This is a genomic window from Mesorhizobium sp. M0960, from assembly GCF_040319055.1.
Lineage (GTDB): Bacteria > Pseudomonadota > Alphaproteobacteria > Rhizobiales > Rhizobiaceae > Mesorhizobium.
Map to the genome: position 1 here is coordinate 1 of NZ_JAMYNN010000029.1, position 43941 is coordinate 43941.

Genomic DNA, 43941 nt, shown 5'->3' on the forward strand with positions numbered 1-43941 from the left:
GTCGTCGACCTCTTCACCCCAGCCGAATGCGCCAACTACTTCAAAGCCGCAGGATATGAACCTGATTAAACAGGACGTGCTCTAGCTGAAAACTTTGCAACACATCCCTTCGCAGTTGGGCATCATCTGCTCCGGCCGATCAATTGGCGTGGTTGAGTAACCAAGGCGCTCTTTCGTTCGATCCAGCCGGTGTAAATGTAGCGATCCGCCCGGTAGGACGAGGACGAAAAGTAAATAACCCGATCGTTCGAGTCGAAGGCGGTACGGTCGATTTGCAGCACCGCAGTGCCGCTCGACACGTCGAGTGCTTTTGCCAGTCTGGTACGCGCGGTGCCGGCCCTTATCTCCTGTCTGGCTCGCGCAAGAGCCACACCAAGCTGCCGCTCGAGAATCTCGGTGAAAGAAGCGTCGGCAAGGTCGCGCTTTTCCATCTGGCGTCCGATTGCCGCGACAAACGAAACCGTCTCAACCGCGACGACTTCGCCGTCGATCGTTTGCACGCGCTCAATGGTCAGCACGCTTTCGTCGATCGGCACGTTGAGAGCGGCTGCAACCAATGCGTCAGCGGAACGCCAGTCGACCGTCATATGCCTGGTACCCGGCCGGAAGCCACGCGCTACCGCTTCTTCCGAAAATCCTGAAAAAGTGAGCAGGTCCCGGCCGATGTGACGCTTGGCAACAAACGTCCCCTTGCCAGCGCGTCGATAAAGCAAGCCTTCACCGACAAGGGCAAGCACCGCCTGTCGCACCGTATTGCTGCTGAGTTCGTGCTGTTTCATCAACTCCATCTGAGTGGGGAGCTGATCCCCAGCATTGAAGACCCCGCTCTCGATCTGAGACCGAATGATATCCGCGAGCTGAATATGAAATGGAGTTCTACCGGGCTGAACCATGCGGTCTCCTTAAGCCGAGATCACGCCTTGGCCGAAGAGATCGCCGAATTCGCCGGTCTAGGCGTCCGAGCCATAGGTACAGCCTCGCGCAGCTTGCCGATGACGATGGAGCGGTTTGCCCCGCTGTTCTCCGCGATCTGGCGCGCGGGAGCTTCGATGGCGCGCCGCACGATATCGGGGCCGTATCTCTGGTCGGCGTTGTAGGCGGCGACCGCCTCGAGTGCCTTGGCGGCTCTGAGCAGCGCCACGCCGCCGGGCAGCATGCCCTCCTCGACCGCGGCACGGGTGGCATGAATGGCGTCGCCGACCCAATCCTTGCGTTCCTTGACCTCGACCTCCGTCGAGCCGCCGACGCGGATGACGGCGACACCCCGGCGAGCTCGGCCAGCCGCTCCTGCAGCTTCTCGCGATCCAGTCGGAGGTGGTCTCCTCGATCTGCGTCTTGATCTGGGTGACACGCCTCTGGATCTGCTCCTTCTTGCCGGCGCCGTCGACGATCGTGGTGTTCTCCTTCTCGACTGTCACCCGCCTGGCGCGGCCGAGCATGTCCAGCGCGACATTCTCTAGCTTGATACCGAGATCCTCGCTCATGGCGGTGCCGCCAGTCAGGATCGCGATATCCTCCAGCATCGATTTACGGCGGTCGCCGACCTCGAGGTTCAGCGGCTTAGCTGGCCGGTTTCATTGCGTGCGTCAGGACCGGCGGCGATCACTTCGCCCTCCTGCAGCTTTTCCTTCGCGATGTCGGGAATGGTGATGCCGCTGGCCGTCTTCTCGTCGGCTTCGATGCGGCGGACGTGGATGCGGTCATCCAATGAACGGAACGTCATGTCGTTCTCCTTCAGGACAAACAGATTGCAACAGGGCTACCCCGATTCGGACCGACAGGGCTTGGTGCGGGGCTCGCGCGACCCTTTTTCGGCATCGCGCGCACATGCGGATTAATTTTGCTCCGTTCTCCAAGAGTGGACTGGCCTATGAAGTTCCGACCCTTATGCCCTGCTGTGTTGATTGCGCCATGGGACGCATTGACCGTTGTCTCGATGCGGACGAGACGAAGTTTCACAGGGCCTATCCTGAGCCTATGAAATACGTCTTCGGCGCGTTCAGGGCCTGCGCTCGCGGGACATGGAGCTGAGGCCGTCTCCAGCAGCAAGGCGTTGAGTTCCTCCAGGTTCTTGAAGCGCAGCCTTGGGGTGAAAAAGCGCTCGCGCCCAGCCTGACCTGGTTCTCGACCCGACCCCTCTCCCAACCCGACGCTGAAGTGCAGGCCACCGGCTCGATAAGAATAGTGGCCGATCCCAATGCATGGCCAAACAGCGGTATCGACGCCCTCATGCCATGGAATTCCCAGCGCTGAATGGCCTCAGCTCCCGCTTACGCTACATGCGGCGATATGCGCTTCATCTGACTGCCACGCGGCACCCGAGGACGGACGTTGGCAGACTTGGTGTACGTTCAATGACGCGTTCGATTTGGGCCGCTGCATCAAGTCAATCGCTCGAAGACGACGTTGATGTCAGTCATTGCAGCAAGCCGGTATGATCTGCATTCCATTACATTGATGATCCGATCCCTATTGCCCTTTAGATAATGCTCGTTTGGCTCGCATTGGATGACAGCAGGTCTGATGCACTCGTAGTCAATGGCCTTGACGAGATCGTGATCCAGTCCTTCGCAATCGATCGATAAGAAATCGATCTTATTGGCATAAGGGGCCAGTAGTTCATTGATACCGATCGCGCTCACCTCGATATGTTCTCGGATACCTCCTATACCGTCGAAGTCCCCGAAACTTTCAACGTGTGCTTTATCCACCGACGAAAGCTCATGGGCGTTTCCGATGAAGAGCGTCGCAGACGCTTGCGGAGCGGGCAAGACAACGGATCGAACGAGAACGTCTTCCGGGCGAGCAGTCCTGATCAGCGCTTCCAATTCAGGATTGGGTTCAACCAGAACACCTCGCGCGCCCCGTTGGTACATAAGAAAGGTATTTGAGGTCGAGATGGGGTGATTAGCGCCGATCTCGACATAAAACACACTGGCCCAAGATCTTTGACTCTTGTAGAGTTTTGCAGCCAGAATTCCTTCGACAATAACGTCTTCTCCGGCTTGTGCGTAACTAGCCGGCGCGAAGTGCTTTATCCGAGAGTTCGGGAGATTGAGCCTAGCGACCTCTTGGTTTATTGACTGGTTTTCGAAGTGGGACAACATAGCTCGACCTCCAATGTATTGGACAGGGGACCGCTACGACCGGTTTTCGCGACGGCCCCTGCTCATAATCCCCGCAATCAGCGTGCCACGTGCCGAATGCGGTGCTCCTTACTCAACAAGAGTGAAACACGCGCGCCCGCTGGAATGGCCGCGACACTTTTGTCGGGTTCGCGACATCGGCGCCACCGTCCGGCGACTTCCCGAGGATGTGTTGCAAAGTTTTTGGTAACCAAGCGCATTGGGCTCCGGTGTTCCTCGGAGAGTTGAGATATTCGAAGGCCGCCATTTCGACCAATCTGTGATCTTGCTTTGCATTCGCTCGCATCTGGCCTACGGACTGAGCCTACGCTGATCTTCGAGAAATGATGGCTTAGCGTGGCATTAGTGTCGATCATTCAACGATCCATCGCTGGGTCGTTCATTTCGCGCCGCTGCTGATGGAACGCTTTAACCGGCGCAAGCGCCTCGTGACCGGCAAATGGCATGCGGACGAGAACTACATCAAGGTCCGCTGGCGGGATGGACCTCTATCGCGCCATCGACAGCGTCGGCGACACCGTCGAGTTCTGGTTCAGTGAATCCCGGGATTTGCCGGCCGCCAAGCGTAAGAGCGTTGGCACGCCATGACCGTGCTGATCGCATCGTCATCGAAGCATGACCAACCGGGAAGCCATTGTTTCCTGCGATGCGACAAGTCGATTGCAGGATTGCTCCCGGCGCCGGTCGAAAGCCGACCCGCATTTGGCAAAGCCGGCCAGCTTGTCCGACGCAGCGATTTGCTCTTCGTCGCTAAGACTGCGTCGTGTGTCGGCTTTGTCGGGCCCGTGACACGAAGTTCGGTTGGGCGAACTTTTTTCTGTTTGCTAAGTAGCTGTAAGCAATCACAAATTGTTTTTTAGCTCGATCAGCCAATGTGGCACGAGTTTTGTGCCTCCTCGTTGAGGAGTGGCGGCAGCAATTGCCGCCATCATTGATGCCGGGGTCAGTCGCGATGGAGGAAGGCGATCCGCGTCAAATCGCGTACTATGGCAAGGGTACATCCTCGTCGTCCGCTGTGAATGGACAAGACGTGGTTCGCTTCGGCCCTGATGATGGCGCCTATGGCCCCTTATGCGATTCCTTGGCGACTGCGGTCTCCGACGCCCCCAGGCCACGCAAGACACTAGCAGAGAGCGCGCTCACATTTATTTGGAGAGACGATCATGCCCAAGGTGGCGTTCATTTTCGGTACTCGTCCTGAGGCGATTAAATGCGCCACAGTAATTAACGCGATGAAGCTCGACCGCAGGTTCGAGCCCCTCGTTGTTTCCACGGGGCAGCATCGCGAGATGCTGGATATCGCTTTAGCGGAATTCGGTATTCGACCCGACATCGAACTAAGCGTCATGCAACCTCGCCAGACCTTGTCGCAGGTCACATATCGAATACTGGAAAGGCTCTCCGGGCAAATAGAACAATGGGGGATCGACGCGGTAGTCGTTCATGGCGATACCGCGAGCACCCTGGCAGGAGCCCTGGCCGCCTTCCAGCACCGTATCCCCATCATCCATATCGAGGCGGGCTTGCGTAGCGGCAACATTGCATCGCCATATCCAGAGGAGGCCAATCGGCGCCTGGTCGCCCAGATAACGGATCTCCACCTGGCGCCGACGATTCGTAGCAGCGAGAATCTTCTCCGCGAAGGTGCCGCTGAGGATCGTATCACGGTCACCGGGAACACGGTCGTCGACGCCCTTCACTGGGCGGCCGAAAATGCTCCCGCCTTCGCCGAGCCAGCGCTTGCCGACCTGAAGAACGAAACGCGGCGGATCGTGGTCGCCTCAGCACATCGGCGTGAATCGTGGGGCGCACCGATGCACGAGATCGCAAGAGCTCTTGTGCAGCTATCATGTCAGGAGAACGTGCGTGTCATCATCCCATTGCACCAGAACCCGGCAGTGCGCGAAGTCATTTTGCCCTATTTAAGCAACCAGGCGAATATTACGGTGGTGGATCCTCTGCCGTACCGCAACTTCTGCAGCCTTATGCTGCGCGCGGACATCATCATCTCGGACAGCAGCGGCGCAGAGGAAGAAGGCCCTTCACTCGGCAAACCGACGCTCGTTTTAAGAGAAATCACCGAGCGGCCGGAGGCTGTCGAAGCTGGCACGGCGCGCCTTGTGGGCCGCAGCACCGCCCGCATCGTGAGTGAAGCGACCCGGCTGCTGCGCGATCCGGACGAATATTCACGGATGGCCCAGCCCGTGGACGCCTACGGCGATGGAAAGGCGACAACTCGGGTCATCGGTGCAATCGCGAGATATTTTGCTGCGCACACCGCGCGCGAGTCGCAGCTGGCCAACTGATGGGCCGCCAGATCAGCGGCGTGGCGCGGGACCGTTCGCTGCCCTCCACGCCCTCCGAAGAACACCACCATATCGAACTGACCGGACCGGGCGATGACGACAAAAGAGAGAAGGTCATGGCTAGGAGTGAACAATCCGACGAGATCTCAATTTCTCCAACGCTGTGGTGTGCCTATTCCGATGAAGCCCGCCCCCGATTCCGAAATGAAGCGCCCATACCCAAGGATCAGGGATTCGTCCTCAGTTCCCGGGGCAACCGCCTCTCGGCGACCGGCCTGCAAAATGGCTTTGCCGAGGTCCGTAAACTCGCCGACTTTGATGGCGGTAAGCCGTTTAAGGCCGCACGATCACCGGTTTGCCGTGACCCGCCTCAGCCTCTGGCACCAACAGCGCGCAGACGTTCAGGCGCTGGCCACATATCTCGGCCACGCCAGTTACACCGACACGGCCTACTACCTGAGCGTGCCGCCCTCGATGGAGGCGCAGCACGAGCGAACACCGCACACCTGCTCGTAGCGCCGCTCCTGGAGTCCTATTTCCGCCGGCGCCTGACCAAGCAGCGGAACGCGACTCCCGCGACCGTGGCCAGCTATCGCGACGCCTTGCGCATGCTGATCCTCTTTGCCGCCGCCCGATTGCGGAAGAAGCCGGCGGCGTTGGCACTCGAAGAGCTTGATCGAGACCTCGTTCTCGCTTTTCTCGACGAACTCGAGGAGAAGCGGAACAATTCCGTCACCACGCGCAACGCCCGCTTGGCCGCGATCCGATCTTTCTTCCGACGTCGCTGCCGCCGACCCGGCGTCCTTCGGCGTCGCCCAACGCGTGCTGACGATTCCCATTAAACGGATGCAGATTGAGGTGACGTACCACCTCACCAGGGCCGAAGTGGACACCCTCATCGCGGCGCCCGATCCAAAGACGCCCCGTGGTCGGCGCAAGGGACAAACTGAGGGGGTTCGCCCGCCCGAGGCAAAGCCGAAGGGGCGACGCATGATCCGCGTAAGGGGATCCGCGTCGATCCTGCACGTAGCGCAGTCGAAGGCGTAGCGGAGGAAGGACGGGGAGACCTTTTTTGCTTGCGAGGGAGAGAAGGCGGGGCCCTCTTTCCCTCTCTGAGGCAGACAAAGTCGGCCGCGATCGCGGCCGTCACTCTTTGAATAGAAAGCAGCCGTCGTCACCGGCTAGCGCCAGGACGGCTCCCGCGGTGAATGGCAAGAAGAGCTAGCGACTTACCATCACCAACTCGTATTACCCGAGCTGGCGCACTATGCTGATTGCGGGCCGTGCTGTAAACGGGCGATTCCCAATCTGGTGTATTGATGACGGCGTTCTGGCCGCGTTGGCTCCGTGCCGAAGGCATAGAGCGGTTTCGCGAAGCGACGCGCCCATATTCTGGCAGGCCCACTAGATTCGCGTCCAGTCAACCAATTCTGTTACATTGATTGGAACGAACACAGAAGATCAACGTCACTTTGGCAGGAGCAATGGCAGGACCTTTCGACGAATGGATTTCTCACCTCGGTTTACAGCAGATCGACGATCCATATATTGACAAGCCGGTCTATCGGAAAACGAGCTTCGGCGAACTGAGTTAAGCGCCGAAATCGAAAAAAAGATCAGCACCAGCCTTCGCAACGCTCGCGACCGACGGAAAATCCCGCGTTCAAAGCTAGCACCCATGCTTGGGCTCAGCGACTAGGTTTATAATCGTTACGAAAACGCGGTTTCACGGCTGACCGTCGGCCGACTACTCCACTTTTGCGAGGCGCTGAATATTTCACCGGTGGAGATCCTATACCCCGTCGTGCTGCATCTTTGCGGTGAAGACCAGGCCGAAGCGGAAACTCCTATGGCGATCGTTGAAAAGCTGGCGAATTTCGACGGGCTCACGGCTTCAAGCCATTCTGAGCTTTCTTCGTCACCTGAAGACGAAGGAGACTGATGAAGGCCGCAACGGCATCGGCCGGTATCTGGATCCCGTCTCGCCGGCGACGCACTGGTGGCCGTCGCGTCGCGACGGTGGGCATATACGAGCGTTGTTTTCCAATGCTGGTGTGGTGCAAGCTCGACAGGACTACGCAGCCATACGTGTGCGGATTTCTCTCAGATAAGGGATGGAATCGACCGCGCCGGTCTTCTCAACTGCGAGGGACGCCGCAGCACAAGCGAACCGGGTGGCCGCCTCTGGATCGCCGCAGCGCAAAAATTCAGCCAGAAAGGCACCATCAAAAGTGTCACCAGCAGCCGTCGCATCCACAAGTTGCGCTGAGTAAGCGGGTATCCGAATTCTCATATCGCCACCAGCTACAATTGCGCCTTCTTCGCCTAGGGTCAAAAGGACCGTTTTGACGCCGTGTCGAAGGAATTCGTCGCAAATGGCATCCGGATCCGATAGCCCGAGCAGGGCTTGTGCGTCCTCCATGCTCGGAAAGAGAAAGTCTATTTGTGGCAATGAAGCTGACAAGGTTTCCCACGCCGCTGCCGGCGTCCATAGACTGCGCCGCAGATTGGTATCAAAGGAAACCTTGGCACCTGCCGATCTGGCCATCTCCATCGCTGTAAACGAAGCGTCCCGGCAAGACTCGGAAATAGCCTGTGATATCCCGCTAAGATGAAGAAATGACACACCCGCGAACATGCCTGGTGCGAGATCACTGCTTGCCAGGCGGCTGGCAGCCGAGCCGGCGCGCCGATAGGAAAAGCTATGACCATCAGGACCATACTCTATGAAATAGATACCGGTTGGCGCGGCAGCATCACGGATGACATGCGTCGTTGCGATGCCTTCGTCGTGATACAGCGACCGGATACGCTCGCCCAGGCTGTCCTCCCCCAGGCGGGTTATCATCCCTGCTTTCGCGCCGGATCTGGCTGCGGCGACCGCGCAATTCGACACATCGCCGCCAATGCCCGGCTTGATCGTTCCGTCCCGCCGCCACGCCAACTCGAACAGGGGTTCACCCATGCAAACGATGTCAGCCTCTCCACCACCCATACCACACCTCATTGTCCGTCTCCGGTCGCCCTTCGGCTGGCGTTTAGGCCTCGGGTTCCCTCAGTTCCAGATATTCCATGCGGATGTTGACGACATCACGCGCACCGCGACTAGGTATCTTCTTAGTCAGAACCGAGATCAAAGATCCGGCCGGTCAGCCAATCTGGCCAATCGCGTTCGAAGAACGACCCAGCACTCTCGTCGAAGGAACGGATTGGACGTGTTGAAACCACCATTTCGACGCCGTCCAATCGGACAATGATCTGTTCACTCCGCTGGGCGTCGCGCTCCCTCCGGAAGCGATAGTCTTCCAGCGGGCCTGTCCTCGCGAGCGGAAGCGATTCACCTTCTCGATCGCATATTGCGCGGGAACCGCGGCTCCCTCCGCCTTGGCCAAGGTAATGGTCCAAAGCGGTAAGCACCGCTTCGGAAGCTAGCGCCATTTGCCGCCATTGTATTGACCGCACCGCCTCAGCAGGTCGTTTGTACCTAATGCCATTTGCGCGAATGCTTACATTGAGGCTTCGAGCTTCTGCGAGGGCCTGGCTTACCCGCTCGCCGTCGCAGATCATACCGGCCGCATCGCTCATCCGCGCCTGGATCGTGGAACGCGCCGACTTGATCGTCAGCGAGCTGTCGGGGCGCATGATCGTGAAGAGCGCTGCGATGCCCGCTTGCGCAGCTCGGGCAATGTCGACCTTCGGCGCTACTTTTGCTTTGCCGCTGGCTGCAATGTGCTCGGCCGCTCGGGTGCCAAAGACCTGCCCGGCATTAAGCGCGGCTCCGCCGGGCCGCGTCACGCCGTGCGTACCAGCGGCCTCTCCGATCGCATAGCAGCCGGCAAGGCTACTGCGCCCCCAAACGTCCACCATGATGCCGCCGTTCATGTGCTGGTTGTTGACGGCGAACTCCAACGGTTCCTTGGTTATGTCTATCTTGTAGCGACGATAGAGTTCGATCGCGAGCGGGTTCATGTGCTTCAACCGCTCGATTGGCAAATGTTGACCCGCGCCGGCATTGCCGAGATAGGAACTCACGTCGTCGTCCAACCGTTCGAGGGAGAACGGCAGATCGCCGGGCATGGGCAGCGGATTCCGGTTGAAGTCCATGAACACGCGCCGCCCCGCTGCGGACTCGCGATAGATCGCAACATCTATGAGACTCGAGCTGAAATCGAGCATCCGCGTGGCATGAAAAGGCCATTGATATCCCTTGCGGAACAGGTTGGAGGCCATCTCCTGTGTGCTGCGATAATACTGGGCAAGGAAGGGGTGCTCATTGCCCTCCGCGTCAATCGAATAGACATGCGGAATTGCCTGGACATAGGTGCCGGACAGATTCCAGGGAAAACCCTCCCGGCGCGTGCCTATACCGAACTGGCTCTCCGTAAGGTTGACCAATTCGATACCAGCTTCGAGCGCAAGGCCGAGCGACCCGAAGCAGCCGTTGGGATAGACACTATCACGATAAAGTTCGCCGGGACCGCCCGCGGCAAGCACAAGGACCGAGCACTCGAACAGGGCAAGGCCGAAGGCGTTTGTTGTTGTTCGGTCGTTGGGGCGCATCGTAAGAATGCCGGCGACGTGCCGATCCGTCCCCTCCCCGCAGGTGAGGATTTTGGCAGCCGTAGTGTGGTTATAGAACGGAACATCAAGACGGATCGCCTCTTCGGCAAGCACCTTGACCATCAGACGTGACGTGCGTGGACCGCAACTGGTGGCACGACCCACCTCGTCGTGGTCGGTCTTGTATCTGAGAGTGCCGCCCAGCGCGTCCTGAGGCAGTGGAAGGCCAAGAAACTGTAGCGAGGCCATCATGCGAGACGAGCCCACGGCCTCCACATAGGCAATATCCTCATCCATCGCGCCACCGGCGCGTATTGCTCGCGCCATCGCCTTGTAGTTATCTCCCTGATCCGCACTGTTGGCCGTATGCAGCGTCTGCTTGTCAGAGCCGGAACAGGCCGACGTTCCACCCCAAGCGCTTTGACTGACGATAACCACCTCTTTCCCACGCCGCCTTAATTCCACCGCCGCACGCAGCCCCGCCGCACCGGAACCGACCACTACACAACAGCATCGATAGACCGGGACTTGAAGGTCGCCGTGGACCATTGTACCGGACGGAGCGGTCTCCGACCGTAGTCGCGGCATATCGACATCGGTCATGGCGTCGAGAATGTGCTGCGGGACGTCAATCGTCATAAGACTGCTAAGATCCTTGTGTCATCAGGGAGCGCATTTTTGCCAGTGATTCATCACCATGAAATGCCAACCGGATGTGTCAGCACGAATTTGGCCGATCACTGCGTGCATGCGCGGGATATCTTGGCCGACCAGAACAGCCGGAAATCGTAACATTCGCCCCATTTCCCTGCTCACTTCGTGGCGGCGGATCATGAGTGCACCTATTGAATGTTGGTGCGTGCGCGGGGGCGCGCGTCGTTGCGTTCATGCTCGAAAAGAGCCGGCGGAAGCGGGGCACGATTGCGTATTATGTCGGATCCCTTCTCGCCCACCATGATCGTCGGAGCATTGGTGTTGCAGGACGGCACCCGCGGCATGACTGAGGAGTCGCAAACGCGTAATCCCTCCAACCCATGGACCTTGAGATCGAGCCCGACGACGGCCATGGAATCGAAACCCATCTTGCACGTGCCGACCGGGTGGTGATCGGTCTTGGCATTGGCGCACCCGTAAATGAACAAGTCTTCGTCCGTCACGGCCTTTGGTCCAGGCAGGCGCTCGGCCATCACGAAAGGTTCCAGGGCGGCCTGCTGCATGATCTCCCGGGCGATCTTCAGGCCCTCAATCGACATTTTCCGGTCGTGGGGGTCTTCCCAATAGTTGGGGTCGATCAGCGGGGCCGCCGAAGGATCGGCGGAAGAAAGTCTAACCGTGCCGCGAGAGCGCGGGTGCAGATAGGCGGAGTTCAGCGTCACACCGGCGCTCTTCAGCCGCTCGACTCCCGCCTCGATCCCGGAGCCCAGGCCGAGGTGGAACTGGACGTCGGGCGAGCGGGCCTCGGGGTCCGCATACCAAAAACCACCCGTCTCGAAGAGCGAGGAGGCGACCGGACCAGTGCGGAAGAGTACGTACTGGATACCGGCCCAGAGGGTGCGGTGCAGCTTCGCCACGTTGTCATAGGTGTGGTCGCCGGTGCATTCGCAAATGACGAACAGGTCGAGATGGTCCTGCATGTTCGAGCCAACCCCCGGTAGGTCGTGTTTCACCTGAACTCCGACAGATTTAAGATGATCGATCGGGCCGATGCCCGACTGCAGGAGTAACTTAGGCGACCCTATGGCGCCGGAGGAGACGAGTACTTCGCGTTCCGCCCGGATCGCTTCGATGCCCTTCGCAGTCACGACCTCCACGCCCACGGCGCGGGTGCCTTCCAGCACGATGCGGGCGACGCGAGCGCCGGTGCGGATCGAAAGGTTTCTCCGACCCTTGATCGGCGACAGATAGGCCATTGAGGCGGAGGAGCGACGGCGATTGCGTTGCGTAAGCTGGTAGAAGCCGACGCCGGCCTGCTGGCGACCGTTGAAGTCGTGGTTGTAGGGAATGCCGAGTTCCTGGCCGGCGCGGATATACGCGTCGCAGATCGGGAGATTCGAGACTGGCATGGAGACGCCGAGCGGCCCGCCATAGGAATGGTAGTCGTCGGCAAAACGCTGGTTGTCCTCAGCGCGCTTAAAATAGGGCAGGATTTCCCGATAGCTCCAGCCTTCGCAGCCGTCGTCTGTAGCCCAGAGATCGTAGTCGGCTGCATTGCCGCGCGTATAGAGCTGTGCATTGATTGAAGAACCTCCGCCGATCACCTTCGCCTGCGTATAGCGCAGCACTTGGCCTTTCATGTGCTTCTGCGGCACGGTTTCCCAGGCCCAACTCGCCACGCCCTTGGTCATCTTGGCGAAGCCCGCCGGCATGTGGAACAGCGGGTTCCAATCTCCGCCGCCAGCCTCCAGCAACAACACGCGCACGGCCGGATCTTCAGAAAGCCGGTTCGCGAGCACGCAGCCGGCAGGCCCGGCTCCGGTGATGATGTAGTCGAAGCCCATTCTGTTGCTCCCTTCAGAGGCGTGGAATTGAAGAGCCCCCGTCGGCTTCGATGATCGTTCCCGTCGCAAAACCCAAATCGCCGGAAGCGAGTGCCGTGCAGATTTTGCCGAGGTCTGCTGCTTCTTCCCCCCGCTCGATGCCGGGCCGCACCTCAAATACTGATACTCCCGTATCCATGATATGAAATGCCACCCCCTGGTAGAATGCCGCCAGCTCGGCCTTGCTGATGCAATAGTCCGCGCGTTCGGGCGAACTTACCTCGGGTGAGACCGACGTGATGTTGATGATGGACCTGGGTACATCCGCCGCGCTCCTCACGAGCATTGCCTTGACCACAGCAAGCGTAAAGAACACCGTTCCCCTTAGGTCCATCGCGATCGTCTTATCGAAGTCCGCCGGCACCAGGTCGAGGAAGTCACCTGGTACGACTGCCATGGAGCCATTGCTAACAAGGCAATCGACACGACCAAATCGCGAAAGGACGCCCGTTACCGTTTCTTCATGTCGGGAAACATCAGCGATATCGGACTGCAGATAGGCGGCTGCCACGCCATAGGATTCTAGTTTTGCGACAGCATCCTGCCCGTTGTCGGGACTCGCGACCCCAGTGATCGCCACATTGTATCCCGCTTTTGCAAAGGCGGTCGCAATTCCGAGATCGATGCCGTGGCTGCCAGTGACGATGGCGACGGGTCGTGTGGTCGTCTTCATTCGGCGAGGTCCCGGTCGGTGCGTTGGCCAGGCCAATTTTCCTGTCGCGGCATCCACCAATTGGTGCGGCCTCCGATGTGCATGTTGAGTGTTTTTGTTTCGGTGTAGTCCTCGACCGCGCGGCGTCCGAGTTCGCGACCGAGCCCGGATTGCTTGTAGCCACCGAACGGGAGCTCGGAGGCGCCATCCATGAAGGTGTTCATCCACACCGTTCCTACCCGCAAGCTGCGCCCGAATGTCAGGCACGTATCGAAATCGCGGCTCCACACACTGGCGGAAAGGCCGTAATCGATGGAATTGGCGATCTCGACGGCTTCCGCCGCCGTTTCAAAGGTGAGAACTGAAAGTACGGGGCCGAAGACCTCCTCACGTGCGATTTCCATATCCGGCATGACCGCCTCGAGGATTGTCGGCGACATAAAATGCCCCATCCCGAGATCGAGTTGATCGCCCCCGTGAACAACCTTCGCGCCGCTATTCTTTGCACTGGCGACGTAGCCCGCGATCTTCTCCAAATGCTGAGGCGTAATGATCGCGCCGACCTGCGTCGCTGGGTCCAGCGGATCGCCAACCTTCACGTATTTCGCAAGCTCTGCAACACGCTTGACCACATCCGACGCGATGCTCTTATGGAGGATTAGCCGCGAGCCGGCGTTGCAGCATTCGCCCGCATTGAAATAAGCGCCGAAGACGGCGGCGTCGATGAAGGAGTCGAGGTCCGCATCCGGGAATACGATCTGCGGATTCTTGCCGCCGAGTTCCAATGAAACCTTTTTGAGGGTCTGCGCTGCATTCGTCATGGTGAGCTTTCCGACGCCGGTCGAGCCGGTGAACGAGACTATGTCGACCGCAGGATGGGACGTCATGATCGCGCCGACTTCGGGACCCGTGCCGGTGACGATGTTCACGACGCTGTCCGGGACGCCCGCTTCCTCAAGGATCTCGCCGAGAACGAGCGTCGAACCCGATGTCAGCTCTGAGGGCTTAACGACGCATGTACAGCCGGCGGCGAGCGCAAAGGGCAGTTTCTGGCTTAGGATCAGGAATGGAAAGTTCCACGGCGTTATGATGGACACGACGCCGATCCCCTCGCGCAGAACGACGCCTAGTGTGTTCTGCCCAAGCGAATTGTAGCTCTCGCCGTGCAGGTCGCGGGCAAGCGCAGCGGCATAGCGCCAGATGTCGACAGCGCCGGCGATCTCGCCGCGCACCTGAGTTATTGGCTTGCCGCCCTCGATGCAGTCGAGATAGGCGAGGTCTTCGGCGCGGGCCTCGATGAGATCGGCGGCCTTCAGCAGAACCCGCGAGCGCTGCGACGCCGTCGTGTGCGGCCACCGGCCGTGGTCGAATGCCTTTCGCGCCGAGGCGATGGCGCGCTCGGCATCCATCCTTGTCGCCGCCTGGTAGCGGCTCACGACGATGCCGTGGCTCGGCGCGTTCCGGTCGATCGTCCGGCCTTCTACGCCGGCCGTCCATCTGCCGTCGATCAGCATCTCGAAGCCGCGCACGGGCGCGTCGGCAAGCGCTGTTGGCCTGATCTCTAACGTCATCACCATTCTCCCTTGAAGACCGCCGCGCGCTTCTGCGAGAAGGCGGCGACGCCTTCCTTGAGATCCCCAGTCTTGGCGGCCAGAATCGAGCCGAGCGCTTCGACCGCCGAACCATTGTCCTCGCCATTCGCGACGGCGATCATTAGCTTCGATATCTCGACGGCCGCCGGTCCCCGCGTCGCGACCCGCGCCGCGCCTTCGCCTCGATGACGGCAGCGCCGCTGTCCACGACGGCGTCGACCAGTCCGTACTTGAGGGCTTCCTCGGCGGAGAACGTCTCACCTCCCAGGACCATGCGGCGAACGATCTGCGCGCCGAAGCGCCTCACTAGGCGCTGCGTGCCCGACCATCCCGGTATCATGCCGAGCCCGGTCTCCGGCAGGCCGATGCGGATATGTTGTTCCGCGATGCGGAAGTCGGCTGCGGCCGCGAGTTCCAGGCCGCCGCCGAGCGCGTGGCCGTTGAGTGCGGCGATCACCGGCATGCGCAGGGTCGCCAGACGCTCGAAGACGCGATGGCCGAAGCGGACCCAGGCATGGCCGAACTCGTTCGCCTGCATGGCGCCCCAAGCTTTGATGTCGCCACCGGCGCTGAAGGCTCTGCCTTCGCCGGTAAGCACCACCGCGCGGACATCGGTCATCGCCTCGACCTCGTCGCAGATGGCGGCCAATGCCTTCAGCATGTCAATATCGAAGGCGTTGAGCTTCTCGGGTCGAGCGATCGTGACGGATGCGACCGCGCCTTCGGCGGCAAGCCTCATGTGCGCGTCAGCCATTACATGCCCCCGCCAAGCTACGGGCCGGCTTCACGGCAAGCGACAGGCCGATCGGCCTGTCGACGAAGAGCGCGCCGTCCATGACTTTTAGGGTGTCGGACACGATCAGCGGGAACTCCGACTGTTCAAGAATGCCGGTGTTGAGATCGATGCCCGGCGCAATTTCAGTCAGCACGACGCCGTCCGGCGTCAGTCTCATCACGCCGCGCTCGGTGACATAGGTGATATCCTGGCGCTGGTCGATGGCTCGCCTGCCCGAAAAGGTGACGTGCTCGACCTCTTTGACGAGCTTCCTAAGCTTGCCCTCCTTCTCTACAACGACCTTGCCGTCCTCGACAGCGAGCTTGGCGCCGGCATTGAACATGCCGGAGAAGACGATCTTCCTCGCCCTTGCCGTAATGTCGACGAAGCCGCCGGCGCCCGCCGTGATATGAGGGCGGAACGAGAGCTTTGACACGTTGACGGAGCCGTCGCGGCCTATCTCTAGGAATGACAGCAGCGAGGCGTCGAAACCTGCCCCTTGGAAATATGTAAACTGGTAGGGCGAGGGCATGAAGGCGTCGGCATTCGCGGCGCAGCCAAAGGCGAAGTCAAGCAGCGGCACGCCCCCGACCGCCCCCTGTTCGATGACCCAAGTGACCGCGCCGTGCAGCCCTTCCTCCAGGAGAATGCGTGGGACGTTGGCCGAAATCCCGAAGCCGAGATTGACGGCGCTGCCCGCCTCGAGTTCCTGCGCGACGCGCCGCGCGATTATCTTCTGGACGTTGAACTCCGGCACGCGAAAACTTTCGAGCGGCCGAAAAATCTCACCCGAGATTGCAGGGTCGTAGAGCGTCTGCGTTGTCTGTTTCTGGTCGGGATCGACGACGACGTAGTCGACGAGAATTCCGGGCACTCGCACGTCATGCGGCCTCATCGATCCGTCCTTGGTGATGCGCTTCACCTGCGCGATGACGATGCCGCCATTGTTGTGGGCCGCGAGCGCTTGGTCGAGGCCGCCGAGATACGCGCCTTCGTGTTCGTAGGTCAAATTGCCGCGCTCGTCCGCCGTCGTGGCACGGATGATCGCTACCTGCGGCGCGATTGCCTCGAAGTAGAGGTACTCCTCACCGTAGAATTGGATTTTGCTCACCACGGGCCGGGCTTCCGCGGCCGCATTCATCGCGCAGCCCTGGCGGTTCGGGTCGGCGAAGGTGTCGAGCCCGATCTTGGTGATAACGCCCGGGCGCTTCGCGGCCGCTTCGCGGTGCATGTCGAAGAGCACTCCGGAAGGGATGTTGTACGCCGCCACGTCGTTGCTTGCGATCATTTGCCAAATGAGGGGCGGCTCGGCGGTGGAAGGACCTGAAGGGTAGGAGCCGCCGATGATGGTCTTCAAGAGGCCTTTTTGGGCTATGTAATCGACGCCCTTGATGCCGCTCATGTCGCCCGCGGCAATCGGGTGGAGCGTGGTCAGGTCGCGCGGATGCCCGGCGGCCTCGAAGCGTTCGCCGATCGCCTTCAGCATCAGGTCCGGGCAACCGAGCCCGCTCGAGGACGAGACCGACACGACAGCGCCATCCGGAATGAGGGCGGCGGCTTGGGCGGGGGTGATGTGCTTGCTCATTGCGGGATGCTCAAAGTCCTGGTTCGACGCGCATATGTCTTGGCGCGCCCAACACTGGAACTGACGACTGATACGACCTGCCTCGGCTTCCCCGCATACCAGTGACCCACTCGCGCGCGATCATGCTCGCACCGATCAATGCCCATCGAACCGTCATCCTAACTTCCCCTCTGGTTTGCTCTGGCCAGTTCCACAACTCTGGCGGACGACCAGCCTGACCGCCGCAATGATGTTCTCCGCATCTGCTTTTCCCGCATTGATCTGCTTCAGAAGGAGGTGTGCGGCGCGCCTGCCCATAGCTTGCGGATCGACCGAGATCGTCGTCAGGGCCGGAACCGCCGTTTTCGCCTCGATAACGTCGTCGAAACCTACCACCGCGAAGTCCCGCCCCGGTTCCATGCGCCGAGCGCGCAATCCATCACACACGCCAAACGCCACCGCGTCATTGAAGCAGACGGCCCCGGTCGGTCGATCGCTGATGGTCATCGCACGTCCGATGGCTTCCACGCCACCTGCTCTCGAGGGAATGGACGGAACAACTAACTCCTCATCGAACTTAAGACCACTTTCGTCCATCGCTTTGCGGTAACCAGACCGTCGCTCGGCAAACACAGCCGTATCTGGAAAGCCTCCCAAAAAAGCGATCCGGCTATGCCCTAGCGACACCAAATGCTTGACCGCCATCGCCACGCCGCCAACGTTATCAGACACAATCGACGACATTCTCGCGCCGGGCAGGCTGCGGACTACCACAACCACCGGGATCCCTGACGCCACGAGCGGCTTGAAGTCTGCTGCATCGGTGGCGCGGGCCGGCGAAACGATAAGCCCCGAAATTCCATGCTCACGCATCGAGGCAACCACCTCTCGCTGCCGGTCGGTATTTTCACTCGTATTTGAGAGGAACTGGACGAAGCCCGCCGACTGGACGACCGTGTCGACCCCTACGGCCAACTCTGCAAAGAAGCTGTTTGTAAGATCGTTCACCACGACACCGATGATGCCCGATCTGGCGCTCGCCTGTCGAAGGTTTGCGGCACCCCGGTTGTAGACATACCCCAACTCGCGCATTGTCGCGTTGACCTTGGAACGCGTCGCTTCCTTCACCAGAGGCGAGCCCTGCAAGACCAACGAAACCGTGGACTTGGAAACGCCTGCGGCTTTGGCGATGTCGATGACAGTCAGTCTCGCCTTTGACATCGCAACCTCGGTCTTCTCAAATTAGGCTTCAAACAATTGGAACGTTCCTAGCTTGTCAAGCGGAATTTTATCTAATGGGAGCGCCTGTCACCCGCCGCTTTTGTCATTGCGCCCCCGATCGTGTGCCATAAAGCCCCATATTTGCAGTCCTTTGGGTAGATCTGGCTTGAAGCGGTGCAGATCTGGGCTCGATGGGCAAGGGAAAATAGTTGTTGCAATTTAGAACGTTCCAATTTATTGAGTTAATCCGTGCGATCACGCCGGTCACGCGCGGCGTCCACAAACACCGGAGCGGTGTCGATCCATCGCTTGATCGTAGTCGGTGGAGGAGGTGGTCCATTCGAAGCCGGCACGGCCGGCGGCGAGGATATCAAGCCAAACAAACTGAACAGGGAGTGAATGGATGATACGCAACGTCATGAAGTCGGCCGTCCTCGCAGCGGCCACAGCGATGTTCGCCGCGGGTTCGGCCAACGCGGAGCAGGTCGTGCTAAAATTCTGGGACAACCAGCGGGCCGAATCCGATTTCAATCAGAATCAGCAGAACGCCTTGAAGCGCTTCGAGAAGGAAAACCCCGAAATCAAAGTAGAGCTTACCACAATACCATATTCGGAGTACCAACAGCGGTTGTTGACGGCGGTACAGGGCGGTAATGCGCCTGATGTAGCCACCCTGGATCAAATCTGGATGGGCGCCTTTGCTCAAGCCGGCGCAATTACGGCTCTCGACGACCAAGTCAAGACTTCCGGTCTTACGGGCGACACTTTCTTCAAAGGAGCCTGGGACTCGAACGTTTCTGACGGCAAGCTCTGGGGAATCCCCATCAACGTGGACGTTTGGTCCTTCACCTACTACAACAAGGCACTCCTCAAAGAGGCTGGCGTTGATCCTGCCTCGCTAAAGACCTTTGAGGGATTGAAGGCAGCGGCGCCGAAGCTTACGGACAAGTCCAAGGGCCGCTACGGCATTGGCTTGTTCGGCCACAAGGGGGAAGACACGGTCGTCGTTCTCGATACTTTCATCTTCTCCAATGGCGGTAAAGTCTTGGATGAGAAGGGCAAATGCGCGCTCACCAGCCCTGAAGCGGTCGGGGCATTGAGTTACCTGCAGTCACTGGTGCCATATGCGCCGCAGGGCATCATGAACGCCAGTTCCGCAACGATGCGCGAACTTTTTCTAAACGGATCTCTTGCAACGGAGTTCTGGCCCGCGCTGGAGCAGCCGACTCTGCAGAAGTCCAAACTTGACTGGGATTTCGTTGTAGGGAATGCGCCCGAAGGTAAGACGGCGATTGGCACGTATGGTGGGTGGAACCTTGCCATCTTTGAAGCTTCCCAGCACAAGGAAGCCGCTTGGAAACTCATCCAGTTCCTAACCCGCGAAGACGTGAACGGCGATGTTGTCGAACTTGTCCCGGCAAACATGAAGGCCGCAAAAAGCTTTTTGGCGGCAAACCGCAAAGGTGCGGATCTCATCATCCCTCATCTCGAGAATGCCTCACCCCGGCCGTTGTCACCTCGCTATCTCGAAGTCGCCGACATCGAGGTGACTCTAGCGCAGGATGTATTTTCCGGAATGGATCCGCAGAAGGCAGCCGGCAAGGCCTGCACTGCTATCGACGCCCTTAACTAGTCACCAGGACTAAGCCGGGCTCGGGCTTTGCCCCGAGCCCGGCCCTCTCTATCGGGAAATGACACAATGTCCCATCGTGAACGCTGGATGGCCTGGATTTTCGTAGCTCCGGCGCTGCTGCTGGTCGGCGCACTTATGTATTACCCGATGATCGGCACCATAATTGAAAGCCTTTATTCGACCTCCTTCATCAACCCGGTGCCGAAGTTCCAGGGGCTTGCAGCGTATTACAAGATCTTGGCCGATCCGATCTTCGGTCAAGTAGTGTGGAACTCCCTCATTTGGACTGTCTTTGTGGTAGCACTGCAGAATGTGTTCGGCTTGCTGGTCGCACTGCTGCTCAATCAGCAGATGCCTGGCCAGGGACTTATGCGGTCGTTGGTGCTTTTGCCTTGGGTCCTCCCCGGCGTAGTGGCCGCCATCCTTTGGCGATTCATGTATGACCCGCAACTCGGTTTGGTGAACTCGTTACTTATTAGCCTGGGACTGATCGACCACGGTACCGCTTGGCTGGCGGAAACGTCGACAGCCATGGGCTCGATCATTATGGCGGCCGTATGGAAAGGGTTCCCCTTCTCGGCGATCGTCTACTTAGCGGCCCTGCAGACGGTCGACCAAGAGCAGGTCGAGGCCGCCAAGATAGACGGAGCGGGAGCGACTAGGCGCCTGTTTGACGTTGTGCTCCCCGGAATCAAAGACGTGATCGCCATCAATCTCCTCCTTACCACTATCCTCACTTTCAATTACTTCGACATAATCTGGGTGATGACAAACGGTGGCCCACAGAATGCCACAGCCATCTTCCCAACCCAGATCTACGAACTCGGTTTCGGACAATTTCGCTTTGGCGAAGCCGCTGTATATGGCGTTTTTTCAATCTTGGTCCTGGCGCTGCTGATAATGGTCTATTTCGGCGTTTTGTCGCGCGGCCGGTATAGGGGGAAGGCGTCATGAAAACCCGTTCCCACAGGAGCCGCCAAGCCGCACTGCTGGCCCTCAACGTCGTATTGGCGCTGATAATCCTGGTGCCCTTCTTTTGGATGGTTTCAGTGTCGTTGAAGCCGGCGGCCGAGCCTTTTTCCATTCCCGCCAGGCTGTGGCCGGAGAACCCGACCTTCGACAACTACGTCACTGCATTCCGGCCGGAGTTCCGAACCTATTTTATGAATTCGGTCATCGTTTCACTGTCCACCGTCATCATCACCGTTTCGTTAGCCCTGCTGGCCGCCTATGCATTTACGCGCACCCACGTCCGCCTACTTATCATCGCCATGACGCTGGTGATCGTCACGCAGATGTTCCCGGCCAGCGCCATCATCATCCCGATCTACAAGATGATGAAGGGGGCCAACCTACTCAACACATATACGTCGTTGATCCTCGCCTACGTCACCGTAACCTTGCCGGTGGCGATCTGGATGCTGCGTGGCTTCATGGCCAATTTGCCGCTGACACTCGAAGAAGCGGCGGCGATCGATGGGGCCGGGCCGTTCAGAACTTTTTTCGAGATAATCGTGCCGCTTTGCCGGCCGGGGATAGTCGCCACTGCAGTCTTTGTGCTTATCGTCACCTGGCAGGAGTTCCTCTTTGCGCTCTCCTTTACCTCGACCAAGGAGATGCGCACGCTGCCAGTTGGAGTGAATGACTTTATCGGCCAGTACGGCATCCGCTACGGAGAGCTCATGGCCTCATCCGTGATGATCTCCATGCCGGTGGTCGCTGTCTTCTTCTTTCTGCAACGACAGTTCGTAGCAGGCCTGACGGCCGGCGCGGTGAAGGGCTGACGTGTCGGATATCATGCTCTTGGATATTCCTGAGCCCAGCATCGCGTTGCTGACGTGGGACTGGCTGGAGAAGCTGAACGTAGTGCCCTCTGATCCAGACGTGCATGTGCATATTCTCACCGGTACTGACGTTGGCGCCTTAGCACTTGGCACCGACATCGCCGGCTACATGGGCCGACCTGAGCGGGAGTTCATGGAGTTTCAGTTTGCTCGATGCGGGCTGAACGACCGTCGGAGGCGTTCCCAAAACCGACCATCGCCGTCAACGATTTATCGTGACAAATACTCCACAGCTATGACTGCTGTCCGTAGCATCGTCCACGAAGGGATATGATCTTGGCCTCCGTAACGTTGTCATCCGTATCTAAATTTTGGGGCTCCTTTGTCGCCGTGGAAAAGATCTCGCTCGCCATGGCCGATGGCGAGTTCATCGTGTTGCTCGGGCCCTCTGGCTGTGGCAAGTCCACCACAATGCGCATGATCGCCGGGCTCGACGACCCGAGCGCTGGCGAGATTCGCATAGGCGATCGTGTGGTCAACGATTTGCCCCCGGGTAAACGCGATCTCGCCATGGTGTTCCAGAACTATGGCCTCTATCCGCATATGACCGTGGCGGACAATATTGGTTATCCGCTCAAAGTCGCAGGTGTGAACCGTGAGGAACGCGAGCGCCAGGTACGCGCCGCCGCCGAGCGCGTCGAACTCGGCGGGCTTCTAGAGCGCAAACCCGGTCAACTGTCCGGCGGGCAAAGACAGCGCGTGGCGCTCGGTCGTGCCATCGTACGCACGCCCAAACTGTTTTTGATGGACGAACCTCTGTCCAATCTCGACGCCAAGCTGCGCGTCTATATGCGCGCGGAATTGAAGCACCTGCAGCGCGACCTCGGTACCACTACGATCTATGTGACGCACGACCAGGTCGAAGCGATGACGCTGGCTGACCGTGTCGCCGTGATGGCGAACGGCAAACTACAGCAGGTCGGCACACCCCTCGACATCTACAACACGCCGGCAAACGTCTTTGTTGCCGGCTTCCTCGGCAATCCACCCATGAACCTGCTTCCGATAGCAATTGCCGACGGACGGGTGCAGGACTCCGAGTTGACGCTTGCGGCTCCGGCCGGCGTGAACGGCGCGATCACCGTCGGCCAGCGACCCGAAGATATGCGGCTCAGCGAAACAGACGCGGGTAATATGGCCGGCGAGGTTTATACCACCGAACTATTGGGCGACAGCACGCTGGTCACCGTAAAGGTCGGCAAAAACTTGGTCGCCGTGAAGACCGACAAAAATACCAAGGTGCACATGGGAGAAAACGTCGGCATCCGCTTCGATCCGAAACATCTGCATTTCTTCGACACGACCAGCGGCACGCGGGTCGCGTTCGACGCAAGTAGGTGAGGCTAGTCAATATCTCATGCAGCGTGACACCTACAAAGTTGAATTCACAGTCGAGCCTTGAGGTAAGATAATGAACGCCGAATTGCGTTGGGGGATTCTAGCGACCGGCTGGATTGCTGATCTCTTTGTCCAGGATTTGCAGCTTGCCGGTCATCGTGTCTCGGCTGTCGGCTCTCGAACACAGGCAGGAGCCGACAAGTTCGCCAACCGTTTCAGTATTCCCAACGCGCACGCCAGCTACAAGGACCTTTTGTCGGACCCGGAGGTCGATATTATCTATGTGGCTACACCCCATCCGATGCACGCCGACAACGCGCTTAAGGCGCTGACCGCCGGCAAGCACGTGCTTATCGAAAAGCCATTCACGATCAATGCACGGGAAGCGCGCAATGTCGTTGATTTCGCCTCTGCGAAAAACCTGGTCGTGATGGAGGCGATGTGGACGCGCTTCCTTCCTCATATGGTGCGCATCCGGGAGATCATCGCATCAGGAGTGCTTGGAAAGATCTATTCGGTGATCGCCGATCATACTCGTGACCTTCCTGGCGATCCCAATCATCGGCTCAACGCTCTGGAACTCGGCGGAGGCGCCCTGCTTGATCTCGCCATTTACCCCATTTCGTTCGCCTTTGACGTGCTCGGAGAGCCTGAACACATCGTTTCGATGGCTCGGATTAAGGAGACAGGAGTGGACGCTGAGGTAGCAACTATCTTCCAACACGCCGGCGGGGCTTTGTCTACCACCATCTCCAGTCTCGACAACACCGGACCCAATGTTGCATCGATCCTCGGCACCGAGGGGAGAGTTGAGATTGCATCTACCTGGTATTCGCCAACTTCATTTCGCCACATTGACAAGAATGACAGGGTGATAGAAGAGTATTCGTCGTCGGTAGCAGGACGTGGCATGCAATATGAAGCTGCCGAAATGGAGAGGCTTGTGACGGCCGGAAAATTGTCCGGTGAGATCATGCCTGCTAACGAGACCGTGTCGATAATGCAATCACTTGATACGATCAGGGCGCAAATCGCACTGCGCTATCCGAACGAATAGAGCATTTTAGTTGATTTCGGTCGAGAAGTGCTGGAGCGGATGCCGCGACGACGGCCGCGGACCGCACCTTGGCTTGGGCTGGTAGACCTCCGGCGGCTTTATTACTTGATTACTTGAGCAAGCCCTTGATCCTAAAGTCAGGGTCTATCAGCGAGCTGGCCGCAACCACAGTTCCGCGCTCGATGAGCTTCTCGAGAACACTCATGTTCCTCGCGACCGTGTTCCCCTGTCCTATTGCGGCGGCCGCTGAGACCCGGGCATCTTGATCGCACTGAAAGACGATGCGGACCCCACCGGAGGCTGCGCGGTGATGTATATCCCGGGTTAGATCGAACTGTCCTGCGACCTGCAGAGTCAGATCGAACTGATCCGACCAAAACCACGGGACTTTCTGGTACTCTCCACTGGCACCGAGCATGGTTGCTGCGGCATGGGCACCCTGGTCCTGTGCGGCCTTCCAGCTTTCAAGTCGCATACGGGCTCCTCGCCACTCGAAATTGCAGCAGTCGCCTGCGGCGAAGATATTGGGTTCGGAGGTTCGGAATGCGCTGTCGACAACAATCCCGTTATCCACGAACAGACCGGCCTTTTCGGCGAGCTCGGTATTAGGGATCGCCCCGACGCCAGCGATAACGGCGTCGAACTCCAGTTCAATCCCGTTGGCCAGCACAATGCGGTTCGTTCCAGCCTCGGTGACGACAGTACCAGTCAGAATCTTGACCCCTGCGGTTTCGTGCCGCGCGTGAACGATTTGGGCGATCGCCCCGGGCACGGCGCGTCCGAGAATGCGCGGTGCGGTCTCGATCACCGTAACCTCGGCACCTGCCTGCCGCGCAGTCGCGGCGAGTTCAAGGCCAATGAATCCGCCACCAATGACCCCAATGCGCGCATTGCTGCTGAACTCCAGCATAATGCGCCGCGCCTGCACATCGGTTCGTAGTGTGAGACAGCCTTCAAGGCCAGGAAACAATCTGGCACGGGCTCCCGTCGCAAGGAGCAACTGATCATAGGTCAAGAGCGTGCCATCGGCGAGGTGAATCTCCCGCCTCTCAGGCACCAGAGACTCGACCAGCGCACCACGTCGGAGTTCGATCCCTGCTCCGGGATAGGCATCTTCGGCACGAATGGCCTTGGGATTGGCTAGCATCGTCTTGGATAACGGCGGTCGTTCATATGGCAGAGCTTTCTCTGCAGTCAGCAACGTTACCGACCCTTGAAAACCAAGTTCCCGCAACGTGAATGCGGCGCGGACACCGCATTCTCCGGCGCCGACAATAGCTATCTCTGCCATGCGGTCCTTCACTTCAGCTCTTGAGAACGACTTTGTTGTCTGGCGCAAACTGTTCGTGCAATGGAACCAGAGCAGCGCCAATCGCGCGGGCGTTAAACCCGATCGAGCCCACACGGAACTCAGGAATGATGATGCCCTCCAGATCGTAGCCTGCCACTCGTTCCCGGACGCTCACGATGAGACGATCGAGGAGAGGTCGCAAGAGGACGCCGTCAACAACGACACTATCGGCTTCGATGAAGCTCGTGCCAGAGATGGCCGCAAAAGCAAGTGCATCCGCCGCCAGATCGCACCACTCATCGAAACAGGCAAGTGCCGGTTCATCAAGCTTGGCGACGGATCCACCATCTTCACGGAACGTCTTCATTGGCAATTTGTGCTGCGCCGCAAGGACCTCCAACCGATTGAGGGAGGCGGCTTGACTCAACCGCGCGGGCGCTGGACTCCTATTGTGCGATCCAAGTTTAAGAGGGATTGCACCCACCGCGCCCGCGTTGCCGGTGTGGCCGGTAATTAGATTGCCCTCCAAAACAACACTGCCGCCAATCAAGGTGCTGATGTAGAAGTATACGATTGACCGATTCCGGTTCTCTCTCCGGAAATCAATCTCAGCCAAGCAAGCAGCGTCAGCGTCATTGAGCACCACGGCGCTCAAGCCGGAGGTTTCTTCGACCCTGGCGACCATGTCGGCCTCCCGCCAGCGTGGGGATGCACCGCCAGGATCACCGATGACGGCTATGCCAGACTCGATCGCCGTTGGAGCAGCAATACCTACGCCCACGAGTCTGGATTTCTGGACGCGGCTCAAATCATCCTTCAGGCTGTCGAACGCTGTTCCCATCAGGCCCGAGACGACGTCCGCGTCGAGGGCATCGTAGGCAAAGCTTTTCTTAGCAATCACCCGGCGGTCGAACGATAGAGCCAGCAGATCCAAGGAGCGGCGGCCAATCTTGACCCCGATCGAAATCGCTCCATCCGGTGCAATCTCGATCGGAGTAGAAGGCTGACCAATCCGGCCGCGGATTACGTCCTTCTTCCGCAGGTATCCTTCCTTGAGGAGGCGATTTACGATAATCGTGACCGTTTGCGAGGACAAATGTGTAATGCGCGCGATCTCGGCCTTGGAAAGCGCGCCAGCCTCCTGGATCAGACTAAGGATTAAGCGCTCATTGTAGTGTTTGACACCTATCTGGTTGCCGCCACGGTGCGTCGCGTTGCCTACGAATGCGTTGAAGGTGCTGTCGACTGACATTAGATACAGCTCGCGTTTTCAGGGGCGTTCAGATCGGAAACGCCGGTTATCATGGCGCCCTTCTCGTTACTGCTGGCCGGTCTTGACGTCCAGAACGCCCGCGATGCCATCGCGCCAGTGCCCGCCGCGTCTGATATCCCAATTGAGGCTCCCTTTGAGCGCGTGAATTCGGTCGTAGTGCTTCGTCTTCCACCCATCAGCTTGCCGTAGGATCGACGGCCGAAATCTGGCACGATTTTTTTTGTAAATCAAGCGGATTTAGTTATTGACCATTTGTTGGAATATTGGCATGTTGTAGGCCGATCGGGCCTTTCGGGGCGAGATCGAAAGGAGCATCCGATGGACGATCTTAAGTTTGGAACGCGCAGCAAGCGCGGCGATTGGGCTCCCAACGAGCTGTTGGAGCCGGCGCCAATATGGCTCTTCCCTCCCAATCCAAAGAAGCTTCTGAAGTGGCTTCCATCTTACTTCTTTCCGTACAACCTGCTGTTCATGGTCTCGGCACTCGCCTACTGGCAGCTGGTTGTCCCTGACGCCGCAGTCCTGCAGAACTTTGCATGGGGTTGGTCGCTGAAAATGCTGGCGGTGAACCTCGTCCTGGCCTTTCTCTGGTACCAAAGCTGGGAGTTGCCGCTTTACGTTCGCCGTCGGCAGGGGAACCGATTTAAGTACAACCACAAGTTCCCGGCGGATCAGCAATCAGATGTATTTTGGTTCAATAAGCAGACCCTCGACAATATGCTGCGGTCGCTGCTGATCGGTGTACCGATATGGACGTGCCTGCAGGTCTTGATGCTGTGGAGTTCCGCGAATGGATACATACCCTGGCTCAACTTCGCCGAGCACCCTGTGTGGCTCGGGGTCGTGGCTGTCGTGGTGCCGATAATTCACGACTTCCACTTCTATTGCATCCACCGGCTGATCCACGTCCCAGTGCTCTACAAATACGTCCATTCGGTGCACCACAACTCCATAAATCCCAGCCCGTGGTCATCGCTATCGATGCATCCCATTGAGCACTTGCTCTATTTCGGGGTGGTTTTCTGGCACTTCGTTATCCCCTCAAACCCCGTCATTGCACTCTACCAGCTACACTTCGCGGGTTTCGGCGCCGTGCCTGGGCACATCGGTTTCGACACGGTTGAGACCAGCGATGAGCAGGGGTTCGATACCCACGCCTATATGCACTACCTCCACCATAAGTATTTCGAGGTGAATTACGGAGGCGAGGGGCTCGTCCCCGTGGACCGGATGTTCGGCACCTATCACGACGGGTCGAAGGAATCTGACGAACGGATGAAGGCGCGTTTCCGCGCCAAGAAAGAGCGCCTCAAGGACAAATCGGCCTGAACCCGCTCGAACCCTGTTGCCTCAAAATCTAGCGAGAGTGACGATGCCTTGGATTGACGTTTGTGGAGCCGACGACCTGGAAGAGGAAGGCGGCCTACGGTTCGACCATGCAGGTAAGACGTTCGCAATCTTCCGGAATCATCAGGACCAGTATTACTGCACGGACGGGCTTTGTACCCACGAGAATATCCACCTCGCCGACGGGTTGGTGATGGAGAATACGGTGGAATGCCCCAAGCATGCCTCGGTCTTCGACTTCACAACCGGCGAGGTCGAGACGCCTCCCGCCTGCGATAACCTGCGCACCTACGCCGTCAAGGTCGAAGGCGGCCGCGTGATAATCGATGTCTGAGGAGACTATCCGTTGACCGACATCAACCCGAAAGCCGTAATCGCGGAAGTCACGGCTCTTCCGGAGACGGTTGAAAAGGTCCGCGGCTTGCTATGCGACTACGGGCGCATTGTTCGGCAAGAACCTGGGAACCGAGCGTTTGCCTGCCGCCAAGTCGACGGTCGACCAGACAAGTTTGTCCGCGGACCAGGCGGCCTTCGAGACGCACCTTTCCGCACCCGAGAACGCTCAATTGAACGCCAAGCTTGGGACCCTCGTTCAGGGTGCCGGTTCAGTCCTGACCTTCCTGATACCCGTTGAGTAAGCGAGACTCATTAAAGGGAGTCGCATTTCGCGGAGACCCACGATCATGTACCACAACAGACCTCACGTCGAAGACATACGCGCGAAGAAGCGACGGGGCGAAAAGCTTTCGATGCTCTATGTCACCAGCACGGAGGAAGCCGCCGCCGCCGCCGCTGCGGGGATCGATCTCCTGTCAATCGAGGCAAAGGACTTCACCCCCGAAATGCGTGAGGCGGCGGGGGCGTGCTTCGTGCAGATCGGCCTGACGCCGCCAACGAAAGGAACCGTGGACGGAAAGCTGCTGGTCAGCGCCGAGCAATTCCTGGAGGCGGCTTACCGCTACACAGCGATTGGGGGCGATTGTTTCTATTGTGCCGCTTCTTTCGATATCCAGAGGACAATGTGCGAAAATCACATTCCGATTGTCGCTCATGTGGGCCTTATTCCATCTTACGTTACCTGGACCGGCTGGCGCGCTGTCGGAAAGACCGCATCAGAGGCGCTGACGATGTGGAAGCGACTAAAACGGCTCGAGGAAATCGGTTGTTTCGCTGTTGAGCTTGAGGTCGTTCCCGGCCGGATAGCCGAGTTCTTCGCCAAAAACACATCGATGATCTACTTCAGCCTCGGTTCGGGCTCAGGTGGCGATGTCCAGTACCTGTTCGCAGAGGACGTGCTCGGCTACGGCCGGAACCGCCTTCCGCGCCACGCCAAGGCGTATCGCAACTTCAAGGCCGAGTTCGACCGACTGAATAGTGAACGCGTCGCGGCATTCCGCGAATTCCGGGCTGACATCTATTCCGGTGCCTATCCCGGACCCGAACACACTGCGGCGATCCCGGAGGCTGAATTTGAAACCTTTCTTAATCACTTGGGATCTCGATAGTGAGACTTGCTCCGTCTTTAATATCAGTATCCACTTTTTCGATATATTCTCAGTTGAGATAGACTAACTGTCCCTCGGTCCGCAGGGATTTCCATCGCAGCCGCGCTGGTCGTACCGGCACGGCGTCCAGCATTCTTCGACGCCCGCGAGACCGAAAGGCAAAATCATGACCGTTGGCATTCAACCCAGCAAGCTCATCGACGGAAAAGCAGTCGCAAACACCCTTACCACGCAGATTGCCGCCGATGTAGCTGCGCTGAGATCGGCAACCGGAAAAGTGCCGGGCTTGGCAGTGATCTTAGTGGGAGAAGACCCAGCGAGTGCTGTCTATGTCGCATACAAACACCGTCAGACGCTTGCGGTGGGTATGGCGTCCTTTGAACACAAACTTCCAGCCGACACCAATCAGGACGACCTGTTGTCAATCGTTAATGAATTGAATCAGGACCCTTCTGTGCATGGCATTTTGGTACAGCTACCATTGCCGTCTCAGATTGATCCGAACATGGTTCTCAACGCGATTGATCCGACCAAAGACGTCGACGGGTTTCATGTCCAGAATGCCGGCAGGCTGGCGACCGGCCAAGAAGGGTTCGTTCCGTGCACTCCTCGCGGCTGCCTATTGCTCCTGAAGCATCGTCTCGGCGATTTAGCTGGTCTCCACGCGATCATAGTTGGACGAAGCAATATCGTCGGCAAACCAATGGCCCAACTGTTGCTGGCTGAGAATTGCACTGTAACAGTCGCTCATTTGCGGACCCGCGAACTTCCGGCTCTCTGCAGGATGGCCGACATTCTAGTCGCCGCGGTCGGACGCGCAGAAATGATCCGAGGTGATTGGATCAAGCCAGGCGCGGTTGTCGTCGACATAGGTATCAATCGGGTGACCCAAGGCGGAAAGCCGCGCCTTGTTGGCGATGTCGCATTTGCAGAGGCTGCTCACGTTCAAGCAATTACACCTGTCCCAGGCGGCGTGGGTCCGATGACAATCGCGTGTTTGCTCGCGAATACCCTTTCCGCATTCCGTCACACCTTGGCGGCGCGAAACAACTGAGGAACGAACAATGTCGAAATTTGCACTTCGCGTGAAATGTCGTTCCACCAGGGGCATAGTGGCTGCGATCTCCAGCTTTCTCGCTGATCAAACTTGCAACATCACGGACAGTGCGCAGTTTGACGATGTTGATACTGGCAACTTCTTTATGAGAGTGAGCTTCCGGTCTGAAGGTGGGCGAAACCTGGACGAGCTCCGCGTCGGCTTCGATCCAATCGCATCGCGCTTCGCGATGGATTCAGAATTCTTTGACGAGGCCGTGAAGCGAAGAGTTATCGTCATGGTCTCTCGCTTCGGCCACTGCCTCAACGATCTCCTCTACCGTTGGCGCATTGGCGCTCTCCCGATCGATATCGTGGCGGTGATCTCCAATCACATGGAATATCAAAAGGTCGTGGTGAATCACGACATTCCGTTTCACTGCATCATGGTAACGAAGGAAAATAAAGCCGAAGCGGAAGCCCAGCAGATGCTTGTAGTGACCGAGACCAAGGCCGAGCTGATCGTTCTAGCTCGCTACATGCAGGTTCTCTCGGATGAAATGTGTCGGAAGATGTCCGGCCGCATTATCAACATCCACCATTCGTTTCTTCCTTCGTTCAAGGGCGCCAATCCCTACAAGCAAGCGTATGAACGCGGAGTGAAATTGATCGGCGCGACCTCTCATTACGTCACTGCCGATCTGGATGAGGGGCCGATCATTGAGCAAGACATCATTCGGGTGACACATGCGCAGTCCAATGAGGATTACGTCAGCTTGGGTCGTGACGTTGAAGCACAGGCCTTGGCACGGGCGATACACGCCCACATCCATGGCCGAGTTTTCCTAAACGGGAACAAGACGGTTGTATTTCCACCATCACCCGGTTCGTTCGCCTCAGAACGAATGGGGTAGCGATAGAAAGGTTCTGTCGCAACCTTTTCGGAAAGGTCATTTGCTGCATGATGCTTGCTCTTTTTTCCGGGAGTTTGTCATGTTCAAAGGCCGCCATTTTGGTATCTTGCCTACAATCTCAGCCTGCGCGATCTGGAAGAGATGATGGCCGAGCGCGGCATTCACGTCGACCATTCCACTGTCCACCGCTGGGTCGTGCACTTCTCGCTTGAGCTGCTGGACCGATTCAACCGGCGCAAGCGGAGCGTCACTGGAAAATGGCACATGGACGAAACCTACATCAAGGTTCGAGGCCAATGGATGTATCTCTATCGTGCTATCGACAGCCTCGGCGATACGGTCGAATTCTTTTTCAGCGAGAACCGTGACCTGCCGGCGGCCAAACGCTTCTTACGGAAGGCCCTGCAGCGCCATGGCAGGCCGGAACGTATCGCCATCGACGGCAGCCAGACCAATCACGAGGCCATCCGATCTTGCGATCTTGAAAATCGCCTGCGGGATCGATCGCGACGAGCACTGAAGTCGATCAGAATCCGCAAGAGCCAGTATTTCAACAACCGCATCGAACAGGATCATAGGTGCATCAAGCGCCGCGTCCGGTCCATGCTCGGCTTCAAGTCAACCACAACCGCCGAAACTATCCTCTCGGGCATCGAGATGGTTCATATGATGCGCAAACGACAGGCCAGGTTTGCCTACAATCCCACGCCCTCCATTGCCAAGCAGTTCGAAATGCTCGCCGCATGAGCGCCGCGTGACGCTCAACCCGCCCTTGCGACCTCAGCTGGAGTTTGCGACGGAACCGCCTGGACAAGGTCTGGACGAGATCAGATTACGGCCACATTGGAACTCGCCTCCTGATCGAACTCGTCATCGCCGAGCGTTGCACGGGTTGCAACGCCTGCGTCGAAGTATGCCCGACCAACGTGCTCGAAATCGTCTCCAGCAATGTGCCGCACATCGCCCGGCAGGAGGACTGCCAGACCTGCTTCATGTGCGAGCTCTACTGCCGGGAAGACGCGATCTACGTCGCGCCCGATTGTGAAAACGCCACTCCAGTCGACAAGGACGAGATCCTGGCTTCCGGCCTGCTCGGCGAATTCCGCCGCAATCATGGCTGGGACGAATGGGCACACGACCCCCGCTACACCAACGAGCACTGGCGGATGGAGAGCGTCTTCCTGCGCGCGAGGGATATGGCCATCGCCGAGGCGGCCGGAAACGCGTGAATGGAAATTGTGCCTCAGCTGACATTCCTATGACCTGAGCGTTTATCCGGGACCTCATTTCCATGATACAGAAACGGCAGTTGCGGCTCGGAGCGTAAGACGGCAGAGCTTGCCGCCACTACTCCGCAGCCTCGGCATAGTGCGCTGGCACATAGTTGAGAATGGGTCCGAGCCAGCGCTCCACTTCCGCGAGCGGCATGTCCTTGCGGCGTGCATAGTCCTCAACCTGGTCGCGTTCGACCTTGGCGACGCCGAAATAATAGCTTTCGGTATGCGACAGATAGATCCCCGACACAGACGAGCCGGGCCACATCGCATAGCTTTCGGTCAGGCTCACCCCGGCATTGCGCTCGCTGTCGAGCAGCCGGAACAGTGTGGCCTTCTCGGTGTGGTCGGGCTGGGCGGGATAACCGGGCGCCGGGCGGATGCCGCGATAGGGCTCGCCGATCAGCTCGTCCGGCGCCAGCTTTTCGTCGACCGCATAGCCCCAGAACTCCTTGCGCACCTTCTCGTGCATGCGCTCGGCGAAGGCCTCAGCGACGCGGTCGGCCAGCGCCTTGACTATGATCGACGAATAGTCGTCATTGGCCCTCTCAAATCGTTCGGCGATCGCCACCTCCTCGATGCCGGCCGTGACGATGAAGCCGCCGATGTAGTCGGGCTTGCCGCTGTCCACCGGCGCGACGAAATCCGACAATGCGACATTGGCCTTGCCGTCGCGCTTGGTCAGTTGTTGGCGCAGCGTGAAGAAGGTCGCCAGCTCCTGCGATCGCCCCTCATCCGTGAACAGCCTGATATCGTCGCCGGTGGCATTGGCCGGCCAGAAGCCGATGACGCCGCGTGGCGCAAACCATTTTTCGGCGATGATCTGCTTCAGCATCGCCTGCGCATCCTCGAACAGCTGGCGCGCGGCGGGTCCTTGCGCTTCGTCTTCGAGGATCTTGGGATAGCGCCCTTTCAGCTCCCAGGTCTGGAAGAACGGCGTCCAGTCGATGTAGCGCGCGAGTTCCGTGAGATCCCAGTTCTCGAAGACCTTCACACCTGTGAAGGACGGCTTCGGCGGCTCATATTCAGACCAATCGATCCGATGCGCATTGGCCCTCGCCTTGGCCAACGGCAGCCGCTGCTTGTCGGCTTCGGACCGGGCATGCGCGTCGGCGACTTTCTTGTATTCGGCGCGCAACGTGTCGACATACTTCGCCTTGCTGTCATTCGACAGCAAGGACGACACCACGCCGACCGCCCGGCTGGCGTCGGTGACGTAGACGGTCTGGCCTTTCGCATAGCGCGGGTGGATCTTGACCGCCGTGTGCACGCGGCTGGTCGTCGCGCCGCCGATCAAAAGCGGAATGTCAAAGCCTTCGCGCTCCATCTCGGCGGCCATGTGCGCCATCTCGTCGAGCGAGGGCGTGATCAGGCCGGACAGGCCGATGATGTCGACATTTTGCTCTCGCGCCGTCTGCAGGATTTTTGCCGCCGGAACCATGACGCCGAGATCGATAATCTCGTAATTGTTGCAGGCCAGCACGACGCCGACGATGTTCTTGCCGATGTCGTGGACATCGCCCTTCACCGTCGCCATCAGGATCTTGCCCGCCGTCTGGCGTTCGCCATTGTCGATGCCATTGGCGGTATTGGCCAGCTTCTCGGCCTCCATATGCGGCAGCAAGCCGGCCACCGCCTGTTTCATCACCCGCGCCGATTTCACCACTTGCGGTAGGAACATCTTGCCGGCGCCGAACAAGTCGCCGACGACGTTCATGCCGGCCATCAGCGGGCCTTCGATGACATGCAGCGGGCGCTCGGCGGCCAGCCGCGCTTCCTCGGTGTCGGCATCGATGAATTCGGTGATGCCGTTGACCAGCGCATGGCTGATCCGCTGCGCAACTGGCAATTCGCGCCAGGCGAGGTCGCGCTCCTTGGCTTCCTGGCCCGCCGTGCCCTTGAAGCGTTCGGCGATCTCCAGCATGCGTTCGGTGGCGGTGCCGCCGCCTTTCGGTTGACGGTTGTTGACGACATCCTCGCAGGCTTCGCGCAGGTCGGGATCGATGGATTCGTAGACGGCAAGCTGTCCGGCGTTGACGATGCCCATGTCCATGCCCGCCTGGATAGCATGGTAAAGGAACACCGCATGCATGGCCTCGCGCACCGGCTCGTTGCCCCTGAACGAGAAGGACAGGTTCGACACGCCGCCTGAGATATGGACATGCGGCAGCGTCCCGGTGATCTCTCCCGTCGCCTCGATGAAGTCGACGCCGTAATTGTCGTGCTCCTCGATGCCGGTGGCAATGGCGAAGACATTGGGGTCGAAGACGATATCCTCGGGCGGGAAGCCGGCCTGTTCGGTCAAAAGCTTGTAGGCGCGGGTGCAGATTTCGACCTTGCGCGCTTTGGTGTCGGCCTGGCCGTCCTCGTCGAAGGCCATGACGACCACCGCCGCGCCATAGGCGCGCACGAGTCTGGCATGATGCAGGAATGCCGCCTCGCCTTCCTTCATAGAGATGGAGTTGACCAGCGGCTTGCCCTGCACGCATTTCAGGCCGGCTTCGATGATCTCCCATTTGGAACTGTCGACCATGACAGGAACACGGGCGATGTCCGGCTCGGCGGCGATCAGGTTGAGGTACTCCACCATCGCCCTCTTCGAATCGATCAGTCCCTCGTCCATGTTGATGTCGATGATCTGCGCGCCATTGGCGACTTGGTCGCGCGCCACGTCGAGCGCGGCGACATAGTCGCCCGCCGTGATCAGCTTGCGGAACTTGGCTGAGCCGGTGACATTGGTGCGCTCGCCGACATTGACGAAGGGAATCTCATCCGTCAGCGTGAACGGTTCCAACCCGGACAGGCGCATCTTGCGCTCGATGTCGGGAATGGCGCGCGGCGGATATTTCCGCACCGCCTCTGCGATGGCGCGGATGTGCTCAGGCGTCGAACCGCAGCAGCCGCCAACGATATTGACCAGCCCCTCGCGGGCGAAATCCTCGATCTGCGCGGCCATGAATTCCGGGCTCTCGTCATAACGGCCGAATTCATTGGGCAGGCCGGCATTTGGATAGGCGCAGACAAAAGTGTTGGCGACGCCTGATATCTCGGCCAGATGCTCGCGCATGGCATTGGCGCCGAGCGCGCAGTTGAGGCCGATGGTGAAGGGGCTGGCATGGCGCACCGAATGCCAGAAGGCGGTCGGCGTCTGGCCGGACAGCGTGCGGCCGGACAGATCGGTGATGGTGCCGGAAATCATCACCGGCAGGCGCACGCCCTTCTCATTGAAGACCTCTTCTGCTGCGAAGATTGCCGCCTTGGCGTTCAGCGTGTCGAAGATCGTCTCGATCAGGATGATGTCCACGCCGCCATCGATCAGGCCGCGCAGCTGCTCGCCATAGGCGAGGCGCAATTCGTCGAAGGTCACGGCGCGATAGCCGGGATTGTTGACGTCGGGCGACATCGAGGCGGTGCGGTTGGTCGGCCCCAGCGCGCCGGCGACGAAACGGCGCTTGCCATCCTGCTGCTCGGCACGAACAGCGGCGCGCCGCACCAGCCGCGCGCCATCGCGATTCAGCGCATAGACGGCATCCTCCATGCCGTAATCGGCCTGGGTGATCGACGTCGAGGAGAAGGTGTTGGTTTCGAGGATATCCGCGCCTGCGATGGCGTATTGATAGTGGATCTCCTCGATTGCCTTCGGCTGCGTCAGGATCAGAAGATCGTTGTTGCCTTGCTGATGGCAGGCGCAGCCGGCGAAGGCCTCACCACGGAAATGATCTTCATCGAAACCCAGCCCCTGGATCTGCGTGCCCATGGCGCCGTCGAGGATGAGGATGCGCTCACGCGCCGCTGCCGTCAGCGCCGCAAGCACTTCCGACTCGTCGGGCTTTGCCGCGACGGAGCCGAACAATGCGTCCAGCGATGCAGAATTCTGCGACATTTTCATCCTCAAGACGACAGTACTGTCCAATTCACATAAAGACATCTTTATGTCAACATACGCGCTCCAGCCTGGGTGTCGCGCACCGGAGAGAAAGTTTTGTGTCAAAATCGGTCCAAAAGCAGATGAGATGGATGAGCGGCATGCCCTCGAAGCGGCTTGGGCGGCAGCGCTCAAGCCGGCGCCGCTCCCATGGTGTCTCGACCGATGCAAACAATATTGTGGCCTTTGGCCCAAACTGTCCACTATCGAACGGACGCATTATAGTCGAACGTTTTGCATTTCGTGCGAAGCCCTCAAAGCAACAACAGAAGACGCGCGCGGGGAGAAGGCGCGCCGGCCCAACTTGAGTATCAGCGCGGAGCTACATCATCAGGATGGCACGTCACTTGCACATCAACTTTGGGAAGCCATCGTGACGGCAATTGCCCGCAAACCAAGGGAGATGACGATGGCAATTGGCCTGAATTGCTCGGAGCAACTGAAGATGGCTGAAGATCTGCAGGCGTACCATGCCGAGCCACGGGGACTGATTATGTGGCGAGCCGAGTTGAAGCAATTCATTGACGATCGGGCGAAACACAATAGTCGGCATTGTCTCGCCGTCTGAGGTTGGACGTGAAGGGACCGCGGGCGGGAATATCAGGCAAGAGCTCGGGTCAGAGCTTCCCATACCGCAAGCGTCGAGGCGACGGAGATCGGTCAGGAAATGCTCAGCGTTATGAGCGGGCTCGGGAGGAAGAGAATGCGGAAGGTTGAGAAGATCAGACGAAGCGCTGCTGCAGGCTCCTGCCGAATGAAAGCCCTGCATCGTCCGCTAACGCTTTCGCAGCGTTAGGTGGGAATTCTCAGTCTGCTGGTGCGGCTGACGCTATTCCTAAAACGCGACGAAACAGCTCGAATCTAACCAGGACGCAGGTCAGGGGCCTAGCGCGACACTTCTACAAAATCTCGAAATGAAGAGTACCAATATGACAGATAAACCCTCGGTCTCTATTCTGAAAGAAACCCGCGACAACGAGAAGCGGGTTATCATGCTTCCGCAAGGTGTTCGACAGTTTGTCGAGGCCGGTTTTAAGGTTTACGTTGAGCATGATGCCGGAGCCGCCTCGGGAGCGTTTGATGGGGACTACAAGGCGGCAGGGGGCGAAATCGTTTCAACAGACGAGGCTTGGACAGTTTCTCCATTCCTCTTGAAATATAAGTTTCCGAGCGTCGCCGAACGGCGGTACCTGTGCCGCCCGCTGCATATTGGCGCATACTTTTACCCAGGCGAAAACTACGAGCTAACGCACCACCTGCGCGAGCATGGGGTGACAGCCTATAGCTATGAGTACTTTCAGGCCGCAGATGGTTCGTTTCCGCTCATGACGCCCGATAGCGAGATCAGCGGGAAATTGGCTGTGCTCTTTGGGGCCCATCACCTGCTATCGACGCAGGGAGGGCTCGGCATAATGCTGGCTTCCCTACCGGGGATGAAGCCGCCGAAAATCGTCGTCATCGGGCATGGAAATGTCGGCGCAGCAGCTGCTCGAACAGCCGCAGGTCTCGGAAACGAAGTTGTTGTCTTTGGCTACCGCGAGGAAAGCCTCCGCCGATTTGAGGGGACCGTTCCCTCGAACGTCAAATGCCTGATTGTCTCGCAAGAAGCCCTGGAGCGAGAGATACCCGACGCCGACCTGGTGATCGGAGCGACTTTGATTTCGACCTACGATACACCAGCGATGCTCACAGACGAACTCGTCAAGAAGATGAAGGAAGGCTCGATGATCATCGACGTCACTTGCGGCTATGGAGCAGGATACATCCCGACGGCCCATACATTCACCTGGATGGGCGCGGCACCATATAAGGTGCATGGCGTTTGGCACTACAAGGATCCCGTCATGCCAGCTCACGTGCATCAGACGGCGTCGATCGGGGCAACCACAAACCATACGCGTTATCTTATTAGTCTCGGCAAATCGATTTTCCTTAAGGATTTCCAGGACTCGGTTTCCCAAAAGGGCAAATTTGTTGAAAACGGTGAGATCATCCATCCGCACGTGATTAGCGACTTTGCCTTGATCGATGCATTGGCCAAGAAATCCGCGTGAGGGGGCGGCCATGGCGATGCGGCATAAGATATCATATAAAGAACGGGCCGCGTACTACGATGTCGAATATACGGACACTGTAGACCATGCTTTTCTCGCCAGTCTTGTTGGTGGTTCTACGCGCTCGGTCCTTGAGATTCCGTGTGGGGTCGGGCGTAACGCGCTTAATTTGGCTCGAAGCGGATGTTCGATAGTCGCTGTCGACAACGAACCGGCTATGGTCGAACGGCTGACAGAAAAGGCTGAAAAACTCGGCTTCAACAATGTGTCAGCACTCGTTGGGGATCTCCGGACGTTGGACCTCGAAGAGCGGTTCGACCTTATCCTCGTGCCCCGAGAGGCATTTCAGCTGTTGGTGGACTTGTCCCAGGCGCGGCAGTCGCTCAAAGCGCTGCGACGGCACCTCTCGGACGATGGGACATTGATGATCGACCTATCGTCTTTCGCAAAGGTCAGGCCAGAACAGGCCTACCTCCAGCCAGACTATTTCGATCCTACTGCCCCTGATGGCAGTTGGCGCTTTGAGTGGACGCGCCCGCTAGCCGCCAGGCTCACGTTGTCTCGTCATCGTATGCAGCAACACAATTGTGACGGCACAGTCGACGTGTCGTTCAGACACATTCGTGAGACTGAGACGGCCATCGACGAGACCGAGACGACCATTCGACTTAGGCCTTACTGCGTCGACGAGTTCACGGCGCTTTGCGTCGATGCTGGATTGAAGGTTGAAAAGGTGTTCGGCGACTACGGACGCAACTGGTACCAGCCGAACGACGCCCGAATGATTTTTCTTCTCAGCGCAACTACCGACATTCGGGACGATCAGCTCCCCCCGTCCGGGGTTATGTGGGAACTCGGCCGAGGGTTCCAGAACGACCGTGATGCCTTTCGAACGAAAGACCTGCAGTTGGTTCCAATGCGTCCGTCCGTCCGAGCTTATTTTGAGACCTATCTGACGGAGTATTTCTCCGGCCCCTTCATCAAGGGCCAAGGGGCCGAGGATATTTTGAAGGCGATGGCGGAATGGGGCGTTATGGGAAATGCTCTCGATCTGGGATCTGGAACTTCGACGCTGTTCTGGTATCTCCCAACCAAGGGAGTCAATCGCCTCTCTTGCTGCGACATCGCGCCTGAAGCCCTTAGCGTGCTAGCGAACTTCGTACGGAGCAATCAACCGCTTCCTGAGTGTTACGGTTGGGTAGCCGATCATTTCAAAATATCCAATCACTCGGTCAACCAGCTTCGCGAGCGCTTTGCCGAGTTCTTGATTTTCGACTGCCTGAAGCGGTGGCCAAGTTGGATGGACAGCCACCGATACGACTTGATCACTGCCTTCGGTAATCTAGCGATTTCGGGGACAGCTGACGCGTACGACGATTGCTTCCAGCACATCGCTGATCACCTTGCACCCACGGGCCGAACTATCGGAGCGGATTGGGCAAGGCGGCAGTCATTTGCGCAGAAGGATGGGCACGACAATTCGTATTTGAGCATCGAACTGATAGCCAGCGCGATGAAGAATGCGGGGCTCACCCCGCTGGAATGCCGTCGTATCGAGATACAGCGGGACCCACTTTACGACGCCATTTTCGTTTGGGTCGGCCAGAAAAATAGCTGAGCGATCTCCTTCGATATTTTGGAGCTTTTAGCATGTCGCACAATCGCGAAGGCGGTGCAGGTAGCTTTGTTTCAGTTAACGGCGTGATCTGCGCTGGCGCCCATTATATTGTCGATCTGTTCGGCGGCACAGGTTTGGCAATCCCGCTTTTATCGAAACAGCCATTACGAAAAGCGCACAGTCCGCTGGAGCCACTATACTTTTTTCAAACTTCCATCGGTTTTCACCCGAGGGTGTCTCAGGCGTACTGGTATTGGCGGAATCTCACATCAGTATCCATACTTGGCCAGAGCACAGCTATGCGGCATTAGATGTGTTTATGTGTGGCCGGGCCCGCCCCAAAGCGGCTATTGCCGTTCTGAAGGAAGAGTTCAAGCCGATCCGTGTCGTCGAGTATTTGCTTGCCCGTGGCAGAGCCGACAATGCCGACCAATACTCTCAACCGGATCGGATCGACTCCGAACGTTGGCTCAAGGGGCTTGAGCGCTAATTTTCGATTCATCAATCGCGCGTCGTCGATCTCGTGCGTCAGGCGCCCGTGATTTCGGGCACTGCATCCCGGCGGCCGCCAAGGCGAAGAAAGATCAGAGCTGCTCGATCACCGTAAGCGCCACGCCGCTCCCCTCGTGCGGGGCATGAGGTGAATGTGCGAAGAATCCCCCCGATCGCGAGAGACGCGGCCGACAATCCACGATCTCGCTACCGCGGCAGGCGTTTCGGTGGCGACTGTGAACAGAATTCTGAGTGGCACCGTTTCAGTTCGCCCGAAAACCGTCCAACGCGTTCAAAGCGCAGCGGAAGAGATTGGGTTTTACGGAATCGGAGCCATTGATGATCGGGCTCGTAAGATATCTCCACATTACCGACTAGGCTTCCTGCTTCAGCAGTCGACCCGCGACCTCTATCAGTTGTTCGGGAAGAAGATTATTGCCGCCTGTCGTGAGCGTCGGGATGAGGTCATCGATTCAGTAGTCGACTTCGTGGATCTGCTGACACCCGAGACAATCGCGAGCCGGCTGATTGCGCTCGGCGATTCATGCGACGCCGTTGCGGTGGTCGCGGCAGATCACCCAATTATTGGCCAGGCGATCCGCTCACTGAAGGAAGTGGGAAGACCGATTGTTTCTTACATTACGGATCAATCCGCACCGGAACGTGCAGCTTATGTTGGCACAGACAATTGGAAGCTGGGTCGCACGGCGGCCTTCCTGATCACCCAAACCACTCAAGGACCGGGTCGCATTGCGGTTTTCATAGGAAACCATCGGTATCAATGCCAGGACGTCTCAGACGCCAGTTTCCGTTCGTATTTGCGCGAACACGCTCCGCGGCTCACAGTGGAGGAAAGCCGCCCAACCCACGAGGAATCGAACGAGGCTTATCGAATGGTGGCCGAGTTGCTTAAGACGAATGACGATCTTGTGGGAATTCTGATCGTCGGTGGCGGAATTACCGGTGTACTTCGTGCTTTGAGGGAGGTGTCCTCAGAGAGGCGAGCGGGTATCAAGGTGGTATGTCGTGACATTGGCCCCGAAACCCGAAAAGGACTGTCCGAGGGCTTGATCACAGCAGCTCTCTGCCACCCCCTTGAAGCCACTTCGGCCCTTCTTGTACAGACAATGATTGATGTCATTGGACCACAGGCGCCCTTAGCTACTCTTCAGCGGTCCATACCTTTCGAAATAGTCACCCCGGAGAATATCTGACGCAAATGTCAGCTAGGGGTCGCCCACTCGATTGTTTAAATAACATGTAACCTTTTGAAATTGCTGTGGAATATTTTCCAGCGTCGCGCAAACTCCGACATCAAGATCGTCATGCGCGGCAGATATCGAGGTGCAGCGCCTGTGTGGCCGCATGTCCGCCGGTGCGCCGCATCTCGTCGTACAGCATCGGAAAGATGTCGAAGCCGAACTCGAGGTCCTGACCGAACGGCCCACGAAAATCGATATCGGCGAGTTGCCCAAGATTGTGGAAGATGAACCAGCCCGGATTGGTGGCGCGCAGGATCTCGACCTGGTCGTGTTGAAAAGCCGCCGTCGCCCCAGCCAGGAACCGGTGGTAGTCCTGTACATGCCCGGGGCTCGGATAGGACGGCATAAGCGGCCGCGGCAGCTCGATCTGCCGTCATAGGCCGTCGCCCAGAAATGGCCACCCCAGGCGAAGTTCAGTGCGTCGATCGCGCCGGATTTGTGCTGCAAGAATTTCTGGAACTCCAGCCGCGTGGCGGGTGAGAATGACTCCGAAACCGTCGTGTTGAGCTCGTGTCGGTCTGCCAGCCGATGACGCGAGGATTGTTGCGGTAGTGGTCGGCCATGGCGCGGGTGATGCGGCGGCTGTGGCCGCGGAACACCGGGCTGGTGGTGTCGGCATGCTGGCGCGAGCCATGACTTGCGGGCGGCCGTGGACATCGACGCGCAGCACCTCCGGATAGTTGATGGTCAGCCAGCGCGGCGGCGTCGCCGTCGGCGTTCACATGATCGTGTCGATACCAGCGGCGCCGAGAACCCTCGATTGCCCGTTCACCCATCCGCACCGTGTTGACGCCGGCCGCAGCCATGCGCTCGGCATCGCGCCGCCAGCAGGTTTCGTCGACATGTTCGGGATAATGCGGTGCTCCCAGCAGGAAGCGGTCCAGGTTGAGGGGCCGCCAAACGGAAAGCGGAGCGGGCGTCTTGCGCTGCATGCGAATGATACTCTTGGATTGAAGGGTCAGGTTGCGGGGACGGGTTTGCCCGGCGTTAAGGTGCGGCCATCGGGCCTGAAGAGATAGCGTCGGCGATCTCGAACCCGGCCGTCAGTCGGGCGCCGACACTGATTGGCGATACCATATTGAGCTGGACGGTGAAATTGCCTGTGCCGCTGTCCGAATTGGTCGCCTGAAGGGGGGAGGCGTCGAGGTAGAGGACCGTTTCCCGCCCGAGATGTTCAACCAGCCGCACCTGACCCTAGAACGATGGCTGGCTGGCGTTTGCCGGTTCGAGAACGTGGAGGTTTTCCGGTCGGATTCCGACAGTCACCGCATCTCCCGACGAAATGCCGGTCCCGTCGATGTCGGAGAAGGCAAGTACGCCTTACTCTTTTCGCGCAGCCAGAGTTCAAGATCGGCGACAATAGCGCGGCTATTTTCCTGACGCATCGCACGGCGTTCATCGGCCGATCGGCCACGGATATCGTCCTCTATTCTGTAGAGCTCGGCGATCCGTCTCAGCGCCTCGCTGGCGATCGGCGCCGGTCCGGACACGGCCAATTCATAGAACCGCCGGCGAACGTGCGCCCAGCAGAAGGCGAGCGTCACGCCGCTCCTGTCGGCCAGCACACGATAGCCGCCATAGCCGTCGACCTGCAGGATTCCAGTGAAGCCTGCGAGATGAGCGATCGGACGCTCGGCCTTCGATCCGCGCCCTGCTGGCCGTCAAGCGGGGTGAGCCGCGCGTCTGCTCGATGGTCCGGGTGCCGACGCCCGAGAATGAGGATCGC

Annotated in this window: 33 protein-coding genes and 7 pseudogenes; 21 read left to right on the plus strand and 19 right to left on the minus strand. The window is 58.6% G+C overall.

Annotated elements, in window-relative coordinates; genetic code table 11:
* Positions 1-122: 122 nt before the first annotated feature.
* The 5 genes and pseudogenes from NKH63_RS29515 to NKH63_RS29535 all read right to left on the minus strand — a co-directional run bounded on the left by NKH63_RS29515 (position 123) and on the right by NKH63_RS29535 (position 3107).
* A complete protein-coding gene (locus NKH63_RS29515; protein ID WP_352808336.1) occupies positions 123-893 on the minus strand; it encodes a GntR family transcriptional regulator in 771 nt (256 codons plus the stop codon).
* 18 nt (positions 894-911) lie between these two features.
* Positions 912-1541 (minus strand): annotated as a pseudogene (locus tag NKH63_RS29520) (TCP-1/cpn60 chaperonin family protein); the annotation flags it as partial.
* Positions 1533-1723: pseudogene (locus tag NKH63_RS29525) on the minus strand (co-chaperone GroES); the annotation flags it as partial. The pseudogenes NKH63_RS29525 and NKH63_RS29520, both read right to left, overlap by 9 nt.
* Positions 1724-2043: 320 nt before the next feature.
* A pseudogene (locus NKH63_RS29530) lies at positions 2044-2180 on the minus strand (IS21 family transposase); the annotation flags it as partial.
* Positions 2181-2381: 201 nt separating this feature from the next.
* The gene (locus tag NKH63_RS29535) at positions 2382-3107 is read right to left on the minus strand and encodes an FkbM family methyltransferase (protein ID WP_352808337.1); all 726 of its coding nucleotides are present in this window, start codon (positions 3105-3107) and stop codon (positions 2382-2384) included.
* A 268-nt stretch (positions 3108-3375) separates the two neighbouring features.
* Here NKH63_RS29535 and NKH63_RS29540 point away from each other — a divergent pair.
* The 3 genes and pseudogenes from NKH63_RS29540 to NKH63_RS29550 form a co-directional block, all read left to right on the plus strand.
* Positions 3376-3836 (plus strand): annotated as a pseudogene (locus NKH63_RS29540) (IS6 family transposase); the annotation flags it as partial.
* Between the two features lie 473 nt (positions 3837-4309).
* On the plus strand, positions 4310-5452 hold the full coding sequence (gene wecB, locus NKH63_RS29545; protein WP_352808338.1) for a non-hydrolyzing UDP-N-acetylglucosamine 2-epimerase: 1143 nt from the start codon (positions 4310-4312) through the stop codon (positions 5450-5452).
* Positions 5452-6294, plus strand: coding sequence for a site-specific integrase (locus NKH63_RS29550; protein WP_352920053.1), 843 nt, complete (start codon positions 5452-5454; stop codon positions 6292-6294). Before wecB ends, NKH63_RS29550 begins: the two co-directional genes overlap by 1 nt.
* Positions 6295-7526: 1232 nt before the next feature.
* On the opposite strand, the gene NKH63_RS29555 is transcribed toward NKH63_RS29550, so the two are convergent.
* The 9 genes and pseudogenes from NKH63_RS29555 to NKH63_RS29595 all read right to left on the minus strand — a co-directional run bounded on the left by NKH63_RS29555 (position 7527) and on the right by NKH63_RS29595 (position 18773).
* The gene (locus NKH63_RS29555) at positions 7527-8417 is read right to left on the minus strand and encodes a sugar kinase (protein WP_352808749.1); all 891 of its coding nucleotides are present in this window, start codon (positions 8415-8417) and stop codon (positions 7527-7529) included.
* Positions 8418-8569: 152 nt separating this feature from the next.
* Complete coding sequence (locus NKH63_RS29560) at positions 8570-10651, minus strand: FAD-binding protein (protein WP_352920056.1); 2082 nt, start codon at positions 10649-10651, stop codon at positions 8570-8572.
* Positions 10652-10854: 203 nt separating this feature from the next.
* The gene (locus NKH63_RS29565; RefSeq protein WP_352452586.1) at positions 10855-12510 is read right to left on the minus strand and encodes a GMC family oxidoreductase; all 1656 of its coding nucleotides are present in this window, start codon (positions 12508-12510) and stop codon (positions 10855-10857) included.
* Between the two features lie 13 nt (positions 12511-12523).
* Positions 12524-13222: an SDR family NAD(P)-dependent oxidoreductase gene (locus NKH63_RS29570; protein WP_352808745.1), complete on the minus strand. Its 699-nt coding sequence runs from the start codon at positions 13220-13222 to the stop codon at positions 12524-12526.
* Positions 13219-14778: an aldehyde dehydrogenase family protein gene (locus NKH63_RS29575; RefSeq protein WP_352808744.1), complete on the minus strand. Its 1560-nt coding sequence runs from the start codon at positions 14776-14778 to the stop codon at positions 13219-13221. Before NKH63_RS29575 ends, NKH63_RS29570 begins: the two co-directional genes overlap by 4 nt.
* A pseudogene (locus NKH63_RS29580) lies at positions 14772-15547 on the minus strand (enoyl-CoA hydratase/isomerase family protein). Before NKH63_RS29580 ends, NKH63_RS29575 begins: the two are co-directional and overlap by 7 nt.
* The gene (locus NKH63_RS29585) at positions 15540-17153 is read right to left on the minus strand and encodes an acyl CoA:acetate/3-ketoacid CoA transferase (protein ID WP_352920059.1); all 1614 of its coding nucleotides are present in this window, start codon (positions 17151-17153) and stop codon (positions 15540-15542) included. Before NKH63_RS29585 ends, NKH63_RS29580 begins: the two are co-directional and overlap by 8 nt.
* Positions 17154-17306: 153 nt before the next feature.
* The gene (locus tag NKH63_RS29590) at positions 17307-18353 is read right to left on the minus strand and encodes a LacI family DNA-binding transcriptional regulator (RefSeq protein ID WP_023721608.1); all 1047 of its coding nucleotides are present in this window, start codon (positions 18351-18353) and stop codon (positions 17307-17309) included.
* Between the two features lie 264 nt (positions 18354-18617).
* Positions 18618-18773, minus strand: a complete 156-nt coding sequence (locus NKH63_RS29595; protein WP_210164501.1) for a hypothetical protein — start codon at positions 18771-18773, stop codon at positions 18618-18620.
* Between NKH63_RS29595 and NKH63_RS29600 the strand changes: the two genes are divergently transcribed.
* From NKH63_RS29600 to NKH63_RS29625, 6 genes are all read left to right on the plus strand, one after another.
* Positions 18757-19986, plus strand: a complete 1230-nt coding sequence (locus NKH63_RS29600) for an ABC transporter substrate-binding protein (RefSeq protein ID WP_352452581.1) — start codon at positions 18757-18759, stop codon at positions 19984-19986. The genes NKH63_RS29595 and NKH63_RS29600 overlap by 17 nt on opposite strands.
* A 66-nt stretch (positions 19987-20052) precedes the next feature.
* A complete protein-coding gene (locus tag NKH63_RS29605; RefSeq protein WP_352920061.1) occupies positions 20053-20940 on the plus strand; it encodes a carbohydrate ABC transporter permease in 888 nt (295 codons plus the stop codon).
* An 86-nt stretch (positions 20941-21026) separates the two neighbouring features.
* Positions 21027-21770, plus strand: coding sequence for a carbohydrate ABC transporter permease (locus NKH63_RS29610; protein ID WP_352813006.1), 744 nt, complete (start codon positions 21027-21029; stop codon positions 21768-21770).
* Position 21771: 1 nt separating this feature from the next.
* Entirely contained in the window at positions 21772-22104 is a 333-nt protein-coding gene (locus NKH63_RS29615; RefSeq protein WP_031194746.1) for a Clp protease/crotonase-like domain-containing protein, read from the plus strand.
* Positions 22105-22106: 2 nt separating this feature from the next.
* A complete protein-coding gene (locus NKH63_RS29620; protein ID WP_352808736.1) occupies positions 22107-23171 on the plus strand; it encodes an ABC transporter ATP-binding protein in 1065 nt (354 codons plus the stop codon).
* Between the two features lie 70 nt (positions 23172-23241).
* The gene (locus NKH63_RS29625) at positions 23242-24225 is read left to right on the plus strand and encodes a Gfo/Idh/MocA family protein (RefSeq protein ID WP_352920064.1); all 984 of its coding nucleotides are present in this window, start codon (positions 23242-23244) and stop codon (positions 24223-24225) included.
* Positions 24226-24334: 109 nt separating this feature from the next.
* On the opposite strand, the gene NKH63_RS29630 is transcribed toward NKH63_RS29625, so the two are convergent.
* The gene (locus NKH63_RS29630) at positions 24335-25516 is read right to left on the minus strand and encodes an NAD(P)/FAD-dependent oxidoreductase (protein WP_352920067.1); all 1182 of its coding nucleotides are present in this window, start codon (positions 25514-25516) and stop codon (positions 24335-24337) included.
* A gap of 13 nt (positions 25517-25529) precedes the next feature.
* The gene (locus NKH63_RS29635; protein ID WP_352808732.1) at positions 25530-26768 is read right to left on the minus strand and encodes an ROK family transcriptional regulator; all 1239 of its coding nucleotides are present in this window, start codon (positions 26766-26768) and stop codon (positions 25530-25532) included.
* A gap of 339 nt (positions 26769-27107) precedes the next feature.
* On the opposite strand from NKH63_RS29635, the gene NKH63_RS29640 reads away from it, so the two are divergent.
* The 7 genes from NKH63_RS29640 (at position 27108) to NKH63_RS29670 (ending at position 32819) form a co-directional block, all read left to right on the plus strand.
* Positions 27108-28118, plus strand: a complete 1011-nt coding sequence (locus tag NKH63_RS29640; RefSeq protein WP_352808731.1) for a sterol desaturase family protein — start codon at positions 27108-27110, stop codon at positions 28116-28118.
* Between the two features lie 37 nt (positions 28119-28155).
* Positions 28156-28470, plus strand: a complete 315-nt coding sequence (locus NKH63_RS29645) for a MocE family 2Fe-2S type ferredoxin (protein WP_036245547.1) — start codon at positions 28156-28158, stop codon at positions 28468-28470.
* Positions 28471-28819: 349 nt separating this feature from the next.
* Positions 28820-29641, plus strand: a complete 822-nt coding sequence (locus tag NKH63_RS29650) for a 3-methyl-2-oxobutanoate hydroxymethyltransferase (RefSeq protein ID WP_352808729.1) — start codon at positions 28820-28822, stop codon at positions 29639-29641.
* A gap of 166 nt (positions 29642-29807) precedes the next feature.
* The gene (gene folD, locus NKH63_RS29655; protein ID WP_352920069.1) at positions 29808-30695 is read left to right on the plus strand and encodes a bifunctional methylenetetrahydrofolate dehydrogenase/methenyltetrahydrofolate cyclohydrolase FolD; all 888 of its coding nucleotides are present in this window, start codon (positions 29808-29810) and stop codon (positions 30693-30695) included.
* A 10-nt stretch (positions 30696-30705) separates the two neighbouring features.
* Positions 30706-31590: a formyltetrahydrofolate deformylase gene (purU, locus tag NKH63_RS29660; RefSeq protein WP_352808726.1), complete on the plus strand. Its 885-nt coding sequence runs from the start codon at positions 30706-30708 to the stop codon at positions 31588-31590.
* A 54-nt stretch (positions 31591-31644) separates the two neighbouring features.
* Positions 31645-32337: an IS6 family transposase gene (locus NKH63_RS29665; RefSeq protein WP_352808723.1), complete on the plus strand. Its 693-nt coding sequence runs from the start codon at positions 31645-31647 to the stop codon at positions 32335-32337.
* A gap of 44 nt (positions 32338-32381) precedes the next feature.
* Entirely contained in the window at positions 32382-32819 is a 438-nt protein-coding gene (locus tag NKH63_RS29670) for a 4Fe-4S binding protein (RefSeq protein WP_502896378.1), read from the plus strand.
* Positions 32820-32937: 118 nt separating this feature from the next.
* On the opposite strand, the gene metH is transcribed toward NKH63_RS29670, so the two are convergent.
* Positions 32938-36747 carry a methionine synthase gene (gene metH, locus NKH63_RS29675; RefSeq protein WP_352808720.1) on the minus strand — a complete coding sequence of 1270 codons (3810 nt, stop codon included), beginning with the start codon at positions 36745-36747 and terminating at the stop codon, positions 32938-32940.
* A gap of 130 nt (positions 36748-36877) precedes the next feature.
* On the opposite strand from metH, the gene NKH63_RS29680 reads away from it, so the two are divergent.
* From NKH63_RS29680 to NKH63_RS29700, 5 genes are all read left to right on the plus strand, one after another.
* The gene (locus tag NKH63_RS29680) at positions 36878-37357 is read left to right on the plus strand and encodes a hypothetical protein (RefSeq protein WP_023680905.1); all 480 of its coding nucleotides are present in this window, start codon (positions 36878-36880) and stop codon (positions 37355-37357) included.
* Positions 37358-37718: 361 nt separating this feature from the next.
* On the plus strand, positions 37719-38843 hold the full coding sequence (locus NKH63_RS29685) for an NAD(P)-dependent oxidoreductase (RefSeq protein ID WP_352920072.1): 1125 nt from the start codon (positions 37719-37721) through the stop codon (positions 38841-38843).
* A 16-nt stretch (positions 38844-38859) separates the two neighbouring features.
* The gene (locus tag NKH63_RS29690) at positions 38860-40461 is read left to right on the plus strand and encodes a methyltransferase domain-containing protein (protein WP_352920078.1); all 1602 of its coding nucleotides are present in this window, start codon (positions 38860-38862) and stop codon (positions 40459-40461) included.
* An 88-nt stretch (positions 40462-40549) separates the two neighbouring features.
* Positions 40550-40951 carry an adenosylmethionine decarboxylase gene (gene speD, locus NKH63_RS29695; RefSeq protein ID WP_352920081.1) on the plus strand — a complete coding sequence of 134 codons (402 nt, stop codon included), beginning with the start codon at positions 40550-40552 and terminating at the stop codon, positions 40949-40951.
* Positions 40952-41105: 154 nt separating this feature from the next.
* Positions 41106-42167, plus strand: coding sequence for a LacI family DNA-binding transcriptional regulator (locus tag NKH63_RS29700; RefSeq protein WP_352808713.1), 1062 nt, complete (start codon positions 41106-41108; stop codon positions 42165-42167).
* A gap of 115 nt (positions 42168-42282) precedes the next feature.
* Here NKH63_RS29700 and NKH63_RS29705 read toward each other — a convergent pair.
* A pseudogene (locus tag NKH63_RS29705) lies at positions 42283-43147 on the minus strand (beta-galactosidase); the annotation flags it as partial.
* Positions 43148-43540: 393 nt separating this feature from the next.
* A pseudogene (locus NKH63_RS29710) lies at positions 43541-43855 on the minus strand (IS66 family transposase); the annotation flags it as partial.
* Between the last annotated feature and the right edge of the window lie 86 nt (positions 43856-43941).

What these genes read in the sequence shown, in the direction of transcription:
- NKH63_RS29595 (WP_210164501.1), bottom strand. Translation starts at nt 18,773, where the DNA reads ATGACGTTGCGTATCATCCATTCACTCCCTGTTCAGTTTGTTTGGCTT.
- purU (WP_352808726.1), top strand. Translation starts at nt 30,706, where the DNA reads ATGTCGAAATTTGCACTTCGCGTGAAATGTCGTTCCACCAGGGGCATA.
- metH (WP_352808720.1), bottom strand. Translation starts at nt 36,747, where the DNA reads ATGTCGCAGAATTCTGCATCGCTGGACGCATTGTTCGGCTCCGTCGCG.
- NKH63_RS29690 (WP_352920078.1), top strand. Translation starts at nt 38,860, where the DNA reads ATGCGGCATAAGATATCATATAAAGAACGGGCCGCGTACTACGATGTC.
- NKH63_RS29575 (WP_352808744.1), bottom strand. Translation starts at nt 14,778, where the DNA reads ATGGTGATGACGTTAGAGATCAGGCCAACAGCGCTTGCCGACGCGCCC.
- NKH63_RS29650 (WP_352808729.1), top strand. Translation starts at nt 28,820, where the DNA reads ATGTACCACAACAGACCTCACGTCGAAGACATACGCGCGAAGAAGCGA.
- wecB (WP_352808338.1), top strand. Translation starts at nt 4,310, where the DNA reads ATGCCCAAGGTGGCGTTCATTTTCGGTACTCGTCCTGAGGCGATTAAA.
- NKH63_RS29535 (WP_352808337.1), bottom strand. Translation starts at nt 3,107, where the DNA reads ATGTTGTCCCACTTCGAAAACCAGTCAATAAACCAAGAGGTCGCTAGG.
- NKH63_RS29640 (WP_352808731.1), top strand. Translation starts at nt 27,108, where the DNA reads ATGGACGATCTTAAGTTTGGAACGCGCAGCAAGCGCGGCGATTGGGCT.
- NKH63_RS29700 (WP_352808713.1), top strand. Translation starts at nt 41,106, where the DNA reads ATGTGCGAAGAATCCCCCCGATCGCGAGAGACGCGGCCGACAATCCAC.
- NKH63_RS29550 (WP_352920053.1), top strand. Translation starts at nt 5,452, where the DNA reads ATGGGCCGCCAGATCAGCGGCGTGGCGCGGGACCGTTCGCTGCCCTCC.
- folD (WP_352920069.1), top strand. Translation starts at nt 29,808, where the DNA reads ATGACCGTTGGCATTCAACCCAGCAAGCTCATCGACGGAAAAGCAGTC.
- NKH63_RS29565 (WP_352452586.1), bottom strand. Translation starts at nt 12,510, where the DNA reads ATGGGCTTCGACTACATCATCACCGGAGCCGGGCCTGCCGGCTGCGTG.
- NKH63_RS29600 (WP_352452581.1), top strand. Translation starts at nt 18,757, where the DNA reads ATGATACGCAACGTCATGAAGTCGGCCGTCCTCGCAGCGGCCACAGCG.
- NKH63_RS29590 (WP_023721608.1), bottom strand. Translation starts at nt 18,353, where the DNA reads ATGTCAAAGGCGAGACTGACTGTCATCGACATCGCCAAAGCCGCAGGC.
- NKH63_RS29630 (WP_352920067.1), bottom strand. Translation starts at nt 25,516, where the DNA reads ATGGCAGAGATAGCTATTGTCGGCGCCGGAGAATGCGGTGTCCGCGCC.
- NKH63_RS29685 (WP_352920072.1), top strand. Translation starts at nt 37,719, where the DNA reads ATGACAGATAAACCCTCGGTCTCTATTCTGAAAGAAACCCGCGACAAC.
- NKH63_RS29610 (WP_352813006.1), top strand. Translation starts at nt 21,027, where the DNA reads ATGGTTTCAGTGTCGTTGAAGCCGGCGGCCGAGCCTTTTTCCATTCCC.
- NKH63_RS29635 (WP_352808732.1), bottom strand. Translation starts at nt 26,768, where the DNA reads ATGTCAGTCGACAGCACCTTCAACGCATTCGTAGGCAACGCGACGCAC.
- NKH63_RS29560 (WP_352920056.1), bottom strand. Translation starts at nt 10,651, where the DNA reads ATGACGATTGACGTCCCGCAGCACATTCTCGACGCCATGACCGATGTC.
- NKH63_RS29625 (WP_352920064.1), top strand. Translation starts at nt 23,242, where the DNA reads ATGAACGCCGAATTGCGTTGGGGGATTCTAGCGACCGGCTGGATTGCT.
- NKH63_RS29515 (WP_352808336.1), bottom strand. Translation starts at nt 893, where the DNA reads ATGGTTCAGCCCGGTAGAACTCCATTTCATATTCAGCTCGCGGATATC.
- NKH63_RS29555 (WP_352808749.1), bottom strand. Translation starts at nt 8,417, where the DNA reads ATGGGTGAACCCCTGTTCGAGTTGGCGTGGCGGCGGGACGGAACGATC.
- NKH63_RS29605 (WP_352920061.1), top strand. Translation starts at nt 20,053, where the DNA reads ATGTCCCATCGTGAACGCTGGATGGCCTGGATTTTCGTAGCTCCGGCG.
- NKH63_RS29680 (WP_023680905.1), top strand. Translation starts at nt 36,878, where the DNA reads ATGGATGAGCGGCATGCCCTCGAAGCGGCTTGGGCGGCAGCGCTCAAG.
- NKH63_RS29585 (WP_352920059.1), bottom strand. Translation starts at nt 17,153, where the DNA reads ATGAGCAAGCACATCACCCCCGCCCAAGCCGCCGCCCTCATTCCGGAT.
- NKH63_RS29570 (WP_352808745.1), bottom strand. Translation starts at nt 13,222, where the DNA reads ATGAAGACGACCACACGACCCGTCGCCATCGTCACTGGCAGCCACGGC.